64 protein-coding genes and 6 pseudogenes (1 of these 70 only partly in view) are annotated in these 54,782 nt (G+C 52.0%); 30 read left to right on the plus strand and 40 right to left on the minus strand.

Features of this window, described 5'->3' with window-relative positions; translation table 11 throughout:
• A protein-coding gene (locus tag JVX88_RS32355) for a carotenoid oxygenase family protein (protein ID WP_211622549.1) crosses the window boundary here: on the plus strand, positions 1 to 1,246 show its 3' portion. It extends 110 nt beyond the left edge of the window; 1,246 of the gene's 1,356 nt are visible here — the last part of the coding sequence; its start codon lies off the left edge, out of view; the stop codon is at positions 1,244 to 1,246.
• Between the two features lie 883 nt (positions 1,247 to 2,129).
• Positions 2,130 to 2,591 (plus strand): PQQ-dependent sugar dehydrogenase, encoded by a 462-nt coding sequence (locus JVX88_RS32360; RefSeq protein WP_211628988.1) that lies wholly within the window; start codon positions 2,130 to 2,132, stop codon positions 2,589 to 2,591.
• A 22-nt stretch (positions 2,592 to 2,613) separates the two neighbouring features.
• Here the strand turns inward: JVX88_RS32360 and JVX88_RS32365 are convergent, their stop codons facing one another.
• The 4 genes from JVX88_RS32365 to JVX88_RS43500 form a co-directional block, all read right to left on the minus strand.
• Positions 2,614 to 3,006 carry a DoxX family protein gene (locus JVX88_RS32365; protein ID WP_211622551.1) on the minus strand — a complete coding sequence of 131 codons (393 nt, stop codon included), beginning with the start codon at positions 3,004 to 3,006 and terminating at the stop codon, positions 2,614 to 2,616.
• A gap of 62 nt (positions 3,007 to 3,068) precedes the next feature.
• On the minus strand, positions 3,069 to 3,719 hold the full coding sequence (locus JVX88_RS32370) for a dihydrofolate reductase family protein (protein ID WP_211622553.1): 651 nt from the start codon (positions 3,717 to 3,719) through the stop codon (positions 3,069 to 3,071).
• Positions 3,720 to 3,750: 31 nt separating this feature from the next.
• Positions 3,751 to 4,389 (minus strand): SAM-dependent methyltransferase, encoded by a 639-nt coding sequence (locus JVX88_RS32375; protein ID WP_263975349.1) that lies wholly within the window; start codon positions 4,387 to 4,389, stop codon positions 3,751 to 3,753.
• 313 nt (positions 4,390 to 4,702) lie between these two features.
• Positions 4,703 to 5,032, minus strand: a complete 330-nt coding sequence (locus tag JVX88_RS43500) for a response regulator (RefSeq protein ID WP_263975350.1) — start codon at positions 5,030 to 5,032, stop codon at positions 4,703 to 4,705.
• 422 nt (positions 5,033 to 5,454) lie between these two features.
• Here JVX88_RS43500 and JVX88_RS39725 point away from each other — a divergent pair, with 422 nt between their 5' ends.
• Entirely contained in the window at positions 5,455 to 6,042 is a 588-nt protein-coding gene (locus JVX88_RS39725; RefSeq protein WP_225931250.1) for a biotin/lipoyl-binding protein, read from the plus strand.
• A 65-nt stretch (positions 6,043 to 6,107) separates the two neighbouring features.
• On the opposite strand, the pseudogene JVX88_RS32385 reads toward JVX88_RS39725, so the two are convergent.
• Positions 6,108 to 6,539 (minus strand): annotated as a pseudogene (locus JVX88_RS32385) (DUF2231 domain-containing protein); the annotation flags it as partial.
• A 563-nt stretch (positions 6,540 to 7,102) separates the two neighbouring features.
• On the opposite strand from JVX88_RS32385, the gene JVX88_RS32390 reads away from it, so the two are divergent.
• From JVX88_RS32390 to JVX88_RS32400, 3 genes and pseudogenes are all read left to right on the plus strand, one after another.
• On the plus strand, positions 7,103 to 7,372 hold the full coding sequence (locus tag JVX88_RS32390; protein ID WP_263975351.1) for a hypothetical protein: 270 nt from the start codon (positions 7,103 to 7,105) through the stop codon (positions 7,370 to 7,372).
• A 153-nt stretch (positions 7,373 to 7,525) separates the two neighbouring features.
• Complete coding sequence (locus JVX88_RS32395) at positions 7,526 to 8,161, plus strand: TVP38/TMEM64 family protein (protein ID WP_225931251.1); 636 nt, start codon at positions 7,526 to 7,528, stop codon at positions 8,159 to 8,161.
• 243 nt (positions 8,162 to 8,404) lie between these two features.
• Positions 8,405 to 8,710 (plus strand): annotated as a pseudogene (locus JVX88_RS32400) (Hsp70 family protein); the annotation flags it as partial.
• A 603-nt stretch (positions 8,711 to 9,313) separates the two neighbouring features.
• Here JVX88_RS32400 and JVX88_RS32405 read toward each other — a convergent pair.
• The gene (locus tag JVX88_RS32405; protein ID WP_211622559.1) at positions 9,314 to 9,529 is read right to left on the minus strand and encodes a hypothetical protein; all 216 of its coding nucleotides are present in this window, start codon (positions 9,527 to 9,529) and stop codon (positions 9,314 to 9,316) included.
• A 440-nt stretch (positions 9,530 to 9,969) separates the two neighbouring features.
• On the opposite strand from JVX88_RS32405, the pseudogene JVX88_RS32410 reads away from it, so the two are divergent.
• A pseudogene (locus JVX88_RS32410) lies at positions 9,970 to 11,082 on the plus strand (GNAT family N-acetyltransferase); the annotation flags it as partial.
• Positions 11,083 to 11,107: 25 nt separating this feature from the next.
• Here the strand turns inward: JVX88_RS32410 and JVX88_RS39730 are convergent.
• Complete coding sequence (locus JVX88_RS39730; protein WP_225931252.1) at positions 11,108 to 12,001, minus strand: HEAT repeat domain-containing protein; 894 nt, start codon at positions 11,999 to 12,001, stop codon at positions 11,108 to 11,110.
• Positions 12,002 to 12,113: 112 nt separating this feature from the next.
• Positions 12,114 to 12,677, minus strand: a complete 564-nt coding sequence (locus tag JVX88_RS32415) for a phycobiliprotein lyase (RefSeq protein WP_211622563.1) — start codon at positions 12,675 to 12,677, stop codon at positions 12,114 to 12,116.
• On the opposite strand from JVX88_RS32415, the pseudogene nuoH reads away from it, so the two are divergent.
• Both nuoH and nuoI read left to right on the plus strand, forming a co-directional pair.
• Positions 12,559 to 13,473: pseudogene (gene nuoH / locus JVX88_RS32420) on the plus strand (NADH-quinone oxidoreductase subunit NuoH); the annotation flags it as partial. The gene JVX88_RS32415 and the pseudogene nuoH sit on opposite strands and share 119 nt — an antisense overlap.
• A 53-nt stretch (positions 13,474 to 13,526) precedes the next feature.
• Positions 13,527 to 13,862: pseudogene (gene nuoI, locus JVX88_RS32425) on the plus strand (NADH-quinone oxidoreductase subunit NuoI); the annotation flags it as partial.
• 30 nt (positions 13,863 to 13,892) lie between these two features.
• On the opposite strand, the pseudogene JVX88_RS44630 reads toward nuoI, so the two are convergent.
• Positions 13,893 to 14,126 (minus strand): annotated as a pseudogene (locus JVX88_RS44630) (DUF6998 domain-containing protein); the annotation flags it as partial.
• On the opposite strand from JVX88_RS44630, the gene JVX88_RS32430 reads away from it, so the two are divergent.
• Positions 14,125 to 15,429 (plus strand): zinc ribbon domain-containing protein, encoded by a 1,305-nt coding sequence (locus tag JVX88_RS32430; RefSeq protein WP_211622565.1) that lies wholly within the window; start codon positions 14,125 to 14,127, stop codon positions 15,427 to 15,429. The pseudogene JVX88_RS44630 and the gene JVX88_RS32430 sit on opposite strands and share 2 nt — an antisense overlap.
• 63 nt (positions 15,430 to 15,492) lie before the next feature.
• Entirely contained in the window at positions 15,493 to 16,473 is a 981-nt protein-coding gene (locus tag JVX88_RS32435) for a hypothetical protein (RefSeq protein ID WP_211622567.1), read from the plus strand.
• Here the strand turns inward: JVX88_RS32435 and JVX88_RS42585 are convergent.
• Complete coding sequence (locus JVX88_RS42585; RefSeq protein ID WP_315875310.1) at positions 16,455 to 17,741, minus strand: chemotaxis protein CheA; 1,287 nt, start codon at positions 17,739 to 17,741, stop codon at positions 16,455 to 16,457. The genes JVX88_RS32435 and JVX88_RS42585 overlap by 19 nt on opposite strands.
• 43 nt (positions 17,742 to 17,784) lie before the next feature.
• Here JVX88_RS42585 and JVX88_RS32445 point away from each other — a divergent pair, with 43 nt between their 5' ends.
• Entirely contained in the window at positions 17,785 to 17,952 is a 168-nt protein-coding gene (locus JVX88_RS32445; RefSeq protein ID WP_211622570.1) for a hypothetical protein, read from the plus strand.
• A gap of 105 nt (positions 17,953 to 18,057) precedes the next feature.
• Positions 18,058 to 19,158, plus strand: coding sequence for a 4-hydroxy-3-methylbut-2-enyl diphosphate reductase (locus tag JVX88_RS32450; protein WP_317134523.1), 1,101 nt, complete (start codon positions 18,058 to 18,060; stop codon positions 19,156 to 19,158).
• A gap of 61 nt (positions 19,159 to 19,219) precedes the next feature.
• Here the strand turns inward: JVX88_RS32450 and JVX88_RS32455 are convergent, their stop codons facing one another.
• The 4 genes from JVX88_RS32455 to JVX88_RS32470 form a co-directional block, all read right to left on the minus strand.
• Positions 19,220 to 19,990 carry a class I SAM-dependent methyltransferase gene (locus JVX88_RS32455; protein WP_211622572.1) on the minus strand — a complete coding sequence of 257 codons (771 nt, stop codon included), beginning with the start codon at positions 19,988 to 19,990 and terminating at the stop codon, positions 19,220 to 19,222.
• Positions 19,991 to 20,052: 62 nt separating this feature from the next.
• Positions 20,053 to 20,400, minus strand: a complete 348-nt coding sequence (locus tag JVX88_RS32460; RefSeq protein ID WP_211622574.1) for a hypothetical protein — start codon at positions 20,398 to 20,400, stop codon at positions 20,053 to 20,055.
• Between the two features lie 49 nt (positions 20,401 to 20,449).
• Entirely contained in the window at positions 20,450 to 21,547 is a 1,098-nt protein-coding gene (locus JVX88_RS32465) for an ABC transporter substrate-binding protein (RefSeq protein ID WP_211622576.1), read from the minus strand.
• An 82-nt stretch (positions 21,548 to 21,629) separates the two neighbouring features.
• Positions 21,630 to 22,247, minus strand: coding sequence for a phage integrase N-terminal SAM-like domain-containing protein (locus tag JVX88_RS32470; protein WP_211622578.1), 618 nt, complete (start codon positions 22,245 to 22,247; stop codon positions 21,630 to 21,632).
• 285 nt (positions 22,248 to 22,532) lie between these two features.
• Here JVX88_RS32470 and JVX88_RS32475 point away from each other — a divergent pair, with 285 nt between their 5' ends.
• On the plus strand, positions 22,533 to 22,745 hold the full coding sequence (locus JVX88_RS32475) for a hypothetical protein (RefSeq protein ID WP_211622580.1): 213 nt from the start codon (positions 22,533 to 22,535) through the stop codon (positions 22,743 to 22,745).
• A gap of 482 nt (positions 22,746 to 23,227) precedes the next feature.
• Here JVX88_RS32475 and JVX88_RS32480 read toward each other — a convergent pair whose 3' ends face one another.
• The 5 genes from JVX88_RS32480 to JVX88_RS32500 all read right to left on the minus strand — a co-directional run bounded on the left by JVX88_RS32480 (position 23,228) and on the right by JVX88_RS32500 (position 26,835).
• Positions 23,228 to 24,106: a polyprenyl synthetase family protein gene (locus tag JVX88_RS32480; protein WP_211622582.1), complete on the minus strand. Its 879-nt coding sequence runs from the start codon at positions 24,104 to 24,106 to the stop codon at positions 23,228 to 23,230.
• A 98-nt stretch (positions 24,107 to 24,204) separates the two neighbouring features.
• Positions 24,205 to 24,543 carry a cold-shock protein gene (locus tag JVX88_RS32485; protein ID WP_211622584.1) on the minus strand — a complete coding sequence of 113 codons (339 nt, stop codon included), beginning with the start codon at positions 24,541 to 24,543 and terminating at the stop codon, positions 24,205 to 24,207.
• Between the two features lie 7 nt (positions 24,544 to 24,550).
• On the minus strand, positions 24,551 to 25,195 hold the full coding sequence (locus JVX88_RS32490; RefSeq protein ID WP_211622586.1) for a DUF1361 domain-containing protein: 645 nt from the start codon (positions 25,193 to 25,195) through the stop codon (positions 24,551 to 24,553).
• A 373-nt stretch (positions 25,196 to 25,568) separates the two neighbouring features.
• Positions 25,569 to 25,748: a M24 family metallopeptidase gene (locus JVX88_RS43505; RefSeq protein ID WP_317134680.1), complete on the minus strand. Its 180-nt coding sequence runs from the start codon at positions 25,746 to 25,748 to the stop codon at positions 25,569 to 25,571.
• Positions 25,749 to 25,917: 169 nt separating this feature from the next.
• Complete coding sequence (locus JVX88_RS32500; RefSeq protein WP_263975665.1) at positions 25,918 to 26,835, minus strand: anthranilate phosphoribosyltransferase family protein; 918 nt, start codon at positions 26,833 to 26,835, stop codon at positions 25,918 to 25,920.
• A gap of 216 nt (positions 26,836 to 27,051) precedes the next feature.
• On the opposite strand from JVX88_RS32500, the gene JVX88_RS32505 reads away from it, so the two are divergent.
• The 3 genes from JVX88_RS32505 to JVX88_RS32515 all read left to right on the plus strand — a co-directional run bounded on the left by JVX88_RS32505 (position 27,052) and on the right by JVX88_RS32515 (position 29,611).
• The gene (locus tag JVX88_RS32505; protein ID WP_211622590.1) at positions 27,052 to 28,158 is read left to right on the plus strand and encodes an NB-ARC domain-containing protein; all 1,107 of its coding nucleotides are present in this window, start codon (positions 27,052 to 27,054) and stop codon (positions 28,156 to 28,158) included.
• Between the two features lie 587 nt (positions 28,159 to 28,745).
• Complete coding sequence (locus JVX88_RS32510) at positions 28,746 to 29,516, plus strand: hypothetical protein (RefSeq protein ID WP_225931253.1); 771 nt, start codon at positions 28,746 to 28,748, stop codon at positions 29,514 to 29,516.
• Positions 29,492 to 29,611 (plus strand): hypothetical protein, encoded by a 120-nt coding sequence (locus tag JVX88_RS32515; protein WP_263975353.1) that lies wholly within the window; start codon positions 29,492 to 29,494, stop codon positions 29,609 to 29,611. The genes JVX88_RS32510 and JVX88_RS32515 overlap by 25 nt, the downstream gene beginning before the upstream one ends.
• Positions 29,612 to 29,782: 171 nt before the next feature.
• On the opposite strand, the gene JVX88_RS32520 is transcribed toward JVX88_RS32515, so the two are convergent.
• Complete coding sequence (locus JVX88_RS32520; RefSeq protein ID WP_211622594.1) at positions 29,783 to 29,959, minus strand: hypothetical protein; 177 nt, start codon at positions 29,957 to 29,959, stop codon at positions 29,783 to 29,785.
• Here JVX88_RS32520 and JVX88_RS32525 point away from each other — a divergent pair.
• Complete coding sequence (locus JVX88_RS32525; RefSeq protein ID WP_211622596.1) at positions 29,958 to 30,359, plus strand: hypothetical protein; 402 nt, start codon at positions 29,958 to 29,960, stop codon at positions 30,357 to 30,359. The two genes, JVX88_RS32520 and JVX88_RS32525, sit on opposite strands and share 2 nt — an antisense overlap.
• Before the next feature lie 110 nt (positions 30,360 to 30,469).
• Here JVX88_RS32525 and JVX88_RS32530 read toward each other — a convergent pair whose 3' ends face one another.
• Positions 30,470 to 30,763, minus strand: a complete 294-nt coding sequence (locus JVX88_RS32530) for a hypothetical protein (RefSeq protein ID WP_211622598.1) — start codon at positions 30,761 to 30,763, stop codon at positions 30,470 to 30,472.
• 257 nt (positions 30,764 to 31,020) lie between these two features.
• Between JVX88_RS32530 and JVX88_RS32535 the strand changes: the two genes are divergently transcribed.
• Positions 31,021 to 32,115 (plus strand): glycogen/starch/alpha-glucan phosphorylase, encoded by a 1,095-nt coding sequence (locus tag JVX88_RS32535; RefSeq protein ID WP_317134524.1) that lies wholly within the window; start codon positions 31,021 to 31,023, stop codon positions 32,113 to 32,115.
• Here the strand turns inward: JVX88_RS32535 and JVX88_RS32540 are convergent.
• The gene (locus tag JVX88_RS32540) at positions 32,013 to 32,558 is read right to left on the minus strand and encodes a hypothetical protein (protein ID WP_211622599.1); all 546 of its coding nucleotides are present in this window, start codon (positions 32,556 to 32,558) and stop codon (positions 32,013 to 32,015) included. The genes JVX88_RS32535 and JVX88_RS32540 overlap by 103 nt on opposite strands.
• A gap of 235 nt (positions 32,559 to 32,793) precedes the next feature.
• Here JVX88_RS32540 and JVX88_RS32545 point away from each other — a divergent pair, with 235 nt between their 5' ends.
• Positions 32,794 to 33,354, plus strand: coding sequence for a phosphoribulokinase (locus JVX88_RS32545; protein WP_263975354.1), 561 nt, complete (start codon positions 32,794 to 32,796; stop codon positions 33,352 to 33,354).
• Positions 33,355 to 33,479: 125 nt separating this feature from the next.
• Here the strand turns inward: JVX88_RS32545 and JVX88_RS32550 are convergent, their stop codons facing one another.
• Entirely contained in the window at positions 33,480 to 34,427 is a 948-nt protein-coding gene (locus JVX88_RS32550) for a hypothetical protein (protein ID WP_211622601.1), read from the minus strand.
• Here JVX88_RS32550 and JVX88_RS32555 point away from each other — a divergent pair.
• Positions 34,414 to 34,590: a hypothetical protein gene (locus JVX88_RS32555; protein ID WP_211622603.1), complete on the plus strand. Its 177-nt coding sequence runs from the start codon at positions 34,414 to 34,416 to the stop codon at positions 34,588 to 34,590. The two genes, JVX88_RS32550 and JVX88_RS32555, sit on opposite strands and share 14 nt — an antisense overlap.
• A gap of 46 nt (positions 34,591 to 34,636) precedes the next feature.
• On the opposite strand, the gene JVX88_RS32560 is transcribed toward JVX88_RS32555, so the two are convergent.
• The 4 genes from JVX88_RS32560 to JVX88_RS32575 form a co-directional block, all read right to left on the minus strand.
• Positions 34,637 to 35,218, minus strand: coding sequence for an anti-sigma factor family protein (locus JVX88_RS32560; RefSeq protein ID WP_211622605.1), 582 nt, complete (start codon positions 35,216 to 35,218; stop codon positions 34,637 to 34,639).
• A gap of 258 nt (positions 35,219 to 35,476) precedes the next feature.
• Complete coding sequence (locus JVX88_RS39735) at positions 35,477 to 36,283, minus strand: sigma-70 family RNA polymerase sigma factor (RefSeq protein ID WP_225931255.1); 807 nt, start codon at positions 36,281 to 36,283, stop codon at positions 35,477 to 35,479.
• 32 nt (positions 36,284 to 36,315) lie between these two features.
• Complete coding sequence (locus tag JVX88_RS32570; protein WP_211622607.1) at positions 36,316 to 36,507, minus strand: hypothetical protein; 192 nt, start codon at positions 36,505 to 36,507, stop codon at positions 36,316 to 36,318.
• A complete protein-coding gene (locus JVX88_RS32575) occupies positions 36,504 to 37,271 on the minus strand; it encodes a PepSY-associated TM helix domain-containing protein (RefSeq protein ID WP_211622609.1) in 768 nt (255 codons plus the stop codon). The genes JVX88_RS32570 and JVX88_RS32575 overlap by 4 nt, the downstream gene beginning before the upstream one ends.
• Between JVX88_RS32575 and JVX88_RS32580 the strand changes: the two genes are divergently transcribed.
• Both JVX88_RS32580 and JVX88_RS32585 read left to right on the plus strand, forming a co-directional pair.
• Entirely contained in the window at positions 37,260 to 37,727 is a 468-nt protein-coding gene (locus tag JVX88_RS32580) for a GNAT family N-acetyltransferase (RefSeq protein WP_211622611.1), read from the plus strand. The two genes, JVX88_RS32575 and JVX88_RS32580, sit on opposite strands and share 12 nt — an antisense overlap.
• Before the next feature lie 73 nt (positions 37,728 to 37,800).
• Positions 37,801 to 39,255: a DUF512 domain-containing protein gene (locus tag JVX88_RS32585; protein WP_225931256.1), complete on the plus strand. Its 1,455-nt coding sequence runs from the start codon at positions 37,801 to 37,803 to the stop codon at positions 39,253 to 39,255.
• Between the two features lie 461 nt (positions 39,256 to 39,716).
• On the opposite strand, the gene JVX88_RS39745 is transcribed toward JVX88_RS32585, so the two are convergent.
• On the minus strand, positions 39,717 to 39,959 hold the full coding sequence (locus tag JVX88_RS39745) for a hypothetical protein (RefSeq protein ID WP_225931868.1): 243 nt from the start codon (positions 39,957 to 39,959) through the stop codon (positions 39,717 to 39,719).
• Complete coding sequence (locus JVX88_RS32595; protein WP_211622615.1) at positions 39,901 to 41,043, minus strand: hypothetical protein; 1,143 nt, start codon at positions 41,041 to 41,043, stop codon at positions 39,901 to 39,903. Before JVX88_RS32595 ends, JVX88_RS39745 begins: the two co-directional genes overlap by 59 nt.
• Positions 41,044 to 41,045: 2 nt before the next feature.
• On the opposite strand from JVX88_RS32595, the gene JVX88_RS32600 reads away from it, so the two are divergent.
• Positions 41,046 to 41,849, plus strand: a complete 804-nt coding sequence (locus tag JVX88_RS32600; RefSeq protein ID WP_211622617.1) for a CHAT domain-containing protein — start codon at positions 41,046 to 41,048, stop codon at positions 41,847 to 41,849.
• 101 nt (positions 41,850 to 41,950) lie between these two features.
• Entirely contained in the window at positions 41,951 to 42,481 is a 531-nt protein-coding gene (locus tag JVX88_RS32605) for a trypsin-like serine protease (protein WP_211622619.1), read from the plus strand.
• 57 nt (positions 42,482 to 42,538) lie between these two features.
• Here JVX88_RS32605 and JVX88_RS32610 read toward each other — a convergent pair whose 3' ends face one another.
• Positions 42,539 to 44,743, minus strand: coding sequence for a competence/damage-inducible protein A (locus JVX88_RS32610; RefSeq protein ID WP_211622621.1), 2,205 nt, complete (start codon positions 44,741 to 44,743; stop codon positions 42,539 to 42,541).
• A gap of 783 nt (positions 44,744 to 45,526) precedes the next feature.
• Here JVX88_RS32610 and JVX88_RS32615 point away from each other — a divergent pair.
• The gene (locus JVX88_RS32615; RefSeq protein ID WP_211622623.1) at positions 45,527 to 46,021 is read left to right on the plus strand and encodes a DUF1269 domain-containing protein; all 495 of its coding nucleotides are present in this window, start codon (positions 45,527 to 45,529) and stop codon (positions 46,019 to 46,021) included.
• A gap of 254 nt (positions 46,022 to 46,275) precedes the next feature.
• Here the strand turns inward: JVX88_RS32615 and JVX88_RS32620 are convergent, their stop codons facing one another.
• Positions 46,276 to 46,533: a sugar phosphate nucleotidyltransferase gene (locus JVX88_RS32620; protein ID WP_317134525.1), complete on the minus strand. Its 258-nt coding sequence runs from the start codon at positions 46,531 to 46,533 to the stop codon at positions 46,276 to 46,278.
• Positions 46,534 to 46,738: 205 nt separating this feature from the next.
• On the opposite strand from JVX88_RS32620, the gene JVX88_RS32625 reads away from it, so the two are divergent.
• On the plus strand, positions 46,739 to 46,933 hold the full coding sequence (locus JVX88_RS32625) for a hypothetical protein (RefSeq protein ID WP_211622625.1): 195 nt from the start codon (positions 46,739 to 46,741) through the stop codon (positions 46,931 to 46,933).
• A 24-nt stretch (positions 46,934 to 46,957) separates the two neighbouring features.
• Here the strand turns inward: JVX88_RS32625 and JVX88_RS32630 are convergent, their stop codons facing one another.
• The 8 genes from JVX88_RS32630 to JVX88_RS32665 form a co-directional block, all read right to left on the minus strand.
• Positions 46,958 to 47,356: a pentapeptide repeat-containing protein gene (locus tag JVX88_RS32630; RefSeq protein ID WP_211622635.1), complete on the minus strand. Its 399-nt coding sequence runs from the start codon at positions 47,354 to 47,356 to the stop codon at positions 46,958 to 46,960.
• 103 nt (positions 47,357 to 47,459) lie between these two features.
• Positions 47,460 to 48,341, minus strand: a complete 882-nt coding sequence (locus JVX88_RS32635; protein ID WP_211622637.1) for a hypothetical protein — start codon at positions 48,339 to 48,341, stop codon at positions 47,460 to 47,462.
• 113 nt (positions 48,342 to 48,454) lie between these two features.
• Positions 48,455 to 48,805, minus strand: coding sequence for a hypothetical protein (locus JVX88_RS32640; protein WP_211622639.1), 351 nt, complete (start codon positions 48,803 to 48,805; stop codon positions 48,455 to 48,457).
• Positions 48,765 to 50,162: a CRISPR-associated helicase Cas3' gene (gene cas3, locus JVX88_RS32645; protein ID WP_263975355.1), complete on the minus strand. Its 1,398-nt coding sequence runs from the start codon at positions 50,160 to 50,162 to the stop codon at positions 48,765 to 48,767. Before cas3 ends, JVX88_RS32640 begins: the two co-directional genes overlap by 41 nt.
• A complete protein-coding gene (locus JVX88_RS32650) occupies positions 50,101 to 50,358 on the minus strand; it encodes a hypothetical protein (protein WP_211622641.1) in 258 nt (85 codons plus the stop codon). Before JVX88_RS32650 ends, cas3 begins: the two co-directional genes overlap by 62 nt.
• A 174-nt stretch (positions 50,359 to 50,532) precedes the next feature.
• Positions 50,533 to 50,835 carry an acylphosphatase gene (locus JVX88_RS32655; protein WP_211622643.1) on the minus strand — a complete coding sequence of 101 codons (303 nt, stop codon included), beginning with the start codon at positions 50,833 to 50,835 and terminating at the stop codon, positions 50,533 to 50,535.
• Positions 50,836 to 50,853: 18 nt separating this feature from the next.
• Positions 50,854 to 51,228 (minus strand): hypothetical protein, encoded by a 375-nt coding sequence (locus JVX88_RS32660; protein WP_211622645.1) that lies wholly within the window; start codon positions 51,226 to 51,228, stop codon positions 50,854 to 50,856.
• 36 nt (positions 51,229 to 51,264) lie between these two features.
• Positions 51,265 to 51,447, minus strand: a complete 183-nt coding sequence (locus JVX88_RS32665; protein ID WP_211622647.1) for a hypothetical protein — start codon at positions 51,445 to 51,447, stop codon at positions 51,265 to 51,267.
• A 622-nt stretch (positions 51,448 to 52,069) separates the two neighbouring features.
• Here JVX88_RS32665 and JVX88_RS32670 point away from each other — a divergent pair.
• On the plus strand, positions 52,070 to 52,690 hold the full coding sequence (locus JVX88_RS32670; RefSeq protein ID WP_225931257.1) for an amino acid ABC transporter permease: 621 nt from the start codon (positions 52,070 to 52,072) through the stop codon (positions 52,688 to 52,690).
• Positions 52,691 to 53,075: 385 nt separating this feature from the next.
• Here the strand turns inward: JVX88_RS32670 and JVX88_RS41390 are convergent, their stop codons facing one another.
• Entirely contained in the window at positions 53,076 to 53,207 is a 132-nt protein-coding gene (locus tag JVX88_RS41390; protein WP_263975356.1) for a hypothetical protein, read from the minus strand.
• 344 nt (positions 53,208 to 53,551) lie between these two features.
• Here JVX88_RS41390 and JVX88_RS32675 point away from each other — a divergent pair, with 344 nt between their 5' ends.
• Positions 53,552 to 53,998, plus strand: a complete 447-nt coding sequence (locus JVX88_RS32675; RefSeq protein WP_211622649.1) for a hypothetical protein — start codon at positions 53,552 to 53,554, stop codon at positions 53,996 to 53,998.
• A gap of 43 nt (positions 53,999 to 54,041) precedes the next feature.
• Complete coding sequence (locus JVX88_RS32680; RefSeq protein ID WP_410503741.1) at positions 54,042 to 54,692, plus strand: hypothetical protein; 651 nt, start codon at positions 54,042 to 54,044, stop codon at positions 54,690 to 54,692.
• Positions 54,693 to 54,782 lie beyond the last annotated feature (90 nt).

Below are 54,782 nucleotides of genomic sequence, written 5' to 3' on the forward strand. Positions count from 1 at the left end.
GTTGATTGTTGCTCCCTTGCCTCCGCCAGAGGACCAGCCCCAACGCGGAGAACGCGCTTTTCCCAACGGGGATGGCATGATCTACCGCCTCAGCTTTGAGAACGAAACCGCTAAACTCACTACCGCGATTGCCAAAACGCCTTGCTACTATGCCGATCTGGCAGCGCAGTATGACAAGCGCTACAAATCTCTAGCCTTTCGGGATGGCGGCGTGGTGCGGATGAGTCTGGCCCTGGGTTCGCGCAATCAGCTCAATACGGCCTTTCTAAAAACAAACCGACGGCTGCTGATCACCTACGATGCTGGTCGTCCCTATACGCTTGATCCCCAAACCCTAGAGGTTGTAGAACCAATCGGAGCCACCAAAGACTGGATCATAATTCTTGGCGGACTGTTGCCCATTTCCAATATCTTTCAGCCCTATTCCGGATCGGCTCACCCGGTTTGCGTGCCGCCAAAGCAGCCCAACAGCAAACAAGAACCTGATGAAGGTTTTATTGTTAATTACTCATCCGGCTACAACGGTAAATTCAAAGTTCCGGTCAACAGATTCTTAAACCGATTCTTCAAATGCATCAATCAAATCAAGCTGGGACCCAAACGCCTGTTTACAAAAGACGAAAAAATAAACAGTAACGAATATTGGGGCAGGTTCACCGATTTAATTCGTTATAAATCTGGTGCAAACCCAGACCAATCAAAGCTGGAATTCAAAGTTGAACGCTGGCGCTTGCAGTTGCCGGATGGTCAGCCGGTGGTGATCAAGCAGTCAGTGCATCAGATGGGGATTACCGAGAAGTTTATAATTCTGGTTAGTGCTGTGCAATTTAGTCAGGATGGTCAGACCTTAGCCTCAACCAGCCTCGACCGGACGGTGAAGTTGTGGACCCGCAATAGTGAGTTAATTACCACTCTCCAAGGCCATCAAGGGTCGGTACTGGATGTGCAGTTCAGCCCAGACGGACAGTTCTTGGTTTCAAATAGTAAGGACGGGACCGTCAAGTTGTGGAGACGCGACGGGGAGCTGATTGGTACTCTCCAGGGCCACGAGGGACCCGTTTGGTCTGTGAAATATCTCAGCCCAGAAACCTTAATCTCAGCAAGCGCTGACAATACAATCAGGCTATGGGAATTCAATCCAGATGCTCTCAAGAAAAAGAGTTGCGATTGGCTGAACAGTTATTTTGCCATCAATCCCGATGCTAACCATCGTGTTCACGACCAAGCTGCAAAACTTTGCCTGTGAGATGTGCTGATCTGAAATGATCTAAAAATTGCTATCCAAAAGCCAAAGACAAAAAAGTAAAAACACTATTGGTAGGGAAGCCATTCCCCATTTATACAGATATAGTCACCAACTCGGCTGCCGTGAGGATAGGATTCGCCATTGAGGTAACACGGACTGCCATTGCCAGATGCATAAACTACTGAAGTATTTGTAGTAAGGGTCAATAGTAAAAGGAAGATGAGTCGAAGATTTAAAAATTTTGTCATTGCTCCAGCCTCAATCATAATTTGAATAATTTGCACTTTGATTGTCTACCTGTATCCTATCGAGTCATTATCAAGCCATTATCAAGGTGGAACTGGGATCCACTCACCATTGCTACAGAGTTGATCACCCAGCCTTGTATTATGCGGATGCGATTTCCCATCCTTGTAACAAGGTCGTTCACGATTTTGAGGGGGCCTTCCAGAATCTTGAGATCTCCTAGGATTTTGAGGGTTTCTCTGACCTACAGGATTTTGCCCCTGCTTACTGCCTACTACTAGTTCTTGAGAATATAGAGGCGAAACACTCTCAAGAAATAAGAGGAGTATCACGAAGGTGAGTATTTTCATAGATCAACATAGAACAAAAGTACTTAAATAATATGCAAGTGATTTTATGAAACATCGAAAAACCGTTGAGGCTACACTTTTTGTAGTGGATTATTAGGTGTGGCAATCTATGAACCGAAAGTCGTATCTGCAATGTTTAGTAAAGTATTACAGGGAATTCAATAAGAAATATTTCAGTTTAGGCTTTCTCTATTCAAATAATACAGCCCGACAATACTACTTTACAAGATTGCCAAGCCGCTGAGTAGTACCCGCGTGAGGGATGAGCTTTACAATCCCATCGAAATATACAGTCGGCGGTTTTTGATGATCAGGGGAGGCTCTGGACGGTCGAGCACGGAGCCCGCGGCGGCGACGAACTAAATATGCCAGAAAAGGGTAAGAACTACGGCTGGCCGATCATTACTTATGGGGAAGAGTATTCTGGCCAAGCCATCTCTGACATTACTGCCAAGGACGGAATGGAACAGCCGGTTTATTATTGGGATCCTGTGATCGCTCCTTCAGGAATGGAATTCTACACCGGAGCCGCTTTTCCAGAGTGGAAAGGTAACATCTTCGTCGGCGGGCTTGCTTCGCAGCGCCTCGTGCGGCTTGTTATGAAGGACGGGCGAGTCGCCGGCGAGGAACACCTACTGACCGACCGTGGGAGCCGCATCCGCGATGTCCGCCAAGGACCCGATGGCCTTCTATACGTCGTCACCGACGAATCGAACGGCGAACTTCTTCGCATCGCCCCAAAGAAATAGCTCGGGCCGAAGACCATCTCTATCAGTTGCTGCTGCGGCTCGCTCCGGCGAGCCGTCGGCTTTCGGGCCTTAGGTACCAAGAGACGACAGTTAGGGCGAGCAGCAAAGCGGTCGGGAGCAATGTCATAAAACCATCGCCGATCGCAATGTGAGAGAAAAGCGCACCGGACGCGACGAAGAAAAACCCCGCATACGCCCATTCTTTCAGGAGCGGCATTCGCGGTGCGACAAGCACGACGACCCCGAGGATCTTCCAAACGCCGAGCAGCACCAGCAAATACCGCGGATACCCCAGCCGGCCAAAGTTATGCAAGACCTCCGGCATCTTGACCAACTGCAACACCGCACTACCCAGCATCCCGACGCAAAGCCAAAGCGTTGCAACCCAATAGGCAACTACTCTCCAATCAACCATAGGGCATTATCGCAGTTTGCGCCTGATTCTCGATAATGGCCAGCCCCGACTGCACATTCTTATTAGTTATCCGTTTCGATCTGGGGTGTGCCGGTTTTTACGTCGCCGTCGCGTTGGTAAGTGGCGACGATTATGCCGTTTGGCGTGACTTGGCCCTCGGTCACCTTAAAGGCCGCGGGGATGGTGCCGTCCTGAAAGAGGCGTTTTCCGGTGCCGAGCGTGACAGGGAAGATCATCAGCTCGAGCCGATCGACGAGGTCTGCTTTGAAAAGCGTCTGCAGCATATTTGCACTGCCGAAGATGTGCAGATCAGGTCCGTCGGTTTGTTTAAGTTCCCTGACTTTCTCCGCCAGATCGCCTCCAAGAAAAACCGTCGGCTGCCAGTCGCTCGACGTGCGGGTGTTCGAAGCGACGTACTTTAGAATCAAGTAGGGCAACAGACACATGACGCCAGTGAAGTTAGACCCCAAGAAGTAGGGCCAAGCGCGAAACCGCTGCATCCGTCCATCGGCGAACATGAGGCAGCCATAAATCATCGACCAGATGCCCATCAGCCAGAAAATTGCTGGAATAAAGGCATTCAGGGTAGTCCAGTTGAAGCTGAGGAGCTGCTTACCCACAAACCAGGTATAGGGACGATCCAGCGGGGCAATCCACAGCGTGTAGGCCGTGAATCCGATCCAAATTGTTCCCAAAATCAGCTTGCTTACCATTGGTTTGCCTAGCAGCTCCAACGTGTTCTGCTCAAAATGCAGTCATCACCTGCACTAACTCTTTCGAGATATCAGTATCACCGTAGCTCTTTTGCTTGAATAACACCCCTGCTAATAGGTAGATATTAGAGGAATAGAATGCTTTACGAGCTGCCCGCAACGCTTGGATGGTTTGCTTTACCTTGACTTCTGAACTGTAATAGCCGAATTGCAGCGGAGCAATCATAAAGTCTACGATCTGGTAGCCTTGAGCTAGAGCATGTTCAATCGTTTCAACCGGATTTGAATAGGCCGAAATCAACGACAACACCTGATCACAGCCCAGCGACAGCAGCTTGCGAGTCAATACGGCCCCGTCCGAACCGCCATGCAGGGATGGCATGTACAGGTCATTGTCAGGAGCTGGCAGATAGGGAGGGTTAGAAATTAAACACTTGGCATCGGTCTGCTGCCAACCTTCAAAGAAGCACTGGTTGCGGACAATGTAGTGACGCCCCAACTGATACTGACGAATTCGCGATTGAGCTACCTGACAGGCCGTGGAGTTTAACTCATAGCCATAAACTGTACCTTTGAACTGAGTTCTGAGCAAGCTATGGATCACAGGGCTGCCGTCTCCGGAGCCAAATTCAATCACCCGATCGGCCTGGGTGCAGCGGCTAAAAACCATTTTCTCCAAGCACTGAGAGTAAAAGTGAGACTCTTCGGGGCAGAAGAACACCTCATTGGGTGAATGACTCGATGAATACTCAGAGTGATCAACCTGAGATGCGGTTTGTCCAGAGTTTATCAATGTTCCTGTCAAGGTGTTACCTCACTGTTTGTATTGTTGAAAGCTGAGTGACGTTGCGGTGGATAAACCACAGCCAGATCCGACCCCGGCTCAGGCATAGTCTGAGCATTTGATCAATTGAAATTGCATTGAAATGGGTCAGATGAATGGGTTAGCTGAATTAGCCAGATCTGCCACTTGGTCCGCTTAATCACGGTTTGCTATAGCCATCCTTTCTTGACCGACGCAGGTGTTTCAGAATCGAAAGGCCGTCCTTTCCCGGTACCATGATATCCAGCACGATCACATCGTAGGCATTGTTCATAGCTCGCCCATAGCCCTCGTCTCCGTGATCGCAATAGTCTACGACAAAGCCTTGCTCTTTTAACCCAGCCTGAACAAAATTAGCAATTTTTGCCTCATCTTCTACAAACAGGATGTGCATAACGGCTTGATCCCATCCCTGACTCTGGCTAGGAGTATTCTTGCGTCTTCTCCAGGATAGCTCCACCGCCACTCTAGCGATTTTCTTACGGTTCATTGAGAAAGATTACAAAATTGTAATCCGACCAACAGGCCCCCGATCATTCTAGGCTGCTTCAATCAACAGCAGGGGCTTCTAGAAATTACCTGGTATTCTATGTAACACCAAATCAGTCGAGCGATGTTGGCAGAGCAACAGCAACGAATTTAACAATAAAGTCCAACAATGAAGTAAAAGCAGAAGTAAAAGCAAAGTAAAAGCGGCAATTTATCTATCTTTCTAGGCATTTACCCAATTGATTGCAGTTGCCAAACTATTAAAGCGAGTCTAAAGCGAGTCAGTTAAAGCGAGTCGGTAACAATTCGCACGGTTCCCAGCTGTTGTCGCCTTGTTTGTAACCGTATCTACAGCCATTTATAATCGCAGCTAACCATCACTTGTAACGCTAACTGTTCCGAACTTCAGGGGTAAACCAGAGCATGAAACTCAATTTCTATGGTTTTATGTGTAGTAATGTTGCGAGGCTACGCCTAGTCTTGGGGTCGCTGGGCCTAGCTGGGCTGTTGCTCTTTCCTAGCGGATGCAGCCTGATTCCACCGGGAGAAGCCCAGACCCAATCCTCCGAACAGCGCCAATCAGGGCCTGTAGCGGTAGATGTGGCCGTAGCTCAAACTGGGCAGATTGAAGCTGAACTAGCCTACACCGGTACAACTTTGCCCTACCGGGAAATTTCGGTGCGTTCGCAGGTGGAGGGGCAGGTGCTGGATGTGGCTGTGGATGTAGGCAACCCGGTGCGGCAAGGGCAGATCGTGGCCCAGCTGGATGATGCCATTCTGACGGCAGCCGTGGTAGAAGCTGATGCGGAAGTAGCAGCCCGACAGTCAGAAGTCGCTAGTTTGCAAGCCGAGGTGAACGATGCTCAAACCCAGGTCGAGCAAGCCCAGCTAGAACTGCAACAGGCCCAATCAGACGCTACTCGTCTAGAAGAGTTGTTTCGCTCTGGAGCCGTTTCTGAACAGGCGGTGGAACAGGCCCGCACGACAGCAGCCACAGCAGAACAAGCATAGCCAATTACGGCTACTTTATGACGGTAAATTAACTCTGCACCATACCACCCTGTTACACCCAGTGCCCCAGCCACGATTAAGGAAAGGATAATCCCGAATGGCAAAATAGGTCCAGCTTGATCGCCCCATCGCAATGCCAGATTAATCACCGACAGGCCCAGCGCGGCAACATTGCCGACCATATGAATCCAACCAGCACTATGCTGACGCACACGGTCAATTCTGAGGAAATCCATCATGCCGGTAATGGCGGCAATAATCCCCGTTACAAAACCAGCACCAATTAGCCAGAAGGAAGCCCTGGCCCAAAACAAATCACCAGTTAGCCAATAGACCAAGTCAGTGAGTAGAGGAGCTGTCAAAAATGCAATTGGAAACGTGACCAACAGCGGATGAAGTGGATGCCCAATAATAGCCACGGTGCTAGGTACACCGCTATCCCGGTATTCCTGCTCATCACTTTCAATAAAGGGTGGAATGTTTGGTGTTTGCGTCATAGTGTTTCCTCATAGAATCACGATGTGATTGAAGCCATTCTTCCCTATCGTTTGGGAGAGTTGCTGTTTGCATCTACTCCTTTTGATAGAGGTTAATTTAGCAAAATGATTTATCGCTGTGCTTCCCGATTGCATCAGTAATTATCTATATATCACCATTTACAAAAGAAGTTTCGCTGCAGCAACGTTTTTCTACCTAAAGGTATAGTTGGTTGCCTGCTATGGGCAAAAAGAGTTGCTGAACTGCCTTTGTTCTTTTCCCTATCATTCTTATCCATAGCAGGCAGAACGCCTGCTTTATAGTGAACAACAGTTGGCGCAGAACGCCTGCTATTGAACAGCAGTTGACGAATAACAAGGTAATCACAGTTTAATGAAAATCAACATGGATCAATCTCTTCAGTCAATTATTAATCATGTGTTCCTATGGTTATCTAAACTCATCTAATCCTTTAGTTACTAACTGAAACTCATCAATTCCCTCAGTTGACAGAGGTTGATAAAAACTTGATTTCCTAAGATTTCAATAGAGCACATAAAACAAACGATTTTGAAGGTGTGTTATGACCACGAATTCAATGGATCAAGACCAGCGAGTTACTAAACAGCCGATGTCGCCTGAGGAAGTTGATCCTCGCCAAAAAGCAGAGCAAAAGAAAGAGCTAGAAAAGAAAGGAAATCAGCTCACGATCAACCCTGGTGATCGAATTGATGAATCAAAATCGCTGCAAGAAAAAGCGCAACAGGTTGCGGTAGACGCCCCCGATATTACCGGCGAACACATCGTGGTGCCTACGTATTTCAGAAACCCCTCGCTTTGTCAGAACCAGTAGGATCATCAACCTCAGTCACACTCAGTCACACCCGGTCACGCTCAGAATTCTTTAATCGCTTCTCAGGTCAGATTCAGCAAAATTTCAGCCAGGCAGAGTTCAATCAAAGCGACCATCGAAGGACAATCGCTGATGATAGGCCGCTGGCAACGAATGCCCACTCATCTCCTCTTGCTGCTGGTTGGCTTGGCGGCAGCCGTTCTGTGCCATTATTTGCCCTGTCAGTTGTTGGTTGATCAACCTGCTTTAATCAACTATCTCCACATGGCAGGTCGAAAAGCGATGGTGCTGTTTCTGATTGCCCATGTGGTGGCAACTGCCGTTGGCTTACCGGGAACCTGGCTGGTTGTGAGTGGCGGAGCCGTGTTTGGGTTAGTTTGGGGCACAATTCTGTCAACCATTGGCGCAACCCTGGGGGCGATTGCAGCGTTTTATCTGGCTCGCTTGCTGCTGCGAAACCGGATCGAGCGGCGATTCAGTCAACACAAAATCATGCAAAAGCTGAATCAGATGGTAAGCTGCCATCAGTTCCACTGTGTTTTAGCGATTCGCGTGGCTCCGATCTCGCCTTTTAACCTGGTCAACTTCTTGTTTGGGTTAACCCCGATTCACCTGCGGCCCTACGCGCTGGGTACATTTTTGGGCATTATTCCCGGTACGGCGGCCTATACCTGGTTGGGTGAGTCTGGCCTAAAAGCCTTTCGTGGCGAGGGATTGACCCAATTAATGGCCGCACTGGTCTGCTTGGCTTTACTGTCGCTGCTGCCGCTGCTAAAACCCCAAAAGTGAGGAATCTCCGAAATCCTTGAGTTGGAAAGAAATCAATCCCAAAGTTAAGACATCACCCCTGCACTTGACGGTTCTCTGGCTTGACGGAAAACCCCACCCTATCCATTATGGGTAGCAAGATACAATGAAGGCAGCCACTTTGCCGTATTACAGTTTAGGCAGCCAGTTTAGATCGCATTAGGCAGTAGTTAGGTAGCAATTAGGTAGCAGTTAGTCAGCAATCAGCGAGGAGAGCCGCAGCGAATGGGAAAAGTAGTTGGCATTGACTTAGGAACAACCAATTCGGTCGTTGCTGTGATGGAAGGCGGCAAACCCATTGTCATTGCTAACGCTGAGGGAATGCGGACAACCCCCTCTGTCGTAGCCTTTACCAAGGACGGTGAGCGATTGGTAGGACAGATGGCGCGGCGGCAATCGGTTCTAAATCCGCAAAATACTTTCTATGGCATCAAGCGGTTTTTAGGCCGTAAGTATGCCGAACTCAACGAGTGTACAATTGTCCAGACCGTAGTGCGGCCAGTCGCTGGGCATAAAGCTGGCTGCCCGAGGCGGGTTGACTGGGCGTCTGGATGGCAACTGATTTCGCTCCTTGGCTAAACTCGGGTCGATGGGCGGCGGCAACTGGTGTAACGGTGGTTGAAGCAGTGTTAGAACTACAAAGCTGATCTACGGTTGATCGGCGATTCAACAAGGCATCCCAGAACTGCTGGGGCGGTGTTGCTGGTTTCCAGCCGGGGACTTTGCCTTGCATCAACAGGCTTGCCGTGAGAACACACAAATCACTCATCGCTAGACGCTTCTTGTCGATACGATATGTGTATATTCACAGAGGCTTAGCACGGCATCAGGAAGCTTGACAGTAAATTTACCGGTTTTCTGAGAAATATGTCACTTGTGTGAAATTTGACTAAAGCGGTCGCCGCTCGAAGCCCAAACCGCGACAATGATTCACTTGCTATTGGCAACTCAGAGATCTACCCTACAGGTTTACCGAATCATGGGGTTATCCTGCTTATCTTCACAATCTGCTTTAGCCTGAGTATAATTACTTAAGGCGCGGTTCGGCGATCGGCAGTCGTAGATAGCGCGAAGCCAGCCCAGTAAAACAGCCCAGTAAAACAGCCCAGTAAAACAGTAGCCTCAGAAAACCATTTAAGAAAACAGGTCAACTCTAATCCAGGCCGAAGAGAGCAAAATACCAAGCAACATCAGGAGTTGAATCTGCCAGGGTGCTACCACGATCGCAACGACCAAACTCACTAAGGCAACTGCCATGCAGCCAACTGCCACCTCCACAGACCTCGTTTGCACCTTCTCATAGAGAAAGGCAGACCCTAGCATAATCATCAAAGCCGTAATAAATCCCATTTCACCATCTCTCCTTCATCGCGTAGCGCCTCTAAAGCGCCAGGATGTCTGTTGAGAACTCACTGTTGAACTGTTAGGTTGAACTGTTAGGTCGAACTGTTAGGTTGAACGTTAGAACCTACTTCATCATTTGGCTGAAGGGTTGGCATAACTTTGGATCCATCTGAGGTAACCTCCTCTCCGGACTAATTGTTAACGAATCTCGTCAATCGCCACTTCAGGTGTTGTGAATCACAACATATCACAAACTCAAACAACCTTGTAGAATCTTTAAGTCCGCCCGAGGAGATTTCATAAAGTTAAAAATCCTTGTCTGGTAGAAACTTAAGCAAAATAAGAAATAGTGCCCCTTAGTCCAGGACGATCATGCTTACCTATCTTTTAGCGATTGTGGTTGGTTTAGGTAGCTTCAGCCTCTACTCAACAACTTCCCCGCCGGTTGCTTCGTGGCGCTGCTCGACGAGAAGGTCGTCGGCTACTGCGCCACGATGCAGATCGGCCAGACCCTGGCGTTCGAGGATCACACTTGGGACGAGATCACCGGCAACGGCTTCGGCAGCCGCCACGATCCGACCGGCGACTGGCTCTATGGCTACGAGATGTGCGTCGATCCCAAGGTGCGCGGCGTGCGCATCGGGCGCAGGCTCTACGAGGAACGCCGCGCGCTGGCCGAGGAACGCGACCTGACCGGGATCGTGTTCGCCGGACGGATGCCGAACTTCAAGCGCCACAAGCGCAAGGTCGGCGGGCCGGAGGATTATCTCGAGCAGGTGATCGCGGGCAAGATCCACGATCCCGTACTGCGGTTCCAGCTCGCCAACGGGTTCGAGCCCGACCGGGTGATGCGGGGCTATCTGCCCGAGGACAAGAAGTCCGAGGCCAACGCCGTGCTGATGGTCTGGCGCAATCCTTATGTCGAGCGCGACCAGCCGGTGAAGAAGCGCCTGCCGCGCGGAGTGGAATCGGTCCGCGTTGCCACCTGCCAATTGCAGGCGCGCGCAGTCGCTGACTATGCGGAGTTCCTCCGCGCGATCGAATATTTCGTCGATGTCGCAAGCGATTACGAGGCGGACTTCATCGTCTTTCCCGAACTGTTCACGCTGATGCTGCTGAGCTTCGAGGAGAAGGAACTCTCGCCGGTCGAGGCGATCGAGCGGCTGTCCGAATACACCCCGCGCATCAAGGCCGACATTTCCGACATGGCGATGCGGTTCAACATCAACATCGTTGCGGGATCACACCCGACCCGGCTCGAGGATGGCGACATCCATAACGTCGCCTACGTCTGCTTGCGCGATGGTTCGGTCCACGGGCAGGAGAAGATCCACCCGACCCCGAACGAACGGTACTGGTGGAACATCCGCGGCGGCGACAGCATCGACGTGATCCAGACCGACTGCGGCCCGATCGGGGTGCTGATCTGCTATGACAGCGAATTCCCCGAACTCGCGCGGCGTCTCGCCGACGAGGGCGCGCGGATAATCTTCGTGCCATTCTGCACCGACAGCCGGCAGGGCTACCTGCGCGTGCGCTATTGCAGCCAGGCGCGCGCGATCGAGAACCAGTGCTTCGTCGTCCTCAGCGGCAATGTCGGCAACCTGCCCAACGTCGGCAACATGGATATCCAGTACGCGCAGAGCTGCATCCTGACGCCGTGCGATTTCCCCTTCGCGCGCGACGGCATCGCGGCCGAGGCGAGCGAGAACGTAGAGACGCTGACGATATTGCCGCTTTGCGCACATCTAACGCTGGATCGTGAATCGCCGCTAGCAACGGCGGCACCGCGGCCGGATAATGGACTTGCCCCAGGGCGGCTGCGGCTTCGGTGCGAATCAGCGGTTCTGGATCGCTGAGGGCCGCCACCAGCAGTTGACACGCCTGGGCCTCGGGCTGTTCCTGCGCCACATGGCCGAGTGCCCCAATCACGGCACAGCGCACATCCAGCGAGGCATCATCGAGGGCGCGATAGAGATAGTCTGAGGCTTCTGAGCCAATAAAGGCCAAGGCCCAAGCTGCATGCCCCTTAATATCTTCCGGCTGATCCGGATCAGCCAAAATGGTCAACAGCGCGGGAACCGCCGCTTCTCCGGTGCGGGCCAGTGCCCCAGCCGAGGAACTGCGTACCACCGTATCCTCATCGTGCAGAAACGCCTGCAGCAAAGCCGGCACCGCTGTAGGATCGGCAATCAAGGTCAGCGTTTTGGCCGCCGCCCGCCGCACCACTACATTCGGATGGTCTGCTAAGGCTGCCACCAGCACCGGCGTCGCCACTTCGCCAATCTCGCCGAGGGTTTCGGCAAACCGTAAGCGCATCAGGCCGCGCGGATCTCCCAACCCCTCGACCAATCGCCGCAGCAACGGCTCACTCGGGTCCAGGGTGCCCACGGTAATTTGGTGATTCACGGCCTCGATCAAGGCATCATTGGCCGCCGGATCCAACCCAGACGATTCCACCAGGTGCGAGTTACTCATCGATCGTGTATCTATCGTGGTTCAATCAAATTCAACCAGAGCAGTAGCCAGCCTGGGGGCAGCCCCCTCAGCTGACGGGCTGAGTTCACTCGATGCTCCAGGTTCTATTGTTTCATGATTCTTGGCGGTCGTTGATCCAGTTTGCCGCCCGGGCCCGATTATGCTCAATCATCGCCGCTAAGTCAGCGTCTGAAACATAGCGTTGTTCCGAACAGTAGGTCATCAAATAGATGCCGTTCAACATGCGCACCGTGCTGACCCGCACCCGAAAATCGTCGGTCATAAACCAGCAGCGTTCCTGCCCTTGATGCTGCTCATACTCGGTCTCAATCGTCAAAATCCCATCCGGGCCAAACCAATAACGGCTGACCACCGGAATCTTTTCGACATAGCCTTGATTGCGCAACAGTTTGCCCGCTCGCCCGGTAGCGTCATCCGGCACATCCACCAACACCGCCGCCTGCTCAGGATTGACCGTCGCGGTCGCTTCATGCGCCTGCCAGAGAAAGCTAGCGCCGCCCTTGGCCAACGCCGGATCAATGCCTTGCAGCTTAATGGGGCCATTTGGCATGTTGGTTCCGGTGGCGGACGTGCTTAAGCTCCTATTCAAGGAAAATATGTACCCGGCAAAGACTGACCCGTTGCTGTTTGCCGTCGCGCCACTGTTGGTGTTCATCCCCGTCTTTTTGTCGTTTTTGATCGTGCCGTTTGGGCAAAACCTGGTGATCACCAATCTCAACATCGGGATTTTTCTCTGGGTCTCCCTCTCTAGCATTGCGCCGATCGGTTTGTTGATGGCGGGCTACTCCTCGAATAATAAATATTCACTCTTGGGCGGTTTGCGGGCAGCGGCTCAGTCGATTAGCTACGAGATTCCGTTGGCGCTGTCGATTTTGGCCGTCGTGATGATGTCCAATTCCCTCAGCACGATTGATATTGTCAATCAGCAGGCAGACTATGGCATTTTGAGCTGGAACGTCTGGCGGCAGCCCGTTGGGTTTGTGATTTTCTGGATCGCGGCCTTGGCCGAGTGTGAACGGTTGCCCTTCGATTTACCTGAAGCGGAAGAAGAGCTAGTAGCGGGCTACCAGACCGAATACAGCGCGGTCAAGTTCATGCTGTTCTATGCCGGTTCCTATGCCAACTTGGTGCTCTCGGCGCTGTTAGTAGCGGTGCTGTATCTGGGCGGCTGGGAGTTTCCAATTCCGGTGAGTATGATCGCTAACTGGATTGGAGTGAGTGAATCTACCCCCTGGCTTCAGGTAATTACGGGCACATTGGGCATTGTGATGACGCTGTTCAAGGCTTACCTGCTGCTGTTCCTGGCCATTCTGCTGCGCTGGACGGTGCCCCGCGTTCGGATTGATCAATTGTTAGATTTAGGGTGGAAGTTCTTGCTGCCGGTGTCGCTGGTAAATCTACTGCTGACCGCTGGGCTAAAGCTGGCATTTCCCGTTGCCTTTGGCGGCTAGTCTCATAAGTCTTAATTTTCTTGTCCTAGAGCCGATCGACCTGAGAGAACCTTATGCTCAAATTCCTGAAGCAAGTTGGTGACTATACCAAAGAGGCGGTTCAAGCTGCGAAATACATCGGTCAAGGGTTGTCCGTTACCTTCGACCACATGCACCGTCGCCCGGTTACCGTTCAGTATCCCTATGAAAAGTTGATTCCCTCCGAGCGGTTTCGGGGCCGGATTCACTTTGAATTTGACAAGTGCATTTCCTGTGAAGTCTGCGTGCGGGTTTGTCCAATTAACCTGCCCGTTGTGGATTGGGAATTCAACAAAGAAACCAAGAAGAAAAAGCTGAACCACTACAGCATCGATTTTGGCGTTTGCATCTTCTGCGGCAACTGTGCCAAGGGTGCGATCTGGTGCGAACATCCTCGCCTTGATCTGGATACGCCGCCCATCTGCGCCGAGTGCGTCATAGCCGGGCATCCGCGCATCCACGAGGGTGAGCCCCATAATCCGCGCAGCCTCATACTCGCCAATCTCACCGGTAATCCCAAGCGGTTTGCCAGTCAGCCGATAGTAAGCTGTTGCGATCTCTCTTGCCCGTTCGAGCAAGGCCGAAAGATCGTCCAATGGTATCGGAGATGCGGAAGTCATTGAGGTTCGCTCCATGACCGAACTTGGCGGCCAGCCCTCTGAATGGCAATGGTTATGCGCGGGAGGCTGGTCCGCTTTACTTCCGTATATTGAAAGGGAGCCTGCTGTGGCGAAAATCCGGGATGCGTATGGAAACTCGCCAGCATCGGGCTTCACGATGGACTTCTTTGCGCTCAATGCGCCGGGCGCAAATCAAGCCTATCTCGCCAGTCCATTTGTTTCGACGTTCAAGCCGGTCAGCCTCCTGACTGAAAGGGGCTGCAATGTCCGGCTTCTTGTGCGGCTGTGCTCGATCACTCCGCCACAAGTCATCCGCCAAGCCCTTGCCGATCCCAATGTGACTCTTCGCTACTACACGAGCCGGAGCTTCCACGCGAAGCTCTACATCATCGACGACATCGCGTTGGTGGGGTCCGCGAACCTGACAGACAGCGGATTGATGACGAACCGCGAAGTCTCCGTTGTCCTGCGAAAGGAGCGCGATCCGGCCTTCGACGACTTGCCAGCCATGTTCAACTTATTTTGGGACTATGCTGACACGATGACGCCAGAGATATGCTCGCAATACGAGCAAGCCTTCAAAGCAATCGGAAACGCGAAAGAGGAGGCAGCATTTCAGGCCCACCTCGAAAAGTTCGTCGGAGCCGCCACCCCGCCGAGCGCCAAGGTTGGGAGCGACAGAATATCTGCTCGTCGCTCGTTCATTCAGGGGCTACGCCGCAAGTATGATGAACAGCTTATCCCGGCCTTTCAGGAGGTCGAGGAGATATTCCTCGAACTTGGCAAGCGTCGCCCCGAGTTCGCCGACGCGGACCCGGAGATCGAACTGGGAAGGTTCCTCGGATGGCTGCGTATTGCACGAGCCCCCGGCGATAGTTGGCAGGCAGTAGCACTTCTCGACAGGCCGCAACGTCACCAACGCATAGCTGGCTTCCTTGAAGAATGGCATGACACAGAAGACACAGCAGTGGGCGACATGTTTCAGGGCGAAAATGAGGTCGCCAACATCAATCGCCTACGAGCCGCGCTTGCTTCGCCCGATACAAGGCTGATTCTGGTAGGTCCAGCCTATACTTCTCAGACTTGTCATAAGTGCCTGCATATTCACTCTGTTCGAGGTGAATCTTACCGGAGTGGCAAGACGTTCAGTTGTGGGCATTGTGGATGGCACGGTGACGCTGATTTGAATGGTGCAAAAAATATTTCAGTAATGGGGTACTTTTTAGCCGTACCTCGTGGCTCAGGCCTTGCTTGCTCCTTGAGTGACGGGCGCATCTATTGGTTGGGGGAGGACTTAGGGAGAAAAGAGCGAGAATAGAAGCAACAGATAAAAAAGGGCAAACCCCAGTGGAGATGCCCCAATCAAACAAAATGTACTTCTATGGTAACGCTGCAAGAGATCGTCAGTCCAACGAATTTGGAATGGCAGCAAATGCAAGAAAATCTGCATCACAATCGCACCTTGGCTGGATTGGTGTTAGCGGCATGGCAAATCGGATTATGGCTGGCGCATGGGTTAGTCGAAGCGGAACTGGACCAACGGGCACAGCAAGTCAGGGCATGGGGGCATTGCCCAAAGTGTGGTGCGACGTTGCACAGTAAAGGCTATGTCAGTCGTCGGATGTTGACGTTAGTGGGCTGGGTGGAGTGGCGACGGCGAGTCGGGCGGTGCCCCAACCGATGTAGCGGCAGCCAGGTAGTGCCGTTCGACGAAACCCTGGGGATCGGCCCCTATCAGCAAACATCGGTGGGACTGATGCGACTGGGCTGTCTGCTAGTGGTATTCGTACCGTTTGAACTAGCAGTGAGCTTGCTGAAGCAACTAAGTGGGGTCAAGATTAGCGATGCCATCTTATGGCAGTGGGTGCAGCGTTATGGGCACGAGGCAATGACGCAGGAGCAACGCCAATTGCAACAGTGGAATCAAGGCAATAAACCGCTGTTAGAGCCGATGAATGTCCAAATCGCAGCGCTTGCCTTGCTCATCGGAGCTGATGGGGTCACCGTGCCACCCCCCAACCGTGCCAAAGGCAAGATTGGTTACCAGGAAGTTAAAGTTGCCCTCCTCGCCCGCTTAGGCAGTCGGCTGAAACGCTCAGGCGAATCTGTGACACAACTGATGCAGCGCCGCCTGGTTGCCGTGCGAGGCGCGATTTACGATCTGCAAGACCGCTTACAAATTGAGGCACACCAACAAGGGATTGAAACGGCACCCCAAGTGGCCTGGATCAGTGATGGCGCCAGCGGATTGTGGGGCTTGTTTGAACGCTGCTTTGCCCCCATTGCCCTGGGCATCTTAGATTTCTATCATGCTTGTGAACATCTCAACGAGGCGGCTCAAGCCTATGTGAGAGCAGCGTAAGTGGCTGAGGTCTCTGAATTGGGATCTAGCATCCGATCCACTAAGGTCGCGGCATCGATCACGGGAACTAGACTACCATCGCTCAAGATGGTGCAACCATAGGTGTAGGCTGGAGGAGCAATGGCGGCTCCGAACGGTTTAATCACCAACTCCTGTTCGGTAATCAGTCGATCCACCTCTAGTGCAAAGCTATGTTGTGCTCGCTGAATGACCAAGATAGGCATCGCCCATTCCTTTGGAGCGGGTGAGCCAGACAGCGCGGCCCGGATAGAATTTTCCGGCAGTGGGCAGGCATAGTGGAGCAAATCAGCCAATCGATACATCGGCACCAATTGGTTCCGCCAGTGTAGAAACCGCTGTGCCCCCGTTTGTTTGAGCTGTTCTGCTTTAGGCACTAAAATTTCTTCGATGCTGTCAGCAGGAACGGCAATTGGTGTGGCATTCACCAGACAGGTTAATAGCTTGGCGATTGTTAGGGTGAGAGGAATGCGCAGTGTGAAGGTAGTCCCTTGACCGGGTCTGGAATTGACCGACAGGCTACCTTTCAATGCCCGCACCTGGGAGCGCACCACATCCAAACCAACTCCCCGCCCTGATAATTCACTCACCTGACTTGCGGTAGAAAAGCCCGGTTCAAAAATGAAGTCAAGCAATTGAGTCGGCTTTGTGGTTTCCAACGCTTCGCCAGATAACCAGCTTAGTTCAACCGCTCGTTTACCAATCCGCTGTAGATCAATGCCTTGACCATCATCCACGATCTCAATTAGCGTTTGGTTCCCACGATGATAGGCACGAATTTCAATGCTGCCCTGTTCCGGTTTACCTCGCTGCTGCCGTATCTCCGGCGTTTCAATTCCGTGATCAAAGGCGTTCCGCAGTAAGTGCAACAATGGGGCATAGAGTTTTTCTAGCACCATTTTGTCTACCAACACGCTGGTACCGCTGAGTTTGAGGCTAACGGATTTGTTGTATTTGGCAGAGAGGTCACGCAAAACTCGCGGAAAGCGGCTCAACACATTACCCAAGGGCAGCATGCGTGCCCACATCAGTTCGTTTTGCAGTTGGGTCAGCTTTTGCCGTTGTTCGGTGAGAGTTTGGTTGGATTGACCAGCAAACAGACCGACATCTTCTAGCCTCTCTTCGAGCTGGATCACTTGCTCCCAAATTTCCTGAAGTTGAAAATGCAGCGTGCTGTAGCGGTCCATTTCTAAGGTATCGAAGCCAGCTAGGAGGGTAGAGGTGGCACCGAGTTTGTCGCTTGGGACCAATTGAGGGCTAGAATGAAACAGTGCCCAGGACTATATCGAAAATGTGCTGGCAGATGTGCAGCCGGGAGGCATTGTCCTGCTCCACGACGGCGGCGGCGACCGTTCTAAAACCGTGGCAGCGCTACCCACAATTATTCGCAGCCTCAAAGCCCAGGGCTATCGCTTTGTTACGGTTCCAGAGTTGTTGCAGCTAGAATCGGACGGCTGGTAATCCCAATCAAAATTTATCCAGTGGGCAATCCGACTGCTATTGAGTTTCCTCTGGCGTAGGGATAGTAAAGCCGTGAGCTGCAAGGAGCAAGTTGCGTCAATCCCTTTGCCGTCTTCTGATACCCTGAAAACAGGTGAAACGCCAGATTACTCTCCCGATCAATTCCACGATCAATCTCCCGATCAACGCATGGATACTAAAGCTTTTAAGCGCTCGCTCAACAACTCGGACAACTATCACCGCAAGGGATTTGGCCATGAGGCCGAAGTGTCTAACCTGATGCAGTCCGAGTATCAGAGTTCTCTGATCCAGGAAATTCGCGACAATCAATACCGACTGCGGCGCGGCGATGTCACGATTCGGTTAGCGGAAGCCTTTGGATTTTGCTGGGGCGTGGAGCGAGCAGTGGCGATGGCCTACGAAACGCGGCAGCATTTTCCGACCGAGCGGATCTGGATCACGAACGAAATTATTCACAATCCGTCGGTAAACCAGCGCCTGCGAGAAATGCAGGTGGAGTTTATTCCGGTGCAGGGCAACCAAAAGGATTTTTCTGGCGTTGAACGGGGCGATGTGGTGATTCTGCCCGCCTTTGGAGCCAGCGTCCAAGAAATGCAGCTCCTGAATGACAAAAACTGCACAATCGTGGATACCACCTGCCCCTGGGTCTCGAAGGTGTGGAACACGGTGGAAAAGCACAAGAAAGTCAGCTTTACCTCCATCATCCACGGCAAATACAACCACGAGGAAACCATTGCCACTAGCTCATTTGCCGGCACCTATCTGATTGTGCTGAACCTGGAGCAGGCCCAATATGTGTGCGACTACATTCTGAATGGCGGCGACCGCAATGAGTTTATGGCCAAGTTCAGCAACGCTTGCTCGGCTGGCTTCGATCCGGACCGCGACTTGGAACATGTTGGCATCGCGAACCAAACCACAATGCTGAAGGGCGAAACCGAGCAAATCGGCAAGCTGTTTGAGCATACGCTGATGAAAAAATACGGCCCAGACCGGCTGAACCAGCATTTTCAGAGCTTCAACACCATCTGCGACGCCACTCAGGAACGGCAAGATGCTATGTTCAAGTTAGTCGAGGACCGGCGCTCGGTTGCGGGCACCCTGTTGATTGCCATCGATGGAACTGAATACTTTAGTTCGAGCCAAATCCACTGCTCGAACGGCTACTGGCAGCTACAGCACTGATTCGCTCGCAGCCCCTTGAATGTGCAAAGAGGTGCTGCAATGTCTATTAGCGGTGAGTTAACTAACGCACTGCTAATAAAATCCGATCGTCAAATCGCTGCCAGATTGTACTGACTTCTCGAAAGCCTGCCTCTTGTAGGGCTGCCTCATGAATCACCAGCGTTGGTTCATGCTCGGTAAATCGAGGTTGAAAGCGCCGATGTCGTTCGGTGAGCAAATCTTGGAGTTCTACTTCTTGCTCGATCGCCTGCCACCACTGCTGCCAATCTTCCTGATTTCTCGCGACAAATGCCTGCTCTTCCTGCTGCGTCTGCACTGCTTTGGCTATCCGTTGAAACGTAGTTAGATGCGGCGGAAAGTAAAGATGATCGCCGTTGAGAAACACGCCACCCGGACGCAGAATTTGACCGAGTTTCTGATAAAGATGCACTAATTGATCAATTCGCAGCCAGTGCAGTGCAGTGGTCGTTAAAATGGCATCAACCTGAGTTTCACCCATTGGTTCTAACCATGCATCCTGCGTTAAATCTGCTTCGATCCAACGCAGTCGATCGCCCATTGACCCTAACACGCCCTGACCGATCGCCAGCAAAACGGGATCGTAATCAATGGCAATACAGGTGGCTTGCGGGAATCGATTGAGTAAACGTTGACTGATTGCACCGGGGCCACAAGCCAGATCAATGGCAGTGAACGATGCAGGTAACAGGTAAGCGATCGTATCGAGCATGACTTGAAACCGTTCTTCTCGATAGGGGAGATATCCGCTTTGCTGCGCGTCCCAACGCTCCAGCCAGTGATGCCAGTTGATTTTGAGCAGATTGTTTGTCATGGTTTTGCCGAGTAAATGAACGATTTGCGATGGCGCTACACGCCGCTCGGAGAGCGATGGCGCTACACGCCGCTCGGAGAGCGATCGCGGGGATGGGCCGGTAACTGAGCAGCGATTAACTGTCGTGAATAAGGATGCTGGAGTTTGCTTAAATCCAGGGAATCGATCGATTCAACGATTGCTCCGTTGTGCATGATGACAAAGCGATCGGCAAGATATGCAACGGCAGCCAGATCATGGGTGATAAACAGGTAAGACAGGTGAAATTGTTGCTTTAGATCGAGCAGCAAATCCAGAATTTGAGCTTGAATGGTCATGTCAAGATTGGAGACGGGTTCATCTAACACAATGAGTTTTGGCTTGAGAACTTGCTCCCAGCAGCGATCGACGGGTGAAGCGGATGTTTTCACGATCAGACATAGAAGTTGCCTATTCAGTCGATAGTAATTACACAAGTTACTAAACCGTTACCTCTTTATTGAATCGCTCAATCCACTCCGAACGCTGCTTACTGATTGTTTCCCAATCCTGGTAGATGTATTTCTCATAGTCATCAAAGGTTTTCGCAATTTTTTCGGCCAGAATTCCCGTTAAGGGCGCATTTTTATTCACGGGTGCAATGAAGTAGGGCTCAGATGCCATTGCCGTTTGCACCTCCGTACTGAGGGCTGCATCGATATAGGCCGTTGCCAGCTCAGCGCTGGAAACCGGATTCTTCACCACATGCATCGAGGCACCGAACGCATAACTGCCTTCCTTGGGGATCACCCAATCCACATCCACACCTTTGCTTTGCAGCAGCGCAATGCTGCTGAGGTTATGCGGGGCAATATCGATCTCGCCCTGCTGGAATAGAGTGCCAAGCGCACCGAGGTTGGGTGCAATTGCCGCCACGTTGGGCAACAGTTCTTTCACAGCCTTGAAGGCTGGCTCTAGATCCGTCTCACTGCCACCATGCATTTTGGCAATTTCCACCATCCAGCCGGTGCCTAGCGTGCTGCTCATGTTGGTAATGCCGACGCGCCCTTTGTATTCTGGCTTCCAGAGGTCGGCCCAAGAGGTAGGAGGGGTGGTAATCTTTTTGGGATTATAGGCGATGCCAACAAACTGGAGGCCAATAATCGGTCCCCAATCCCCGCCTCCTGACTTTTGGTAGCGCGGCAGCACATCGTTGTAGTGCTTACTTGCTTGGGTTGGGAAGGGTTGTAAAATCTCATCCTTGGGCGCCGTGATTAAGGGTCCCGGATCGAGAATTGCCACATCGAAGGGTGGATTCGTGGCACCTGCGGCCTGCAACCGGGCGACTTGGTCAACGGCAAACATGGGCACTAGGGTTACATCCGACCCCGTTGCTTTCTTGAAAGCAGGCACCAAGATTTTGCGATGGGCATCTTCCCATGTGCCTTGGTAGGTTGCTGCAACTAGCTTGCCGTCCGCTCCAGATTGGGCTGATCCGCCTTCAGTCGATTGATTAGCGCAAGAGTTCAATCCCGCGATTGTCAGTCCTGCGCCAAAGCTTGCGCCTAAAAAAGTCCGGCGTTTCAAACGATAATCCATGTCCTAAATCACTCCTGAGACGGTATATGCAATCGAGATATAGCAGATTACAATTGCGAATGAATAGTGCGAATGAATAGCGTTACAAAAGAGGGATAACTAGCGGACCCCGATCAAGGTCTTGCTGATGCAGTCTTCTTACAAACTGCAAGTGCCCCTGCAAAGGTTCGATTAACCGATTGGGTAACATCGTCACCCGACTTTCCTTGCCTTTGGTATCGCGAATGACCAACTGGTGCTGAGCAAAATCAATATCCTTCACCCGTAACTGCAACCCTTCACTCAGGCGCAACCCACTGCCGTAGAGCAATTGCACCACCAGTTTATAGACACCATACAGATGAGCAATGATACGCTGCACTTCCTCTGGGGTCAAAACGGTGGGCAAGGAGCGTGACGGCTTTGCCCGCACTGCATCAACTCCAACTAATTCCTGCTGCAAGACAAACCGGTAAAGAAAGACGATCGCGTTGAGCGCCTGGTTCTGAGTGGTGGATGCAACGTGTTCGGTTACAGCGAGATGGGTGAGAAACTGTGTCACTTCCGGTGTTCCCATCTCACTAGGATGCCGTTTATTGTGAAACAGGATAAAGCGGCGAATCCAGTAAAGGTAAGTCTTCTCCGTACGGTAAGAGTAATGCTTGACTCGAATCGCATCACGCACTTGGTCGAGAAGCTTTCGAGGGCGAGATTCTAACATCGAATGTAGAGTAATTCTGTATAAAAATATACTCAATATTATGAGTGTTCTACTGAGGTTGCCAGGGCAGATATACGGATCTTTGCTGTAGATCCACCCTGATTGAGGTGAATACACAGCCGCCTTGCTGTCGATCCCGCTCTTTGGGGTGAATCTACAGCAAGGAATGTGTCTATTCTGTATAGATAGGCAGATCTACAGAATTACTCTGTACAATAAATTGTTAGCTGGAAAAACTCAGTGCTGCATCATGGATGTATCCCTCTATCCAAGACGCAAAAATCTATGACAGATAGAAATAGAAATCAATACCTGTTGGAATTGGCAAAACGCAATGTCAAAGCCTATATTGCCAATCCGAAAACCAAGGCTGCAATGGTTGCAGGCTCAGTCGCTGAGGGGCTGTGCGATGAATATTCGGATTGTGATATGAGCATTTATTACGACGAACTACCTTCAGAAGAAGAATTGCAGCTTGCACGTCAACCCGACCGTTGAAAGATGGTTGGTTGAGAACGAAAGGTTATTAGCGGCGGGTGAAGCGGGTCGTTAGGCTGCTGGGTTACCTGTAAGTGTATTGCAGTAATCGATCGACTCAAGCAAAAAGATGAGAGTGATAGTCAGTGATGCACTGCGAATCACAAGCTACAAGTGTTGTGTTGACAAGTCCCTGCCCTTTTTCTAAGCTTAGGGCATGAAAGTTAGCCGCCGCCAGCGATCACAGACTTGGTTATTGCGAACTGTCCACCTGATTGACCGTGAACTGCTGAAATTAGGAATGAAAGAAACAGAAGTGAGCCGAATGCTTTGCGTTTCATAATATCCACACCCGCGAGGGCACCTCAGGCAGAGGTGTCGCTATAAACATTTAGGTTATTGCGTGGACGAAACTAGGCGAATCTTATACGCATTTTTCTATGACGTCAAGAAAAAAATCGGTATCGCAGGGCAGATATGAGGAGATTGAAGAAAATCCGAGATCAGTTTGACCTAAGAGTCAGGTATTCAACTAGATCAATCAAAAGCTCAGTGTTGTCGCCGAGAGCATCAATAATGTCGATCGCTTCATGCTTTACTTTTTCTGCGAGGTTGCGTGTTTCTTCAATGCCGATCGCGGCCGGATATGTCGCCTTTTCAGCAGCGACATCCTTTCCGGCAGTCTTGCCAAGAATTTCGGTCGAACCGGTTACGTCGAGAAGGTCGTCGATTATTTGATACAGAAGCCCGATCCTTTTTCCATATTCGGAGATGATCGAAAAAGAACTATCACGAACCTCTCCGATCACCGCTGCGGCGGCAGCACTAAACTCGATAAGTGCTCCGGTCTTGTTGCTGTGTACTTCCTCGAGCTGTTCAACGCTGATCTTTTGTCCTTCAAACAATAGATCTAACTTCTGCCCTACAACCATCGAAGCCGCGGCCTTACCCAAACCCGAGACCAGTTTTGAGCGCGTGGCGTCATCAAGAGAATCATCCTCCGCGATCGTCTGGAATGCCAATGCCTGAAGTGCGTCGCCGGCAAGGATCGCCGTGGCTTCTCCAAATCTTTTATGGCAGGTTTCTCTGCCGCGACGCAGATCATCGTTATCCATCGAGGGGAGGTCGTCGTGTATCAACGAGTAGGTATGGAGCATCTCGATGGCCGAGGCCGTTCGCACGAGACGTTCGGCCGCTATATCAAAATGTTTCCCGACCGCAAACAGAATGGCCGGACGAAAACGTTTACCGCCGGCAAAAAGACTCCAACGGATTGCCTGCCTAAGTTCTTTAGGGCCGCGACCGGATTCGGGGATCAACCATTCCAGCTCACGGTTGATCAGCTCTGCAGATCCTTCCAGAAATGGTTCGAAGGTGTTCATCAAAAGTCGAATTATCGGGCATCGGTGCGGGAATATCAATCAGTCGGGTTTTGCTATGTAAACATTGGTCGGTAATATTCACTTAAAGATTATGGCGGTTACAGATACTGAATTTCGTGCTGCGCTATCGCACTTCCCAAGCGCGATTGCGATAAACGGCTTTCCAACTCCGAAACTCGCAACCAAGGCTTGACCCTGGCTCCTTCAATAAAGGCATGACAGGCCCGCTGTTTGCCATCCCGATCCTGTCCGAGCTGGTAGTAAATCACATCCCCAACCTGAGGCCGACGGGTGGACTCTTTCAAATCACAAATATGCAGAAACACTCGGCGGCTGCCGTCATCCGGTCTGATAAAGCCAAAACCGCGCTTGTCTTGCCACTCGATCAGCTGACCTCGGCGCAAGGATTGGCGCAAATTTGCCCTGTCCTTAGCCAAATCTGCATTACTCCAACACTTCTTTGCCCATGCGTAAATATCGATAGCGGAGGTACAACCCCAGCGTCACTTGCTTCATGATCCAATAAAACACGGTCAGAATCACAAAGGTAATTGCCATCACCGCCACTGGCTGCTTGCTGGTCAGATCATCCAGGGTTGTAATCAAAACGTTGCCTGGTTCGGTGACGAGATCCCAGCTATTGAAGCGACGGAAGCGTCCGATATAAACACCAATCGCACAGAGCAGATGCATGAGGATTTCTACCGCCCACACGACCGTTCGGCTGGCCCCCTGCTTGCGGAGATAATAGCCCTGGTTAATCAAAGACACGACATAGGCTTCAAAGCCGCCTAAAATTGCCGTGATATGCATGGGAATCAGGATTAAGCCGACCACCCACATCGAGATTCCAGCCCGTGTACCGCGAATCAGGTGAATAATATCGGTCAGGAGATAGGGAGCGTTGGGCAAAAACGCTAAAAAGACGACCCAGACAAGCCACCAAATAAAGGTGCGAGAAATTTTTGATCGGCGGAACAGCCAGAAGCTCAGCGTCAATGGGATAACCGCAAGAAACAGATTCCAGAGAATCCAGCCGCTATAAACATTTGAAAACGCGAGGAAAACTTCATACAGCCTTTCTCTCATAGCATGCCCCGTTGCTTTGGTTGACCCTAACCTAGATTAACCTCCGGTTAGGAGGAGATGGCAGGGGTCAGTAGAATTCATCTCTAAAAATTAAAACTTTTTGAGGAAAAGACCAATTTGCGTGAATTCACCTCTATAGTCCTATGGAAGCCAATCCTATTCGCTTTAACATCTGTTCATGAAGTTATGGAAGCAAACAGTGAGTTTGGTGATTAGGTTATGTGATTCTGCTGTATGTGGCATCTCCTGTCCCTGCGAAGTGAGATGCGCTCGCTAATCTCCAATCAGCTTCTTAGCTCCCACTCAAGCTCATAACTCAGCTTCATCAACCAGTGAGTGCCTGATCTACACAAAAGGCATTGCGTCTTCAAACTTAGGGAAGTGTAAAAACCATTCCTGGGCGCAACTTTAATCCGCTGCCCCGTTTACCATAGTGAGGAACTTGAGGCTCGGTATGAAACTGCCTGCCAACACCATGCTCAACTATATCTCGAACAACTGAAAACCCATTCGCATTAGAATATTCCTGGATTGCAGCGCCAATATCACCAATTCTTGCATCGGTTTAACTTCAGAGATTCCCCACATCATTGGTTGATGAGTGACTTCAACCAATTTCCGGGCTGTTGCTGGTACATTATCAACCAGAAATGTTTTAAGTACCTCGGCATAATTAAAAACCAGATTCAAAACCCTGCGTGGGCGGCGCAGGGTTTTGGGTTTTATAGTTCCACCGGTTCCCGGCTGGCGTTCCGCACAGTATCCACGATCTCAGCTAGCTTTTCAGCCGCTTTACCACTGCTAAGAATTGCTTTGGCTGCCCCAAACCCAGATTCTAAATCGGCGCAATAACCACACTGCCAGAGGTAAAAGCCACCGTTCCAGATCGCGGCATCCGTCAAGTCACCGGGCTGGCCTTGTAGGACGGTTTGCATCGCGGCCACTAGTTCCGGAGTAGGCAACAGCGGCACTTCTAACCCGGCAAAACCATAATCGCGGGGATGGAGCAACAACCGCTCAAAGTTTGGTTCTGCGTCGGGTTGACTGAGGCCGACAATGCAGGTACGGTCGCGGGGTAGGTCACAGCTTCCTTCCAGTCCTTTCACTGTCATAAATCGCTGGGTACCTCGCAGGGCAAAGGCAGCTCGCGCCATTTCTTCGGTGGGCGGGTGGACGAAGCCAGACACAAGCAGGGCTTCTCCAGCATAGGGGCACCAGAACAGCTCCACAGTTGCAAAGGGTGGGCGCTTACCAATTTGTTCCCGATAGGGGACGAGCGCTTCGGCTAGGGGAAAGTGAGTGGGCAGATAAACGAGGCCCAGCAGCGTCTGGGCAAATACCTGCTGTACCTGATCGAGCGACAGCACCGTCCAGTCTACGCCCAACTCCTGCCAGATCTCTACCAGCGGCACACCTTCTTTGGTGGGCATGCGTCGCCCGCCATGCATCACCACCGGACAGCCCACTGCCGTTAGGATCAAAGCCGTTAGAGGAGATAGGGGCGCGGTCCGTGAGCGTCCATCATAGGGAATGCCCATCACAACCGCTGGGTAATTGGCCTGAATCGCCGTTAGTTTTGGCCCTAGCTGATCGTAGACATCTAGCATCCCCGCCAGTTCTTCACCTGTGGGGCGTTTAATCCGATGGGCAGATGGCTCATTTTGCGTTTTCCAACTTCAATGAAACTGTGCGCTGAGGATGCATCGTCAACTGACCTCAACAGGCAGTTGTTTCATGTAGTTTCAGTATGTGCGGCTGAACTCATCTATGTCGATAAGGAAAGTTCAGGCAAAATACAGGCAAAATACAGGCAAAATACAGGTAGGGTTTTTGAGTTCGTCAGGGAGTCCAGGTTGATGAAATTTGAGAGTGCGCTTCATATTGCAGATGAGGCCATCTTTCTGGAAACAGGAAGACGACTGACACCGGTTGAGGTTGCTGTGTTACAGGGTTCCTGGCAACGACAAACCTATGAACAAATTGCTGATGCAACTTACTATTCGGTTAACTATCTCAAGTTAGATATTGGTCCCAAACTCTGGAAGCTCCTGTCTCAGGCTTTGGGTGAAACAGTGAGCAAAACAACCCTTCAAGCCGTTTTGGAACGGCAGTGGCGACGCAATCAAGCCGTGCCCAATCGCGTAGAAGAAAACCAGCAGCAGGTATTTTCCCCACCCGATTGGGGTGAAGCAATCGATGTCTCCGTTTTTTATGGATGCACTTCAGAATTAGAAATCCTGACAGAATGGGTTGTCCAGGACCAATGCCGGTTAATCACGCTGCTGGGAATGGGTGGAATCGGCAAAAGTTCTCTGGCTGCTAAAGTTGCGAACCAAGTACAAGATGCATTTGAATTGGTAATCTGGCGAAGCCTGCGAAATGCCCCACCGCTGGAAAACCTGTTGAGCGATGTACTCCCCTTTCTATCCCAGCAGCAGGACTCCAGAGCCGAGCCTCATCGACTGCTGCACTGGTTGCGGACACATCGCTGTTTGGTGATTTTGGATAATGTAGAAACGATTCTGCAAGCAGGCAGGGCAGGACAGTACCAGCCAAACTATGAGGCTTATGGCGATTTATTTCGTCTGATTGGCGAGTCAGTGCATCAGAGCTGCGTGATTCTCACTAGTCGGGAGAAGCCTGCTGAAGTCGCAATGATGGAGAGCACCCAGGTTCGGTCATTATCCTTGAACGGTTCTCAGGACACTGCTTTGGCATTGATTGAGTCGAAAGGACTGTCCGGAACCGAGGCAGAAAAACGCCAGCTCTGTACCGTGTACAATCACAATCCGTTGGCATTGAAGATTGTGGCAGCTTCCATTCAGAATTTATTTGGCAGCAAAATCCATGCCTTTCTTCAGGCAGAGGCCATTGTATTTAGTGGTATCCGGCGTTTGCTGGATCAGCAATTTGAGCGCCTGTCTGAGCTGGAGAAAACGATTATGTACCGGTGGTGGCATTGAAGCGCCGACAAATTTGCTCTAGATAAACCCTTGGCACAGGTTGCGAATCATTACGGTAGCTGGCACCCTCAACTTTACCAAACTCGGAGCCAACTCAGAGTAGTACCAGTTCTCAGTTTTGTAGCTTGCTTCTGCATAGCAGTGTTTTGAGTTTTAAGTAATGAAAGCTGATCCAACTAAATAATCAACCTACTTGTATCAAAGATTGCGGAATTGATCTTAAAGTAAACTTTGGTATCGTCAAACTGATTCTGGGCAGAAAGACGATATAGTAAAAAGTGAAGCAATAAAGCTTCGTTGGCAAATTTGACAGCCAAGATCACGTTCAACAAAGTAGAGGTTAAAAAGCTGTTTAATTTGCATCTGTCTCGTCTAACCGTAACAGCACTTCTGCGAAACATTGATATTTCCTCTTAGTAGTTAACAGAGAGTTTGAGCGCTAAATCAATATTATTTTTTCATGATTGAATTAGCCCAACTCTAGATAGAATCAGGAGAGATGAGGAAATCACTCAGCGTTTCACGCAAGGGGTGCTGTTACTGCTTTAAAGCCTATGGTAAGGTAAAGAGACAGGTAAAAGTGCATCATGGCAATTATTGCTTTGAAAGCCTGGTATCTCCAGGAATATGAACCAATTCGAGAATTAGAAAAGCGCCCCCACGATTTGCGCCTCAGTAAAAATAGTCTGTTGAAGTCGGCTTTGCGAGCCGATTTTTTAGAAGACAGTGAAGATGTCAAACAATCGGTTTGGTTTCAACGCTATTTAGAAGGAGAAACCGTTGAGTTCTACATCGAAGGCAGCGGCGGTTACGCTATTTCTAATATCGATTTAATCAGTCATGAAATCTACTTTACCAAACAAGATGTGATGGCCCATTTAGAGCCAACGATCTTTCTTTGTTATCAAACTGAATACGCAGAATCGAGTGAATTACTGCGCGAAGAATTGCAGACGATAATTGAAAAACTCAACAAGCGATCGCGGCTGTTGTTAACGTTAGAAGAATCCCATCGTCCCACGGAAGGAGCGGTTCGCCTCAAAAGTACCTTGATGCAGAAAATCCGCAAAAGCCTGCTGTTTATTGCCGACGGGACGCCAATTCTGCAATTGGACAGCGAACCACCCCAACCCATTCCTAGCCCCAAAGTTTGTGTGGAAGTGGGCTATGCGCTGCAATGTAAACGTGCTGAACAAATTTTGCTGGCTCAGATGGAGCGGTCTAGCGTCAATGGTCAGTTTGCCTTCGACCTGCCGCAGGGGAATCGCCTCCTGTTCCGCAAGTCGAGCGCGTCTTCACGGTGCCCGGCATGGGGCAGCACTTCGTCAACGCCGTGCAGAACAAGGACCTGTTCCTGATCATCGGCGTGGTGCTGATCTTCTCGACGATGCTGATCCTGTTCAACCTCGCGGTGGACGTGCTCTACCGCTGGGTGGACCCGCGGATCGAGTGACGCGGTCCGTCATTTTTGTAACGATCTCAGCTGTAAAGACTAAATGCTCGGTGGACAAGCCTTTGCGCGAGTGAGATCGGCCGATTGATCTGCGGAAATCTCTTTCTGTTTCGCCTTTGAGCCGAGCCACTTCGATGCGGCACTTGCGAGGATCTCGTTGCATCGGTACGCTTATCGGCCAAAGGAGGAAATGATGCGTCTATGGCTAATGGTTTGCTTGTGCGTGCTCATGGCATCCAGTGGTGTGGGCTGCGCTTCCATCGTCCACGGCTCCACAACGAAGATCCCCGTGAGTTCCGATCCGCCCGGAGCTCGCGTCCAGGTGACTGGCGGCAAGATGGGTGTCATGAACGTCACCGCGCCGACGACCATCACGCTCGACAACTCGTACGACTACGCGCTCACCTTCTCTGCTGATGGATACCAGATCGAACAGGTGCAGATCACCCGTGTGCTTCGAGGGATGTTCTGGGGCAACATACTGTTTGGTGGAATCATCGGCGGCGCTGTCGATGCCGGTACAGGAGCCATGTGGCGACTGGTGCCCGAGTCGATTACCGTGACACTAACACCCCTGAAGCCAGGAGAGGCTCCACGCCAAACCTCTACGCAGCCGCTCACACTTGAAGAGCGGCGCGCGATGATGGACCGATTGCGTGCAACGAACCAAATCACGGAAGAGGAATACCAAGCTTCAATCAAGGCGATCGACAAGGAGATGAAGATGGCCGGTCAAGGCCCTAGATAGCCTCGTCCCGGATGGACCGACAATGCCGCTGGTGTGAGGTTGGACGATACAGCCACTCAGCGTTGCTTTGGCTTCGGATCTTGAGCGCGAATTGTCGACACAGAATTCGTTTAGATCGATCGTTGTTCGAACGTCGCGCCCTCGAGCACGTCGAAACTCACGAACTGGCCGGGCTTGAAATCACCCGGCCTCTGGCGCGGGTCGGTGGGGGTGCAGTGGATGGGCATCCCGGCGTTCACCACCACCGCGTCGGGCTCGATGGCGACGACCGTGCCCTGCACGCGGCGGGGCCGACCGTAGACCGGCTCGATGTACCGCCCGCCGGTGGTCACCTCGTCGATCCGCCGAGCCTTGGCGCGGATGATCCCGATGATCCGCAACTCGTCAGAGTTTCTGAATTTCAAAGCCCCGCAGGGGTTTTTGGATAGGCTCTTAATGTTGTCTTTATGCTGTAGCCAGCAATTATAAGGCATCGTGAGTTCAATCTTGGGAACAATGACGAGACAATTGCCGAACAGCTATCAAACAACCACCAAACCATTACTAAACAATTACTAAGAATTGCTTAAGCCTTTGCTTGATGTAATCTTAAACACGAATCCTTGTCATTCAAGGTTGTAGTGTGCATTAGTTTAGGTGAACCATCGCTCAACTTCAGCTTATGACCAGTCACCCAACAGATATTTGTGCTCATGTGCATGTAGAAGACGACCGCACAGGTACGACGGTCTCTACACTCAAGCGGGCACTTGCCGACAATTTATACTACATCCAAGGTAAAGACGAAACCTTTGCCACCCTGTACGACTACTACATGGCACTGGCGTACACAGTGCGGGATCGTCTAGTGCATCGTCGGATTAAAACAGCCCAGACGTACTACGAGAAAGATGCCAAAATCGTCTATTACCTCTCGGCTGAGTTTCTCATCGGTCGCCTACTGCTTAATAACCTGATCAACCTAGGGCTGTACGATCAAATTCAGCAAGCCTTGAAAGAATCGGGCCTTAACCTCGATGATTTGATTGACCGCGAAGAAGAACCGGGTCTCGGCAACGGAGGCTTGGGTCGGCTCGCCGCCTGCTTCCTCGATTCATTGGCCACGCTGGAAATTCCTGCTATTGGCTACGGTATCCGCTACGAATTCGGCATCTTTGACCAGTTGATCTGCGATGGTTGGCAGGTCGAACATCCTGACAACTGGCTGCGCTTCGGCAATCCCTGGGAAATTGCCCGTCCCGACTATATGGTCGAGGTCAAATTTGGCGGCCATACCGAAGTTTATATCGATCAAGAAGGCAAGACCCGCAGCCGTTGGTCGCCTCGCATCACCGTACTCGGCACCCCCTACGATACGCCTGTCCCTGGCTATGGCAACAATACGGTCAACACCCTGCGCCTCTGGTCGGCCAGAGCGGGCGAAGATTTCGACTTTCACGTGTTCAATGCGGGCGATTATACCCAGGCGGTAGCAGCCAAAACCTTCTCAGAGAACATCTCGAAGGTGCTCTACCCCAACGACCACACGCCTCAGGGCAAAGAGCTGCGCCTGCAGCAGCAGTATTTCTTTGTGTCTTGTTCGTTGCAGGATATCATCCGGCTGTACTTGCGCAAGCATGACAACTTCAATGCCTTCCCGGATAAGGTGGCAATTCAGCTTAACGATACCCACCCGGGACCCACCATGCCATTCATGATCCGATCGTCGGTTAAGGAGTACTCTCTGGCAAGCTGCTCAAACGCTGCGCCTTCTTGAAGCTGGGTTTTTAGCTCTTCGGCTAACTCTTTGTCGTCCACAATGATCCGCGACAGCACGACCCGGTCGAGAAACACCTTGCGCTCGATAAAGTATTCCGGTAACTTGGCCGCCGTCACGTCTTCTTTGAGCTTTTTCAGCCGAAAGCTGCCGGCAATTTGATTGTGGAACGCCTCGTAGGTGAGTCCGTTTTCGGCCAGCCATTGCTGAAACTGATTCGGATCAGTGAGCTGGTTATTCAGGCGAAAATCAACCACGGCCTGTTCCACAACTGCCGGATTCACACCAGCATTTTCCTGGGCTTGCAACTCTCGCTCAATCACAAACTGTCGCACAATATCACCGATGAAGGCATCGAGCTTGCGGGTCGCCTGAAGGTAGTTGAGAATTTGCCCGGTGGAAATGGGCTGATCATCAATAAACAGAAAGGGTTCAGAGGTCACGAGTTCAATAGGATTGATGGACTATGCATCGAGTTCAGCAACCTCATTATGCCCAAACTTACCGAGGCTTTATCCAAACTTTACGAATGGGTTAAGTAAGATTACGTGCTGCTAAACCTTAGCCGATCCCCATTCTCAGCAAATCCTCAAAAAACTTGACCTTGTGCGATCCCAATTCCCCTTAAAATAATGAAACCAATTTTCACTGCTCCCCACCATCTGCCCCGGAGGAATTATGACTCAGCGCCCAATTATCCTCGGCATCGTTGGCGATAGCGCGGCTGGTAAAACCACCTTGACCAGGGGCATTGCTCAGGTATTGGGCGAAGACGATGTAACGGTGATCTGTACTGACGACTATCATCGCTACGATCGCAAGCAACGGGCAGAGATGGGAATTTCAGCCCTGCATCCAGACTGCAACTACCTCGACATCATCCAGCAGCATCTGGGTTTGTTACGCACCGGCCAACCTATCCTGAAGCCGATTTACAACCACAGTACCGGTAGCTTTGATCCGCCAGAGTATGTCAAACCAAATCGGTTTGTGATCGTTGAGGGGCTACTCGGCTATTCAACTCGCGGCATGCGGGACAGTTACGATATCAAAGTTTATTTGGCACCTCCAGAAGATCTGCGTGCTACCTGGAAAATCAAACGCGACACCCGCAAACGTGGCTACACCGAAGCCGAAGTGATCGAGCAAATCCGCAAACGGGAACCCGACTCGGAAGCCTATATTCGTCCACAGCGGCAATGGGCGGATGTTGTGGCACTCGCGTCGGCGTGGCGATGACGTACAACGGCGATGACCCTTGTGCAGGCCAAAGTAGTCTACCCTGGCCGCGCTCCGCCCGCAAGGCACGGGTGCTTCGGCTGTGACGACTCTGGACTTGTCAAAGACCGTTCGAGGGATGAGTGTCAGACGGCCATCGCTGGTGTGAAATTGGGAGTCTTGCCGACGAGAATACGGCGACAGCGAAAGACGGCGTTGATGCCCCGGGCCGACAGTGCTCGGTGGTCGATGGATTCGGATTGAAGCTCGCGCATCGCCAGCAGCGAAGCGATCACGTCATGGTCGAGGGGGATGCCCCAGAGCGGCCACGTCCAGCGGGTGTCATCGGCGCGGGTGCCGGAGAAGCCACGGGTGGCGAGCTTGTTGCCTGCTGCAACAGATTGGAAGAAGGGGAACGCTTCGATGGCGAGGCGATTGGCGCCGAGCATGCCGCCGCGCTTCTTGCGATCGGGATCGCCGCTGGGTGTGCTCCATTGATGAGCGTGGCGACGGTCTTCGCTGGGCTCGATGTGGTGGAGCGACTGGTTGTCGAGCGGATCGGCGTAGTCCCAAGGCTGGAAGAGGGTTCGTCGAAGGTGTTCGGGTTTGCAGAGAAGCATCACGCTCTTCAGGTTGCCCCAGAAGTAGTCGCGGCGAGCGGTCTGCAACTGGCTGGTTGCGTCGGGGGCAAGGTCGGAGGTCATCGCTGAGAGCCAATCGAGAGCGCCCGCGGAAACATCGCGGTCTGCAGGGCCTTCAGCGCCGTGGGCACGGGCGCGTAACAGCTGTGGCGGGCTGTATCTTGCGCTCACCACATCGTCCTTGTTCATGAACGCAATGGAGTGCCTTGTGGCATCAGTTCCCAAAACACTGGCGAGGGAGGTGAGCACATCGTCCTGAACGAGCGAGCGATTCGCGTGCAGCGTCGGGACCCACCTGCCGGCGTGGATGGCCCACGACGTCTTGAAAGCATGATCCGGAGACCCTCGTGAGAGTACACGCAGTGTGCCGAGGGCCGCGAGGAAGGCCAATGGGTTGCTGCCGTCGAGGCCCGAGAGCACAATACCGTGGTCGTTGTCTGTGGAGCGGTTCACGACGCGTCCTCCTGTTTCGCTGCGGCGACCGGATCACGGCCAGCGGGCAGGGCGGTCGGAGGCGTGGTGGTGGTGTGCTCGGGCGGCTCGCCGCAGGCCCAGTCGGCGAGTCGGAGCAGAGCCTCGAGGTACGGCAATCCCCACCAGCCGTAGCGGCGGGTGAGGGTCCAGAATCGCTCAGCGACGCCGCTGTCGAGGCAAGGTTGTAACTACCGAATCGTTTGGGGAGAGTCCTGAAGAACACCAGGAGCAACGGCAGCCTTAGGGATTTCAATTGGTGGGTGGTTGATCGCAATCATTAAGCCATCGCTGGGGACATCCTCATTGGGTGTTAGCGAGTCGGCTATCGACGGAGCGTAACTGTTTTGCGGTAGGGCGCTAAACAGGGCACCAATTAGGACAGCCGCTGCCGCCAAACCACCCCAGATTAACCGCTTCGGCTGACACTCAATCCGCGCTGTTACCCGATCAACTAGCTGATCAACGCTTTGTTCAGACTGGGCGATGGGTAGCGTATGCAGCCGCTGTCGCAGGGTGAGCAACCGCGTGTAGAGTTGCTGCGTTTTGGCATCCGTAGCCAGCCACTGTTCAACTTGCCGCCGCTCGTTAGCCGAAACCTCGCCATCCAGGTAAGCGCTAAGTAGCTCAAACCGGTCGCGCTGCATTATAGAAGATAGCTCTGGATGAGCTTCAGCACTGGATTCGGCAATAAGGCATTCGTTGCTCTGCTCAGTATTGATCGACTCTTTGGGGTTGTTGCGTTCGTCAAATTCATCAAGATGGTTGATCATGTTGAGAGTCTCTGGAATTAGAAGCCGATATTAATGAATTACCTCAAGTCTCCGATTAGAGTCTCTAAATAGTGTAATGAGCCGGCCAAACTCTGGGTATCTTGCACTAGGCAGAATCACGGTCTATGACTGATCACTCCTTAGATAAGGCTACTGAACTTGGAATCATCCATCCGTCGCAACTATAACACCCGTAAACAAGGATGGGGGTGTAGGGTCAAATCCACTTCATACTTTAGACAGCTTGTGATAAATTTGCTACGCATCAAGATATTGCTGCAATTGTTCCTGAAGCCGCTGACGCGCCCTGGCAATTCTAGATTTGACCGTTCCCAACGAGACTCCGGTAATCTCAGCAATCTCCTCATAGGCCATACCCTCAATTTCGCGTAGCACGATCGTAGTCCGGAAAACTTCTGGCAGATCGGCAATCGCGTGGCGAAGCTGCTCGTAAAATTCCTGAGTGGCCAACTCTTCAGCCGGTCCTGGGGTATCGGAAGCCAGTTCCCAGTCCAGCTCTCCGTCCTCTACCGCCAAGGGTGCATCTAACGAGAGGGGTACACTGTTGCGCTTGCGTTTGCGTAACTCGTCATAGAACAGGTTAGTGGTAATGCGGCTCAGCCAGCCGCGAAACTTCACTGGTTCCTGTAGCCGTTTGATGTTGCGGTAGACGCGAATCCACACCTCCTGGGCTAGGTCAGCCCAACCAATGTCGTCGCCGGCGAGCGCGAAGCCGCGGATGACGAAGAGTTCGCCAGCGATGCCGAACCCCGTCGTGGTGCGGATCGTGGGGTCGTTCTCCAGCACCTGACCCAGCGTCTGCGGCTGCTGATTGAGAATCAACGCCGCATTGTAGCTGCGCAAACTGAACGGAACATCTTCCGCCGCCTTGTCTCCAAGCACACCCGCCCTGCCGGATTGCTCGACGCCGGACTGGTTGGCACGCTGGGCGGTGACGACAATGTCGTCGTCCTCGGCATCCTGGGCGGCAAGAGGAGTGGCCCAGGCAGGGAGCGCCAGCGCGGTGGCGAGGAATAGCGCTTGGCGCAAGGTTGGCCTGTTCATGACGTTTTCCTTCAGGATGGAATGCCGGATATTCAGGTTCGGCGCGCGCGCAGGGCCCAGATGACCGCCAGCACAGGGGCGGCGAGCGCCAGCCAAGCGGCGGCATCGCGCCATCCGTCGCCGGTGAGCGCCACGACGAGGCCGACCAGGCCGAGCAGGAAGATCGCGATCGGCCAGGCAAATATTGCAGCGGTGGACCGCCCGGACTTAGCGGCCCGAATCATTCGGCTGGAACCGGCACGACATCGATCGCGCCAAGTCGAGCGGAGGCGGAGGCGCCTTTGGCCCACCAAAGGTAAAGGCCGGAGGCCAGAACGACGATAGTAAACAGGGTCAGGACAGCCCACAGGATCTTGAGCGGCAGGCCGCCGTAATCGCCGAAGTGAAGCGGCCGGGAGAGCGACAGTGCCTGATAATACCAAGGCATCGGGCGGGCATCGGTGAAGACGCCAGTTTCTGCGTCGATCAGGGCCGGCGTAAGCAGGCGCTCGGTCAGCGGCGTGTCGCCCTGAAAGAACACCGCGTAGTGGTGCTTCGAACTGAAGGTGCCCCCCGGAAAGGCGATGAACTGCGGGTTGTTACCCGGCAACACCGCGCGCGCACTCGCCATCGCGACGTCGAGCGAGCCATACCGGGCCGGATCGAGGGGCTCGCGGCCGTCGTAGGCCCGAGTCATGTCGGCCAACTCGTTGGCCTGCCACAGGTCCTCGATCGGCGTGGCGAGGGCATTGATTACGCCCGTCACACCGACCACCGCCATCCATGCCAGCGCGACGATGCCGAGCAGGTTATGGTAGTCGAGCCACTTCGTCCTCTTGCTGCGCGAGGCGCGAATGCTGCCGAACGCGAGCTTGCGCATGAACGGCGCGTAGAGGACCACGCCCGAGACCAGCGCGATAACGAACAGCAGCCCCATCGCTCCGAGAAAGAGCATGGGCAGGCGCTGACTGGGCAATCCTATCGGCAAGTGATGGAAATGCGAATTCATCAGTTAACTCAGGTCGAATCGGTTGCGACGGCTGACGGTTATTTGCGGTTCGCCACAGAAGCCGATCGTTCCTTGCTGCTAGAGTGGTGTACTGCCTTTGCCTCTGAGATCGGGGAGGTCGTGATTGACGTGCCTGAAAAAGTGGTGGATGCCGGGTTGAAACGGCAGAGTATTTACCTCTGGGAGGATGGTACGCCTGTCTCATGGGCTAGCGGCAGCCAATCTTTACCGACCGCCGCTCGGATTGGTCCGGTTTATACGCCACCGCAGCATCGGCGCACAGGCTATGCCACAGCCTGTGTTGCAGCGCTGAGCCAAAAACTTCTCGATCAGGGATGCCAGCGCTGTTTTCTGTTTACAGACTTGGCAAATCCCACCTCGAACCATATCTATCAACAAATTGGCTATCATCCTATCTGCGACTGGCATGACTTTGCCTTTCACTCGGAGCTGTGAGTCCGCATTTCGGCAAACGGAATTGCAGTTCCCATGCTAGATTGAATTTGGCGCATGCTGGAGAAAGGCTGTCATGACGAGTGCTGCCTACCTAAACACAGATATTGACTATCCTGAATCTGATGGTAAGCCAATGGCTGAAAGCGATTACCAACGTCCTTACATAGCCTATGGCACTGAGATTCTAAATATTTACTTTGCCGATCGGCCTAATGTTTATGTCTCTGGCAACATCCTGATTTACTACGAAGAAGGCAACCCCAAGGCAAGTGTAGCTCCCGATGTATTTGTTGTCTTGAATCGTCCCAAGGGTAAACGTAGATCTTACAAAGTTTGGCAAGAAAACAATCAGTATCCTGATTTTGTTTTAGAAATTACGTCCAAATCTACTGTGAGTGAAGATCAAGGCATCAAACGGGGTTTATATGCCTTCTGGGGCGTATCGGAATATTTTCAATATGACCCCAGTGCTGACTATCTAGAGCCACCACTCCAGGGCTATCAATTGATGAATGGAAATTACTTCCCGCTGCCCGCAACGACGTTGCCTAATGGCAACCTATCCATTACCAGTGCTGTTTTGGGTTTAGAACTGCATCTAGAGCAGGGAGAACTGCGTTTCTACAATCCGGTGACGGGTGAGAAACTTCTGACCCATGCGGAAGCAGAAGCCGCCCGACAGACCGCAGAAACCGCTCGACAGGCCGCAGAAACCGCCCGACAGGCCGCAGAAGCGAAAGCAGAACGGCTAGCATCCCGGTTACGAGAACTGGGAATTGATCCTGATCTGGAGCAAACCCTGCTGGACTTGGCCCGCTTCCATTCGGGGGATGTACCGACGGTGGCTTCGGTGGCGGTGGTGCCGGTAGGGCTGACGCGGTTTCGTCCGCCGGAGGATGAGCTGGTGCCCGTAACACCAGAAAAAGCCCGCGAGGTGATCGCGCAGGTGCAGGCGCTACAAGCTAAGTTTCATCGCCAGTTTGGTACAACCTTTGCCTGGTTAGCGGATGAGTGGTTTTTGATTGCTCAGCAACCGCTACCGCCCGCTGCCCACTACGAGGACTATCCCCAGATCGGTAATGGAGTTGGCTCGATCCATCAGTTTCTCAGCCAGTTTCATGCTGCTGCTGCCCAACTTCCGGCCCACGTTGATCAGCCTCGCCGACTGACATGGGTAGTGGGAAATGCGGTGGAGTATGCATTTCAGCCTTTAGTAGAGCGATTAAACCAAGTAGAGGGCTTGACGGTGCAAATGGCAGCACTGCGCAGTCTGTACTGGGGACAACAGATCACCGTAACAGGACTGTTGACAGGTGAAGATTTGTTACAGGGGCTACAACCCCTACCTCTAGGGGATGGGATCCTGCTTCCTAGCTTGATGTTGAAGCATGACCAAGCTTGTTTCCTAGATGACATGACGGTGGAGCAGGTGCAGGAACGGCTGAAAACCCGGATTTGGCTGGTACACAGCGTGGAAGAGCTGCTGGCAATCTGTGTGTCTCCTCAAGAAAAATTGTTAAGGAAGTAAATTTCCATAGACGTTACTTACGATTTGTAGGCCAAGTTGAAGATTGTGTGAGCGGAGGATTAAAGTTCCGCAATTTTTGTGATGTGGGATTACCTTAGGTAGGACTACTATCTTGAGAGTGAAATTTCATAGTGGGGCAACCTTTTCTTCATGACTAGCTTGAAACGCAACGCTAGACAGATTCAGTTTACCGGTGATCCTACTGATATTACAGGCAGACTTGGTAAAAAGAAGGACGTTTTCTACCGATTTAGACTGGCTCGCAGTAGCGATATTTCCTTGACTTTAGATGGCTTTGCAGCTAAGGCGAATGTCGATCTGTTCCTACTAAATCGAAAAAACCGCGTTCTGCGCAAATCCACTAAACCTGGAAATGCTGCTGAATCTATTAGCACTGCCCTGAAGCCTGGCGAATATTTGATTCGAGTCCAGAATAAGCGCAGCAAGACGAAAACCAGCTTTCAGCTCCAAATTGCCACAACGACTCCTTTATCCGCTCCTACGCCGTCACCCTCTACTACACCATCACCAACTGGAGAGGTCAAATCACTGATGCGCGCGCGATGGCTCAAGCGATACTGGAGACACTCGATGCGCCCGAAACCGCCTTGGTGCGAGCCGAGGCTTTCGCGCGGGACGCAGCGGTTACTCGCTATCTTGCCGCCTTGGGTCTGGAGCCGCACGCTCCCAAGCGCTGAACTCACCAGCAACCACACGCTTCAGGTTGAAACCAGCGCTCGCTAATTTTTCGCTCCAGTCCGTTGATGGCGCAGCGGCTTCGATTGTGACTATAGTGATTTCCGGCAAGGCCGCGATCGCTTCGTACCAGTTCAATGCCGTCACCTCATCTCCGAAGTGGACTATCTGGCATCCTCTGGCTCGCTGCGGATCCGGATCGATTACGGTAACCGCCTCCAATTGATCGAGATAGCTCGCGCGCGCCGACAGGCGCGTTCGTTCAGTTTGCGCCGAAGTTGGCTCAATGGCCAATATAGTGGAGCCGCTTCCTGCAATTCGGGCGAGGCGGCAGGCGGCATAAGAAACATTGCTGCCCAGCAGGGCGATTCGCCTGAAAGCTCGAGCTTGTGGAGTGAGATAGGAAAGCACGCTGGCATTCGCTGTCCTTGGCGAAAACAGAACTTCGCAATTGGTCGGATCGGTCGCATCGACGGCCAATGTAACGCCGCCAGCGTGAACCACGACCGGCAGATTTTCCTCCTCGATCGATTTTCTGAAAAGGAGCTTCGACAAACGTCTTCCGCCCTTCCCGCGACACAACTGGCGGGCAATCAAAAGCCGCGTTCCCAGCGAACCGTACTTGACGCGCATATCTCGCGCATAGGCAACCATCGCGGCGGGCGTAGCCAACACAGCCCAGAGCCGGGCCAGCCCAGTTAACTCCTCTCTATCCTCCCGGCACCCAAGATGAAACTCGGCACGCCGTAGCCCGATCGCCAGCTTGGCTACTTCGACCGGCGTCGTGCGCCACCATCCCGCATAGTGTCGGAGGGCGAAGCGGTAATATTCAGAATCCCCCCAGGCCCTTTGCATTCGGTCGAGCCCACTGAGGCGCGCCTCGCGATGATCGTGGAATATCCGCGCCGGATCTTCTATGAATCGCGTCTTGTAGTTACGCGCAATGTCCAGCCAAACGCGCCCTTCCGGAATGAAGCGGGTCGGCAAATCCTCGCGAAACGGGTGTTGGCGCAATATCGCGGTGCGATGGAAGCCCAACCTTTCGCCTGCCATCTTCATCACGAAAGTAGCGGTGGCGGAATCGATGTCCAAAGGTGAAGGCAGCCTTTCCGAACCGACGATGCGATCATCCTGGTCGATGCAGCGCGCGGTTCACCCAACAGTCTGCTACGGAAGAAGACCTTTGCGGAACTGCGGCTGACCGTGCTTCTATCGCCAATTTCTTAATCAACACACCAGAAAGTTCAGCCAATTCCAATCTGCCTATCGAGGTTGCTAGCACTTTGCGATCTTTTAATCTGTCACACCTTCGTCGTTTGCCCTGCACCCGTCTAGAAGCAGATAGTATTCTGCCGCTCGTGCCTGACCCAAACCAAAAAGCAGCCGTATTTGACTTCAACGCCAACTACGATTGGATGACTCAGGCTAACTCCCAACTCGATCAATATCGAATCATCCACCTTGCCACGCATGGCTTTGCCAATGAGGAAAAACCTGAACTGTCGATGCTGGTTCTGTCATTGGTTGATCCCCAGGGCAATACTCAAAACGGTATGCTGCGGCTCCGCGATATTTTCAATCTGAAGCTGAATGCCGACATGGTGGTGCTGAGTGCTTGCCAAACCGGACAAGGGGAAACGGTGCGCGGCGAAGGGCTGATTGGCATAACGCGGGGCTTTATGTATGCAGGCGCAAAGCGAGTCGTCAATTCACTGTGGTATGTAGATGATGCTAAAACTGCGGAACTGATGGTACGGTTCTATCGGGGCATTTTAGAAGAGAACCTATCACCGACCGCTGCTCTGCAAAAAGCCCAGATTCAGATGTGGGAGACCTACAAGAAACCCGACCTCTGGGCCGCTTTTACAATTCAGGGTGAATGGCGTATCCAAAATTGATACCTGTTTAATCTTGAGTTGCTTTGGCTTCACTATAAAGTAAGCATATCTTCGTTAACCACATGTCTATATATTTAAATGTCCATCCGTGAGGAGAGTCAATGAAACGGTTTCTAGCCCTGTTGCTGTCTAGCTTCTTGGTTGTGATTACCGCTGGATATGGGTTATCGGTTCGAGCACAATCTCCCAGCCCAGCCGCAGAACGCTTCACACCCACCCCAATTGCCATTGCCTTTAACCCTGCTACTGACGGTGAAACCTATCGCCCACCCGATCGAGAGCAGTCTGATCTGCCCTTTAGTGACGATTCTCGTGCCATTATTGGCAGAGATCAGCGTGTGCCCGTACTCAACCGTAGCTTTCCCTGGTCAGCGATTGGCCGAATTGATTGGAGCGTGGATGGAAAAGAGTTGGGCCACTGTACAGGAACGCTAATTAGCCCAGATGTAGTTTTGACCAATTCCCACTGCCTCGCACCGGAAGAAGCCAATTATCAACCGATTATTCCCCGTGGTACAGAGCAAAATGGCCGAATTCAAATCCTCTTCACCAGTTCTCGCGAAGCCAATCTCCAACCGGATTCAGGAATGCGATCAAAGTCAGGCTACCGAACATCGGAAGAAAGATCATAACCAAGGCCATCGGTGTAAGCCGCCCCAACTCGGTAATGATTGTCTTTAATCGCTTGATCAAATGGTGTGCTCCTTCTCGCCTCGGATCAGCTGTCGTCTCAGATAGTCTAGAGCTGCCTGGCTTGATCTCCACCTAACAAGAAAACGGTCCCCGGGTAAAGACAATCGTATCGCTTTTGTTCCCATTTTGCCAGAATAACCGACATAAACGGTCCCGACCGGCTTTTCTTCTGAGCCGCCATCTGGCCCCGCTATACCAGTAACGGAGATGGCGTGGTCCGTTCTCGCCTTGGTCCGCATCCCCTCGGCCATTTCACGTGCGGTCTCTTCGCTGACCGCTCCTAATTTTTCCAAGGTCAAAGCCGACACCCCAAGGACCGACATTTTTGCGACATTGGAATAAGTGATTGCACCTTGCATAAAGTAAGCAGACGAACCGGGCACATCGGTCAAACGCATTGCTATCAACCCACCCGTGCAGCTTTCGGCGACCGCCACAGTCTCCCCTCTCTGAGTCAAAAGGCGTCCGACTACCTCTTCCATACTTTCGCCGTTCAAGGAAAAGACCGACAGGCCAAGCTTCTCACTTATGCGTGCTGCAACATCATCAAGAAGCTCTGCAGCGTAGTTTACGTCCTCAGAGTGAACGGTTAAATGAAGCTCCACCTCACTCTTATTGAACAATATCGAGGTCTGTAAGTCTTGATATGATCGGTATATATCAGAGACCGCCTCATCTACGGCCGATTCCCCCATACCGGAGATCTTTATGACCCGCCTCTTTACGCGAATTCCGTCGGCCTTTTCGCTCAGCCTTGGAAATACAAAGTTTACGAACATCGGCTGCATCTCGCGGGGAGGGCCGGGCATCAAGATCAATGCCTTTTGGCCTATCGGGATAAACATTCCGACTGCCGAGCCAGTCGGATTAGGTAGTATTTGTGCACCTTCAATAACAAACGCCTGTCGCTTGTTGATCTCAGGCATTTCCCGTCCCCACGAGCGAAACCGTTCACGTAGCCGGTCTTCGATCTCATCCTGATAAACAAGTTCCCTTCCAATAGCCTTTGCTGACACAGGACGAGTAATGTCATCCTCGGTGGGGCCGAGACCGCCGGTTGTAATGACCAGGTCTGACCGCTTGAGAGCATCGCGGATGGCTTCTTCAAGACGCGCGGGATCATCACCAACAACCGTTTTCAACTTCACGTTGGTAAAGTCATGAATTGTGTTGAGCTGGTCTCGCAGGTTGCCTAGGTAATTAGCAGCTAGCTCTTGTAATTCGGGGTAAATGCCGGAGGAGGCCGATCCCAATGTTGTTAGAGCCGTATGGTGTGCAGCTAGTTCGGTTTCTCCGGGTTGGTTGTGGATGCGACCATTGCTCTCAACTGCGCCATCTTCGGTTTTTGGCAAGTCATGAAACGTGCGTCTAAAGCTCAAGGCTGCGGTCTCAATAGCTAAGACCGATTGTTTTAGGGCTTCCTGCTGAGCGTGGAGCGCTTCTACTTCGCTGACTAAGCTGCTCAAGTCGCGCCGGGGAACCAGATCGGCCACGATTTTGATCAGTTCGGCTACTTCTTGCTTTAATGAGCTGACATCACCCGGCGGCGGTAGTTTGCTGAACTGACGATCTAGCCGCGTGATGTGCTCTTGCAAAATCGTCAGGTTTGGCTTGGTTTGGTAGCTAAAGCTGTCTAGATTAACCTGAAGCGTGGCGACATCCTGTTTTAACTGATCGACTGTTTTTTGAATTCCGTCAGCTTGCACCTGACTCGATAACCCTCCCAAATCAGCTTCCATCTGGTTGACGGTTTCCATCAGATAGTCGCAGCGTTCGACCACCTGACGAACTTCCTGGCGCACAGTCCCCAACCCCTGTTGCTCGATGGTAGCCAATCGCTGGTGCATGCTTTGTCTCAATGTTGAGATTTCATTGTGCAGCTTTTCGGAAACTTCCTGATTTTTGAACAGCAGCGACCGATTGAGGCGATTGATCGTTTCTGGTTTGGGCAGCGAGGCCACCTGTTGATGTACTCGATCGATTTGCAGCGCTAGATACTGATCGGTTTCAGTCAGAGTGGTGTCGCGCTGCTCACTCATTTGGGCCAAGCGACGACGATTCAATAATCCCAACACCACCAGCAAAGATAGGGGCGTCGTTGTGTAGAACACCTGATTAAGCAGGAGAGATGCCACTGAGCCAGCCCCTAGGCCAACAAGCGACACGTTCTCCAGGGCATTGAGCCACGAGTACTTCTTCATGTTGAGACAACAGCTTGTGATATACGTTTTAATTCAGGCAAGGTTGGGTCCATTCCGGGGGCATATTCTCTTTCTACGAAGTCTGCCTATGTCGTCAGGAAAACTGCCAAAAACCCCAGCCGCAGGGAAAAATCGAGCTTAGCAACCTCTGTGCCTCTGTGGTCCCCTCAACGCTCCCTCAATTTTGGAGTTAATCCCCAACCCAGAACTCAGCGCCTAGGTTTACTCAATTCAAACTGTTCTATGTTGATGGAGCCGCCCAAGCCCTAACCCCAATTCGACTCGGCGAGCGCATTGTACTCAATGCCCCCATTGCCATTGCTGAAAACCGCATTATAATTCCATTTCTGACCTCAACTGAGGTAATCAACCGTTCTTATGGTATCGATACTACCCTGCGAGAGATGGCAGAACCCGCCAATGAGTGAAAGCAAACGCCTTTGTAGATGACCAGTTCAAGGTTCAAAGTAGAATTTCGAATCAGATTCTGAGTTCGTCTTGAATTGACGTAATATTTTGTATATTACCTGTGTATAAACTATTTCATTTCTCTTTCGCCGATGTTTTATCTCCAGCTCTGTTGAGGTGAGCAGCACCGTTATATAGTTGCCATACAGACTTGTCATTTTGCAATTAATGAGATATTCTTAAGGCCTCGACCGAGGATTTCAACAGCTCATCACAAGTGTTTGTCCCAGCACTACCAAAAGCGCGTTTCTCGTATAGAATGTGCGAAGCTGTAACATTCTCTATTTCGCTTAAGACAAGATTAAGGAGAAAATCATGTCAACCTTAACAGTCTGGAAATTCAACACAGTTGATGGTGCAGACAAAGCTTTGACAAAACTAGAAAGCTTGCAAAAACAGCAGCTAATTCAGGTGCTCGATGCGGCAATCGTCAGCTGGCCCCAAGGACGCAAACGGCCTAAAACCTATCAGGCCATGAGCACCGCAGGAGCAGGAGCACTGGGTGGTGCCTTCTGGGGCATGTTATTTGGTCTAATCTTTTTCGTGCCATTGCTGGGAGCAATCGTGGGAGCTACAGCCGGAGCTGTGGCCGGTCGATTTACCGACTATGGCATCAACGATGATTTCATCAAGGAGCTGCAAAGCAAGGTCACTGAGGGTACATCTGCCCTATTTCTGCTCACTGGCCAGGTAACGCTCGACAAAGTAGAAGCCGCATTCGCTCCTGAGGAACGCGGTCAACTGATCCAATCCAACCTGTCTACCGAACAGGAAGCCAAGCTGCGGGAAGATTTTGGAGCAGAGGTATAGAAGAGTTGATGCATCTGATTCAAGTATGAGCATGCGTACAGACAAGCTGTTTAAGCAGGTTCATATGAGTTTCATATTTTGTTGCTCTAAGCTAAGGGGCGAACAAGTCTCAGTAGCATCTAATAACTCTCATCATGCTCAGAGTGCTCGAATAAGCTAACATCTACTCCCCTTGAGGGGGGCTACACCATAGGCACGGCCTCCCTTTCTTATTGATATAACTCTATGTTTCGTTTCGTCTTTGGATGAACTATTTATTGAATTTCCACAAATCCTTCGTTGAACCCAGAAAAACTGTAGGTGCGAGAAATGTGACGGTTCAGCGAGGCCGAATTGAACTGGGTCAACACATAGATCTTGTAGATCTCGGAATTGATGCAGTTGCTGACCGGAATGTCAATCAACCGATATTTACCGGCAATCGGCACCGCAGGTTTTGCCCGCAATTTGGTTAATGGATACAGCCGGGTGCCAGCACCTCCGCCCAGAATAATTGCTAGTACCTTTTTCACAATGACCTCTTAACTGCCGCTTAACAACCATTCAACTTCCACCTACAGTGTCTGATGGTCGGTAGCAGTTGGCAAGGGTCTAAAGGCAGAAGATTTGGAATTGGGATCGAGAAGGAGAATGTGGGGATCAGGAAAATCGTTAGTTTTTGGGAAAATCTAGCATTGGAGTTGCCTAAAATGAAAAACTAAACGGATCGTTTCGGCAATGGACCCCCAACCCCAACTCACCCCCGAAGAACTCCAGGAATGGCAGCGCTGTATTGCAGAAGCCAATCGCCACAATATCTGGTGCCACTGTCGGGACTGCGATCGGGAATGGGTCGCCTCTTCAGAAGTGCCCTGTGAGTGCGGCAGTAAACGGGTGGAGTATATTGCCTGCTGGCAATTTCCAGATGACTAGCGCCTGCTGGCAATTTCCAGATGACTAGCGCCTGCTGGCAATTTCCAGATGACTAGCGCCTGCTGGCATGTTCAAATTAGCCTGACTCAGATTGGTTTCACGAAAATTCGAGTTTCTTAGCTCAGCTGCTTGTAAATCAATACCTTTTAGGCTAGCTTTTGCTAAATCTTGACGGCTCAGGTTTTGTTTTGCGCGGTTTGCCGCCTCCAGTTTTTGGAACAAATCCTGATCGGATGCAGTGTGTTGATTATGCTCGGCTTCTTGGATTTCTCGCTCGCGTTGTATCGCTGCTTTCAGTTCTTTTTGCAATTCTGCAAGCTCAGATTTAATCTCTTCAAATCTTTTGCCAGTCGATCTAGGCTCTATGTAGATCGGACTTTGCTTTTTCAAGGCTTCCAGTCGATCTATCTTGATCTGGTCCACTGATTCCTGAAGCGCTACCTTTCCCTCTAAGCCATCTAAGCTAATCAGTTTCTTGCCTGTGCCGCCCGCTGCGCAGGGTTTTGGGTTTTATGTTTGATTATGCTCACCTACTGGTAAATAGCATCGTTGTCAACTGCTGCAAATACTTTAATCCTTGCAGGGAACCATGAAGCAGCCGCAATCCACTCACCGGATGGGCCAGTAAGCTTGTCACTAAGGCGGCGCTGAACAGCTCCTCCACCAGCTTGATGAACGGGTCCATCGACCCGCCCACGTCGAGGAACAGCAGCAGCTTGACCGCGTTGTGCCGTTCCGGCCGCATGTGGATGTCGAGCCAGCCCTGGCGCGCGGTGCCGTCGATCGTCGCGTCGAGGTCGAGTTCGTCCGCCGCGCCCTCGCGCGCGAAACGGCGCAGGCGGCGCAGCGCCATCTTGATGTTGCGGGTGCCCAGTTTCTTGGTGTTGTCGAGGTTCTGGAACTCGCGCTTTTCCCACACCTTCAGGGCGCGCTTGTGCTTGCTCTCGCCGCCGATCCGCACGCCTTCCGGGTTGTAGCCGGAATTGCCGAAGGGGCTGGTGCCGCCGGTGCCGATCCACTTGTTGCCGCCCTGGTGGCGCTTTTCCTGCTCCTCGAGCCGCTTCTTGAGCGTCTCCATGATCTCGTCCCAGTCGCCGAGCGACTTGATCTTCTCCATCTCCTCGGGCGTGAGGAACTTCTCGGCGACGGCCTTGAGCCAGTCTTCGGGAATGTCGACCGGGTTTTGCCCGTAATCCGTCAGCAGGCCCTTGAATACCTTCTGGAACACCTGGTCGAACCGGTCGAGCAGGCCTTCGTCCTTCACGAAGGTCGCGCGGCTGAGGTAGTAGAACGCCTCGGGCGTCTGCTCGATCACGTCCTTGTCGAGCGCCTCGATCAGCGTGAGGTGTTCCTTGAACGTCGCGGGGATGCCCGCCGCGCGCAGCTCGTCGACGAAGTTGAAGAACATGCCGCTGTCTATCCGCGCCCGTCGCGAAACACCAGTGGCCGATTGCTACGTATATTGCGAGGCAAGACTTAAACCTTCGCTAACCATGCGCCGCTATCACCCGCACAGAAAATTCAGGGGGCGCATTGGTCATGAAGCACGAGCATATCGGGCCCGCGGGAAGCGGCGCGATCAGCCGGATTCCCGCGCGCTGTGGTGAAGTCACGGTCGGTTGCACCGATGTCGCGGGGATCGTGCAGGAGGTCATCCGTTCGTCGGAGCGCCTGCGGGCGGAGCACATCGCCCTGCGCGGCACGGTCGAGGCGCTCGAACTCGACCAGCGCAAGGTTTCCGATGCCAGCGACGAGGCGCGCCAGCTTTCCGAACGGGCGATCGAGCGGCTGGGGCAGGGCACCAGCCTCATCCAGTCCTCGCTCGGCCAGATCACCGCCTTGCTCGAACTGGTGGACACGCTGACCCAGCACGTGACCGGGTTCGCCGCCGCGATGGAGCAGGTCCGCTCGAGCGCGCAGGACATCGAGCAGAACCACAATAACGACGATTCAGCCGTCCTAGCCGCTGGATCAATCCTGCTGAATCAGCAATTTGAGACACTAGCAAGGTGGCAGACAAATCCAACGACATCTCAGCAACTTGAGTGGCAATCGCCATCACCGCACCTTCTTGCTTAAACCGATCCACCACTTCCCGATGATGATTGACGCGATCGCCGTATTTATAGCGGCTGTGATAGAGCAAGGGTTTCAAGCCGCGCTGTTGAGCGTCCTGATAGACTGCGATTGCCGTATTCACCTGATTACACACCCAGAGAATTTTGCCGCCCTGCTGAAACTCAGCCTTGACGCGATCCCAGTCTGGGGCATCCGCATAGTGGAATCGGTAACGGGGTTGGATCTCCAGTTCCTTTGGTCCTTGAATAATTTGGATAGCCTCACCCACCGCCGCTTCAACCGCCTTCACCTGCCAGGGTAGAAACGAAGCTGACATTAGCAAAATTGGTGCTTTCACGACTTGCAAAAATCGCAGCAAAGCGCCAAATAGCTTGTCATCGTAGCAATGCACCTCATCGAACACAAAGGCAGCCTGAGCAATGGCCGGAAAACAATACATCGGGCGGCGATTGCATTGCAGCAGTCCCAGTACCGTGTCTACAGTGCAAACGCTGACCTTAGTACTCCACGCCTTGAACGATTCCAATTTCGTTTCCAGGTCATCATCATCGCCGGTTGATTGCAGGTCTAGATGCTCCAAGTCAACGGCGGCGCGAGTATGCAGCAACGTTGAATCGACCTTATCGTGAACATAGTCGAGAAAGCCTTCGGTGCTCGTACCTGTGGTGGGATAGCAGAAGAATAGCTTGCGTTCTACCGCGTGGTGTTTCGCCCAGTTGTAGGCTCCTAGCGTTTTGCCCGTGCCACAACCTGCTCGTGCCAGCGTTACCCGCGAGGTCGCATCACCGAGTTGCACTTGAAAGGGACGCAACGTATCGCCTTTCAACCGTTCATCCACCACATGCTGTAGCTCTAGTTCGGTTAGCGTGTAGCGAATTTGGGTTTGAATCCAGGGTTTGATGGCTAAGCCATTGGCTGGCAAGGCTGAACCGCTGGTGTCACCTGCCACAAGCAATGCTTTGACAACTGCCGTTAGGATTGGATCTGCCTCCCAAGTGGCGAACTCTTGTAAGAGCCGTTGTCGACGCTGTTTTAGGTCTGCAATGGTCCAGGTCGTTGGTAGGTTTTGAGGCAGGTTTGCACCAAGTTTACAGCTCTTCTGCCCGTATCGAAGTAGCCCAATGAAGTGGCGGTGATGCGTGTACAGCATCCACTTTGCTGAAATGCGCCCAGCCAATTGCCCCAAACACGAGCACTGACAGGGTTCCAGCTAGCAGCCGGGTGTAGAGGGGCGGCAGTTCACGCACCGCCTTGCCCAGTTCATAGGATAGATAATCTTCTGGGCTAACAAACTGTTGGCGGGTTTGGCGAGCTTGAGCGGATGACGTGTCTTGGGAGGACTGCATGGCAATTTAGATTGAGTGGATATAGAGAGGCAAGAGGGGCAGATGTGAAGCGAGAAACAACTAGCCTCAGATTCTAGATCTCCTCTATTCTGCCCATATTTTCTCTCAACTGGAGGTGGACTTGACTAGATTGGATAGCCTACTCAATAACCGGATTAAACTACAACGGAGACACTACCACCTGACTGAGCTAATCACCTCAAACCCTTGCAGCCCTTCAGGAGTTTCGTAGTTCACATCTACAGCAGTGACTTGGGCAGCGGGTGGGCCTTGATGGCACCAGCGGAGCATTTCGTCTATCTGGGCCTGTGTCCCTTCAAACACGGCTTCCACTCGTCCGTCTCGCAGGTTGCGCACCCAGCCGCTGAGTTTCAGCAATTGGGCCATATCCCAGGTAGAGGCCCGGTAGCCCACACCCTGCACCCGACCTGAGATGATCGCATGGGCGCGGATCCGATCAGAAGACGGTTGATTCATAGGAACTTTCCAGTCAACCTAGAGTTTTTCTTGTAGCGGCTTACAAAAATCGTCGATGCCGGTTTTGGCGACATAGAGTACCACCGGAGTGGCCAGAACCGTTGGAATGTTGGTTTCCTGAGCCAGAAGATTAATCGCACTGCTAACAGTTCCAGCCTGAATCGCTTCCTTGATCCCTGTCTGGCAGAGAAAAACCCGCCATCGTTTTGCCACTCCGTCTAGCCACTGTTCGGTGCGATCGGGTTCCTGCCCCACCTGGAGGGCTAAGGCAATGGCGGCATCTTCCAGATCTCCCTCGCAGTCTTCGATCATATTGAGCGCCCGCAGCGCCACTTCGTTATCGGCTAGTTGGGAACGATATTGGTCAATTTCTTCGGAAGAGAGGGTGATCATAGTGCTCGCATTTGCCAATCTTTAGCTCAGTTTGCCTTATCGCCGGGTTCCCATCAAGCCATTCACAACCCCCGTGCCAATGCACAGCAAGATCAGCAGCCAGATGATGCCCCCTGGCAAGAAGGTCAAAATTCCAATTCCGCGTAGGAGCCATACGGCAGCCGTCAAGCCGAGGGCAAACAGAAAAAGCTGCGTGGTGGGCCGCATGGATTTAAGCATAAACCAACTGTTGGGGCATAAGCTTGTTGTGGCATACTGGGCAGTTCTGTTACCGGAATTGTCCAGCTAGCCGAATAACCAACTAGCAGCTAGGTGCCGCAGAGCATTGACTAGCTATCCCAAGAGTCTGTAGAGAGTCTTGGGTTAGCTTCCAGAAACTTACACTGCCGGAAGACCGCACCTGTAATGTCCTTTTTCCATTAGCTCACACTTGAGTCGCAGGCGTGCTTGACGACCTATCAACCAGATTATTTGCAAACCCGTAGAGCGGACAGCTTGTCTGCTAGCAGGTAGGATGTCTGCTCTACGTCAATTCTGCCTACCTACTCAAGCATCTAGAGGAGTTCGGCTCTATACGAGTATCCAGTAGCCTCGAGCCTAGAAGCAAGGCCCTGCTGTTTTTGCTACCGTTCTAGCAGTTTGCCCGTAGTAAACTTTTGTCACCTCTAGCTAGACCAGACTGGAGAAACCGAAGTATTCTAAGCATTTTTAATGATGCTATTTCCTAGGTGCGATTCATCTGTAGAGCATGTCTAAATCACATCTAAAGTATGTGTAAATTATGTCTAAATTATTGATACAGCATCTATACAGCGCAGAACGGGTGAGGAAAAACTGACGCATGATGTTTCATTGGTTGGATTCGTTTAACCTTAATCAACTCTATCTGCTGGGCCAAACCGGGCTAAATTTGGACTTTTCTAAAATTGTGCCCAGCATTCCCTTCATCCTGCAAGGGGTTGCGGTCACGCTATCGTTTACCATCGTCTCGGCCCTGATCGGCTTTGCTTGGGGAACGGTTCTTTCGATTTTTAAGATTTCTAATATCAAACCGCTAAAGTGGTTCGCTGATTTCTATACCTCGATCTTTCGGGGAACGCCCCTGCTTGTGCAACTGTCCCTGATTTATTTTGCAACTCCCCAGTTAACTGGCTACGCCATTCCTGCGTTTCAAGCAGGCGTAATCACCTTTGCGCTCAACTCTGCTGCCTACAGTTCAGAAACCATTCGCGGTGGTATCTTAGCAGTCGATAAGGGTCAGCGTGAAGCCGCTATGACGCTTGGTGTCACCTATCCCTTGATGATGTGGGACATCATTCTGCCGCAAGCGTTCAAAAATATCCTACCGGCTCTGGTCAACGAAAGTATTGCCCTCCTGAAGGATTCTTCGCTAGTTTCTACCGTTGGGGCACTCGACTTGTTGCGGCGAGGGACAATTGTGGCCTCCGAAAAATTTATCTAGTCGTCCCTGAAAAACCGAATTCAAGCGATCGTGGAAGCTTGAATCAGAGGAGCTGATTTGGCTAGATCTGGGTGAGATGATCACTGCTTAAACCATATCGTGATCGGGCAGGTGATACTCAATGTTCCGCAGACTAGGCAATGTATAGCTGTCTCGCAGAGAATCGCCCCTCCATCACTCAGCCAAGCCCGATCGCCCCTCACCCCAGAATTCGTTCGGCTTTGCCGTCTCGTAGAGAATCGCCCTCCTCCTCCGCTTGAACTATTCGATCGCGCAGCCTGTGCATAGCACGATCAGTTTTTAGGGGAATAGTTCGGTTTGATAGGGTAGAACATTGTGTTTGCACCTAGATAATTTTCGAGTCGTCTTTGGAGGAGTAGAGGCTTCATGTACCTTTTGGTAAATACTTAAAAAGATCATCTAATATTTTATTCACGCCTAAAGGACCATTTGCACCCCATATAGTTGGATCAACTAAATAGACTTGCTTATTTTTGGCTGCTTTAAGTGAAGACATTAAAGGGTTTTGAAGATAAGAGGCTGCTTGACTGACAAAAGTAGAATTATCTGAAAGGCAGATGGAATGGGAGGTTAAGTTTGAACTAAGGTGAGAATAACCACAAACCCATCTTAGCCATGCAACCCACCTCCCGCCTTGATCATGCCCTCTATAAATTTCTCAGTCAACCTGAGCTGAGTTGGGTCGACAACCGTCATTTGCAAACGCTCTCAGAATGTTCACCTCAATGGCTTCGGAGTCTACGTTCTCAGCCGTGCTCAATTTGCTCAGTCCCATCAACGACGGTTTCGTCGCTGGCTATCCAACCGCAGAGTAGACGCAATGGCAACTCACATGTTGTCATGAGGCAAGCTTTATCCGAGTGGGTCAAAGAACGACTCTACCTGAGTTTAGACACCACAATGGGCTGGAACTGTTTCTGCATCGTCTGGGTTAGCGTGGTGCTTCGCGGCAGAACGATTCCTGTCGCTTGGCAAGTTGTGAACCAGTCCAGCAGCACGGTGCGCCTGTGGACGGTGCAACGAGTTCTCAGGCAAACTCAACGGGTGCTTCCGACTGGAGTTGAGGTCGTGCTATTGGCTGACCGGGGCTTTGCATTTAGAGCATCCAACCGTTCAGTGGATGACCACGCCGTATGGGAAACTTTTTGTCGTTATGACGATAAGTTGTGGAGCTATACAGATTGTTCATTATTAGTGATGGCTCAACATTTAGGAGTGTTTGAAGTCGTTTCATTTGACCAGCATATTCGGCAAATGACTGGGTTGGGAATTGTTTGTGTACCTTGAAAAGGGTTGAACGGGGTATACTGAAACAAGATATTGTGCCTATGTGGTGACGGGTTCGGTGAACCAGGCTTGTGTAGAAGCGGGCACCTCTAACTATACCAAGCGCCTGCTGGCCGAAGCCGAAATGCATGACGTGATGATGGCTCCGGCTGCCGACATGTTCGAGATGGGCGTCAAGCTGCAAGTGCTGAAGCGCGGCACACTGTTCCCAGTCCGGGCACAAAAGCTCTACGAAATCTACCGCACCTACGACTCGATCGACGCGATTCCGAAAGACGAACGCGAGCGTCTAGAAAAGCAAATCTTCAAGCAAAGCCTGGATGAAGTCTGGGAAGGCACCGTTGCTTTCTTCCAACAGCGCGACCCCAGCCAGATCGAACGCGCCAGCCAGAATCCCAAACGCAAAATGGCGCTGATCTTCCGCTGGTATCTGGGCTTGTCTTCGCGCTGGTCTAATTCGGGCGAAGCGGGACGGGAATCAGACTATCAGATCTGGTGCGGTCCAGCAATGGGAGCCTTTAACGAATGGGTCAAAGGGTCCTACTTAGCCGATCCAGCCAATCGCCGCGTGGTGGATGTGGCCCATCACATTCTCACTGGAGCCGCCTACCTATATCGGATTCAGGCACTGAAGATGCAGGGCATCTACCTGCCTGCCGACTTCAGCCACTACCAGCCAATGCCTCTGATGTAGTAGCGAGGCCAGCAGGTAATTTTCTGTTTGAGTTGCTTCTAGTTTGTTTAAGTTCAGCATTGCTGTTGTAGATAATTTTTAGGAGATGTA

Source organism: Leptolyngbya sp. 7M (genome assembly GCF_018128485.1).

Bases quoted from the DNA above. Each gene is read 5' to 3' on its own strand.
- JVX88_RS32365 (WP_211622551.1), bottom strand. From the start codon at position 3,006: ATGGTTGATTGGAGAGTAGTTGCCTATTGGGTTGCAACGCTTTGGCTT.
- JVX88_RS32370 (WP_211622553.1), bottom strand. From the start codon at position 3,719: ATGGTAAGCAAGCTGATTTTGGGAACAATTTGGATCGGATTCACGGCC.
- JVX88_RS32375 (WP_263975349.1), bottom strand. From the start codon at position 4,389: ATGGTTTTTAGCCGCTGCACCCAGGCCGATCGGGTGATTGAATTTGGC.
- JVX88_RS43500 (WP_263975350.1), bottom strand. From the start codon at position 5,032: ATGAACCGTAAGAAAATCGCTAGAGTGGCGGTGGAGCTATCCTGGAGA.
- JVX88_RS39725 (WP_225931250.1), top strand. From the start codon at position 5,455: ATGAAACTCAATTTCTATGGTTTTATGTGTAGTAATGTTGCGAGGCTA.
- JVX88_RS32390 (WP_263975351.1), top strand. From the start codon at position 7,103: ATGACCACGAATTCAATGGATCAAGACCAGCGAGTTACTAAACAGCCG.
- JVX88_RS32395 (WP_225931251.1), top strand. From the start codon at position 7,526: ATGCCCACTCATCTCCTCTTGCTGCTGGTTGGCTTGGCGGCAGCCGTT.
- JVX88_RS32405 (WP_211622559.1), bottom strand. From the start codon at position 9,529: ATGGGATTTATTACGGCTTTGATGATTATGCTAGGGTCTGCCTTTCTC.
- JVX88_RS39730 (WP_225931252.1), bottom strand. From the start codon at position 12,001: ATGAGTAACTCGCACCTGGTGGAATCGTCTGGGTTGGATCCGGCGGCC.
- JVX88_RS32415 (WP_211622563.1), bottom strand. From the start codon at position 12,677: ATGAACACCAACAGTGGCGCGACGGCAAACAGCAACGGGTCAGTCTTT.
- JVX88_RS32430 (WP_211622565.1), top strand. From the start codon at position 14,125: ATGACCGAACTTGGCGGCCAGCCCTCTGAATGGCAATGGTTATGCGCG.
- JVX88_RS32435 (WP_211622567.1), top strand. From the start codon at position 15,493: ATGGTAACGCTGCAAGAGATCGTCAGTCCAACGAATTTGGAATGGCAG.
- JVX88_RS32455 (WP_211622572.1), bottom strand. From the start codon at position 19,990: ATGACAAACAATCTGCTCAAAATCAACTGGCATCACTGGCTGGAGCGT.
- JVX88_RS32465 (WP_211622576.1), bottom strand. From the start codon at position 21,547: ATGGATTATCGTTTGAAACGCCGGACTTTTTTAGGCGCAAGCTTTGGC.
- JVX88_RS32470 (WP_211622578.1), bottom strand. From the start codon at position 22,247: ATGTTAGAATCTCGCCCTCGAAAGCTTCTCGACCAAGTGCGTGATGCG.
- JVX88_RS32475 (WP_211622580.1), top strand. From the start codon at position 22,533: ATGACAGATAGAAATAGAAATCAATACCTGTTGGAATTGGCAAAACGC.
- JVX88_RS32480 (WP_211622582.1), bottom strand. From the start codon at position 24,106: ATGAACACCTTCGAACCATTTCTGGAAGGATCTGCAGAGCTGATCAAC.
- JVX88_RS32490 (WP_211622586.1), bottom strand. From the start codon at position 25,195: ATGAGAGAAAGGCTGTATGAAGTTTTCCTCGCGTTTTCAAATGTTTAT.
- JVX88_RS32505 (WP_211622590.1), top strand. From the start codon at position 27,052: ATGAAATTTGAGAGTGCGCTTCATATTGCAGATGAGGCCATCTTTCTG.
- JVX88_RS32510 (WP_225931253.1), top strand. From the start codon at position 28,746: ATGGCAATTATTGCTTTGAAAGCCTGGTATCTCCAGGAATATGAACCA.
- JVX88_RS32525 (WP_211622596.1), top strand. From the start codon at position 29,958: ATGAACGTCACCGCGCCGACGACCATCACGCTCGACAACTCGTACGAC.
- JVX88_RS32520 (WP_211622594.1), bottom strand. From the start codon at position 29,959: ATGACACCCATCTTGCCGCCAGTCACCTGGACGCGAGCTCCGGGCGGA.
- JVX88_RS32535 (WP_317134524.1), top strand. From the start codon at position 31,021: ATGACCAGTCACCCAACAGATATTTGTGCTCATGTGCATGTAGAAGAC.
- JVX88_RS32545 (WP_263975354.1), top strand. From the start codon at position 32,794: ATGACTCAGCGCCCAATTATCCTCGGCATCGTTGGCGATAGCGCGGCT.
- JVX88_RS32560 (WP_211622605.1), bottom strand. From the start codon at position 35,218: ATGATCAACCATCTTGATGAATTTGACGAACGCAACAACCCCAAAGAG.
- JVX88_RS39735 (WP_225931255.1), bottom strand. From the start codon at position 36,283: ATGAACAGGCCAACCTTGCGCCAAGCGCTATTCCTCGCCACCGCGCTG.
- JVX88_RS32570 (WP_211622607.1), bottom strand. From the start codon at position 36,507: ATGATTCGGGCCGCTAAGTCCGGGCGGTCCACCGCTGCAATATTTGCC.
- JVX88_RS32580 (WP_211622611.1), top strand. From the start codon at position 37,260: ATGCGAATTCATCAGTTAACTCAGGTCGAATCGGTTGCGACGGCTGAC.
- JVX88_RS32575 (WP_211622609.1), bottom strand. From the start codon at position 37,271: ATGAATTCGCATTTCCATCACTTGCCGATAGGATTGCCCAGTCAGCGC.
- JVX88_RS32585 (WP_225931256.1), top strand. From the start codon at position 37,801: ATGACGAGTGCTGCCTACCTAAACACAGATATTGACTATCCTGAATCT.
- JVX88_RS32605 (WP_211622619.1), top strand. From the start codon at position 41,951: ATGAAACGGTTTCTAGCCCTGTTGCTGTCTAGCTTCTTGGTTGTGATT.
- JVX88_RS32610 (WP_211622621.1), bottom strand. From the start codon at position 44,743: ATGAAGAAGTACTCGTGGCTCAATGCCCTGGAGAACGTGTCGCTTGTT.
- JVX88_RS32615 (WP_211622623.1), top strand. From the start codon at position 45,527: ATGTCAACCTTAACAGTCTGGAAATTCAACACAGTTGATGGTGCAGAC.
- JVX88_RS32625 (WP_211622625.1), top strand. From the start codon at position 46,739: ATGGACCCCCAACCCCAACTCACCCCCGAAGAACTCCAGGAATGGCAG.
- JVX88_RS32635 (WP_211622637.1), bottom strand. From the start codon at position 48,341: ATGTTCTTCAACTTCGTCGACGAGCTGCGCGCGGCGGGCATCCCCGCG.
- cas3 (WP_263975355.1), bottom strand. From the start codon at position 50,162: ATGCTGTACACGCATCACCGCCACTTCATTGGGCTACTTCGATACGGG.
- JVX88_RS32650 (WP_211622641.1), bottom strand. From the start codon at position 50,358: ATGCAGTCCTCCCAAGACACGTCATCCGCTCAAGCTCGCCAAACCCGC.
- JVX88_RS32655 (WP_211622643.1), bottom strand. From the start codon at position 50,835: ATGAATCAACCGTCTTCTGATCGGATCCGCGCCCATGCGATCATCTCA.
- JVX88_RS32660 (WP_211622645.1), bottom strand. From the start codon at position 51,228: ATGATCACCCTCTCTTCCGAAGAAATTGACCAATATCGTTCCCAACTA.
- JVX88_RS32665 (WP_211622647.1), bottom strand. From the start codon at position 51,447: ATGCTTAAATCCATGCGGCCCACCACGCAGCTTTTTCTGTTTGCCCTC.
- JVX88_RS32670 (WP_225931257.1), top strand. From the start codon at position 52,070: ATGATGTTTCATTGGTTGGATTCGTTTAACCTTAATCAACTCTATCTG.
- JVX88_RS41390 (WP_263975356.1), bottom strand. From the start codon at position 53,207: ATGTCTTCACTTAAAGCAGCCAAAAATAAGCAAGTCTATTTAGTTGAT.
- JVX88_RS32675 (WP_211622649.1), top strand. From the start codon at position 53,552: ATGAGGCAAGCTTTATCCGAGTGGGTCAAAGAACGACTCTACCTGAGT.